Source organism: Paenibacillus sp. YIM B09110 (genome assembly GCF_037167145.1).
GTDB lineage: Bacteria > Bacillota > Bacilli > Paenibacillales > Paenibacillaceae > Pristimantibacillus.
In genome coordinates this window covers 114,404-172,074 of sequence record NZ_JBANSP010000008.1, presented here as the reverse complement: position 1 = coordinate 172,074, position 57,671 = coordinate 114,404, and the positions used below count along the sequence as shown (strand labels likewise).

Here is a 57,671-nt window from a genome sequence, read left to right as displayed (position 1 = left end):
ATATTTTATATGGGGTGCAAGCGGTTTGATTGTCGTTTACTCGGCAATTTCCGCGCTCATCATGACATTGGGCTATCCGATCGAGAAATGGATTTATGAATATTATGATTGGGAGATTACATTGAACAATCCGCATTTGTTCATCGACGCCTCATAGCCGTGGTGGATTTTTGTAGAATACTTTTTCAACTTCATTGCTTACTTTGGCAGCGGCTGGCTTATCGGATCATGTTTTTATCGGTTTAAATGGAAGCCCGCAATCGTATTATGTTTATTTGCGATGCTGCCTACGCTTGCAATGGAAGCAATACTTTCCACCGACTGGGTCGGCTGGATAATGCAATTCACCTTCGATATCGAGCGGTCAAATATTTTCGTTGTTGTGTTACTCGCGTTATGCGTGATTGCTCTTCTATATGGCGCCGGTTACTTAATGCTTCGTAAGGTGACGATTAAGCGCAAACTCATTTCATAGGATATTTGAATTTGCAGCTTCTTCAGAAATTATTTCTGAAGGGGCTGTTTTTTTTTGGAGTTCGTGACACCCTGTTGTCAATTCGAACGTTTATAATTGAGAAAAAGTGGAATGACAATGGGAGGTCGAAGCATAGCGATGACAGCGGGCCTACAGCTTGAGCAGTTATACGGGTGCATAGGGAGCAGTCCGCTCCAAAGGAAAATCTTGCTCGTTCAAAGTCATGCGGAAGGTCACATGCTAATCGAGAGAGTCGTTCGTGATTACGGGGCCGCATTGCATACGGACATTCGGACTATGACATCGTGGGTGCTTCAACTGACGGAATTGGCGCTGGCCCAGCATCGCATTCGATATATAGGCCGCGAAGAGGTCTACTGGATTGTTCATAATCTGCTTGTACAGGCGAACGGTGCGGGAGAAGCTTATCTGCGCGGAATTAATATTACCCCGGGTGTCGTGCGTGCATTCGTGGACGGTATTGGAGAACTACGCGATGCGGGTATACAGGCACGCGACGTATGGCCTTCGTACTTCGAATCTAAGGCGAAGGGGGACTGCGTTCAAAGGCTACTTGATCGCTATGAGCAATATTTAATCGTGCATAGGCTTAGCGACTTCGCTGGACTGTTGCCTCATGTACGCAAGCTGTCGAAGCGTCATGAGTGGATTGTGACGGGTCCTACTGACGGATGGCCTGCCGTACATCGTGAGATGCTTGATTGTCTGACGGTTGCTGATCGATTATGTAAGATTGATCGGGCTGTTGGATGGCTAGATGGCGATAAGCCGTTGCCAATGGAAGCAGTTGCTTTCCGTCATGCAGCCGGACCGCTGTCAGAGGTAAGAGGCGTGTTCCGCATGATGGCGCAGAGTCAGGCGGCATGGGATCAGACAGAAATTATGATGTCTGATGTCGAGGCTTTTACCGGCGCGATTTATTCGATCTCACGCATGTATGGCGTGAAGTGTACGTTTTCTGGAGGGCTGCCGATCTCTTATTGCAATATCGGTCAAGCGGCAGAGACTTATCTTGGCTTTCTAGAATCGAACTATAACGTCGATTTTATCGTTAAGGCATTGAAGCGGCGAGTTATTTCAATTGGGATTGACGATGCGAGCCCTATTTCATCGGCATCCATCGTACGCCAGCTGGAAGGCGCGGGAATCGGCTGGGGTCGCGAGCGTTATCAGCTTGCGGCGAAGTTCGCCAAGGGTTATGCAGATCGAAGCAGTGAGATGGATGAAGCTGACGCTGGCTTAGAGAGTATGAAGGAGACTGCCGCTATTTGGGGGCAGTTGGACGTTTTCTTCGGTAAGTTGTTCAAAGGGTTGCCTGATACGTCGCATGTAGCGCCTGCTGTTCTCCTTAAGGAGTTAATTGCATTCGCGGATAGCTATGCGATTGTTAGGAACGGGGACGATAGGGAAGCGCTCGGCGGAATGAAACAATTGCTGACGTCTATGCAGGGCGCGGGCGACCAGCAGGCTGTGCTGCCGTTTCAACTGGCAATCGCGTTCATCAGAGATGGGTTAGGCGGGCTGCGAACTTTTGTAACGTCTATTCATGAGTCTGGAGCGGTGCATGTGACATCGCTATCCGATGGGGGACAAAGCGGCAGGGAGCATACGTTCATCGTTGGGATGACAGAGAAGAGCTGGGCGATAAAGAGTCGACAGCATCCCATTCTCCTCGACCTCGAGCGGGAGCGTATAAGCGGAAACTTGTTGAATAGTGACCTTCGAACCAAGCTTAAACTTTCTGATAGGAACAGCCGCCTTGGGCTCATGATGGGGAACTGCTATTGCAGCTACAGTTCCTACGATATAACCGGGAACACGGAGCAATACCCGGCGTTCGAGCTCCTTCAGATCTACCGGTTGTTTAGCGGCGAGAGGGAAGCGGATTATGATTCGCTGCATCAATATATGGGTGAGCTTGAGCGTTATTTCGGATCGTCGGCAGTCCCATATTCATTGGATGGTATCGATGCGATGCTGACACGTCTGGTTGCGCCGAACGGGCAGCTCAGAGATGGGGACGAAGCGCTGCTTCGACTATATCCTAACTTAGCTGATGGGGCCCGCGCTAATGCTGCGAGACAGACTGGGCTGTCGTTGTCGGCATACGACGGCATGATTCACACAGGCGGCGAGGCCATTGCAGCCTATAACGAGGCTAGACCGCATTTGAGCGCAAGCCGGATAGAGCTGTTCGCTCGTTGTCCTCTTCAATACTTTTATCAAGAGGTGTTAGGAATTCGCGCAAGTCAGGCATCCGAGTTCGATCGCTCGCAATGGCTCGATGCGATGCAGAGGGGAACTCTTCTTCACGCCATCTATGATCGTTACTTGCAGGCCGCTTCTTCTGGGGGGCTGGCAGAGGGGAGGTCTACGCCAAAGCATGATCGATTGCTTCTTGCGCGCATAACAGATGAGACGCTTCGTGAATATGCAGAGCTAATCCCGGCACCAAGCACTTCGGTGTATATCAAGGAATGCGAAAGCATTCGGCAGGATACGGAAATTTTCTATGCGAGTGAGCTTGGACGATCCTCGATGCCGATATGGTTCGAGCTTCCGCTTCATGAGGATGGTGAGCCTCTCCAGGTAGAATTGGCAGACGGATTGCGGCTGTCTGTCAAAGGGTTTATCGATAGAGTCGATCAGATCGCTCCGCATCAATATAAGATTTATGACTATAAGACCGGAAGCCCGAAGAAGTACAAGGAAGACGTATATTTCGCCGGAGGCACGCAGGTACAGCTAGCGTTGTACGGCGTAGCCGCACAACAATTACTGCGGCAATCAGGACTGGATAAGGACGCTGTTGTCATCTCCTCTTCCTATTATTTTCCGACGGTTAAGGGCTTGGGGGAGGAAGCGATTCGTGAACAAACCGACAGCCGCAGAGAGGAACTGTCTGCGCTCGTCAGCTCTGTCATAGAAGCAATCAGTCAAGGGGTATTTCCGCCTACAGATAACCCTGATCATTGCAAATGGTGCGATTATCGTGAGGTGTGCGGGAATCATGCGGTTGTATTTAAGGATAAGAGGCTGCATGAGGCGAATGAAGTGCGCCTAAGATCGATTACGGAGGTGAATGGTCATGCATAAGCAGCAGGTGGATGACGATAGGCGCGCACGCGAGCGTATTGCTTGTGACCTGGACGTTAATTTGCTCATTGAGGCAGGTGCCGGATCAGGGAAGACGACATCTGTCGTCGGCCGTATGCTTGCGCTTATCAAGACAGGCAGCGCTGAAGTGCAACAGATTGCTGCTATAACGTTCACGAACAAGGCGGCCTCGGAGCTAGCCAGCCGCTTCCGAATGAAACTGGAGCAGGAGCTGCGAACAAGCGAGGATGAAGTGGAGAAGCAACGGCTGGAGCAGGCAATGGTTCAACTTCATGAAGGCTTCATCGGTACGATTCACGCCTTTTGCGGGAAGCTGCTCAGGGAGCGGCCGATTGAAGCTAAGCTTGATCCCGCCTTCCGCGAGATGGAGCAGGAGGAGGACCAACAGTTCAGAGACAACTGCTGGGACGATTATTTGGTTATGCTGCGGGAGCAAGGGAAAGAGCGGTTAATCGACGAGCTCGCAGAACACTTAGTTCATGTAGAGGATCTGCGTGCTGCTTATCATCGCGTGTCTCAATACGAGGATATCCACATTCATGTTCAGCCTGTACTTCGACCGGACTTTGATCTGATTCGTCTCTCTTTATTCCCTCTGCTGGATGAGGCATACCCATATATCCCTTCTAACGCACCGGTCGGCGGTTATGATGAGCTGCAGAAGCTGATCCAACAAGCGGGCAAGCTGCGGTTGCTCAGCTCAATGGATCAAGAAATGAACGTATTAACGCTCGCGAAGCAGTTCGATAAGGAGCTCAAGATTACGCAGAAAAAGTGGCATGACAAGGATACGGCTAAGATGCTGCTGGGGCAGTTCCATGATTGGCAGATCAAAGTGTTGTGGCCATTTCTTGGCCGCTGGAGATCGTATATGCATCCGAAGCTCATCTCCTTCGTTCAACCAGCCGTAAAGTATTGCAGGGAGAGACGCGCAGCCGAAGGAAAGCTGAACTTTCAGGACTTGCTGATGCAGACTTCTGCCTTATTACGTGAGCATGACGAGGTACGGGCATACTTTGCGGCGAGATATACACGGTTGTTCGTGGACGAATTCCAAGATACCGATCCTATTCAAGCGGAGATGATGCTTCTACTAACAGGAAGAGATCCGAAGGAGTCGGATTGGAGACGTCAGTTGCCCCGTCCCGGCTCCTTATTCATTGTCGGCGATCCGAAGCAGTCAATCTATCGGTTCCGGAGAGCAGATATATCGACCTACAACTTCGTGAAGGAAAGAGTAGCCTTGAGCGGAGAGGTGCTGCAGCTAACGCGCAACTTCCGCTCCGTACAAAGTATTGGTAACTATGTGAACTATGCGTTCGAGAGCAAGTTCGCCAAGGTCCAGCAGCCTTCCGATAGCCAGGCTGCCTTTGCTCCTATGCTAACGCAGCAGCCTAATCCTAAGGGCAAAGGGGCGGCTCATGGCGTATACACAATTACGATTCCGAAGGTTGATTATGACCGCAAAGCGGTAATAGCGGAAGAGAACGCTGACCGTATTGCTAGATATATTGCAAGAGCTTGTAATGGAGAGCTTGCCATTCAAGAGAAGGATAGCAATGGAAAACCGTTGCTGCGGCCTGCGGTTCCAGGCGACTTCATGATTCTATTGAAGCATAAGCAGTTTATTAATCTATACGCAGCGAAGCTAGAGCAATACGGAGTGGCCGCCTATACTTCGGGCAGCGAAGTTCTCTATGAAGAAATCTATATGCTATATCAGCTTGTGCAAGCACTCGGCGATAGCTCGAACCGCATTCCGCTGCTAGCTGTCTTGAGAGGCATGTTGTATGGAGTGAGTGACAATAGCTTGTACCATTTTCGCAAGGAAGCGGGCTCGATCTCGATCTATACGAAGGCTGTGGAAGATCAGTTGAGTGATGATGCAAAGCCGGTTCTAGCTGCTTTGCTTAAGCTGCGAGAATACACTGCTGTTGTTCGCGATCTGCCTGCGTTAGCAGCATTGACCCATATTGTTCATGATCTAGGATTGTTGCCGCTATCTGCAATAGGTCAGACAGGGGCACTGCGAAGCGGCACACTTCTTAAACTGCTTGAGACGGTAAGGGCTGATTCGGAGACAGCATCGGATTGGAGTTCACTGACAAGCTACCTGCAGAGGTTAACGGCATCGCGCGGAATGGAAGGAACGAGCTTATTCGCGGGCAGCGGAGAAGCAGTTCGGATTATGAATGTACACCGTGCGAAGGGACTTGAAGCTCCGGTCGTCTTTCTCGCATCGCCTTGCGGGGACAATAGCCACGACGCGAAGGAGCATATTGATCGGCTGTCTGAGCCTCCGCAAGGCTACTTCACGATATCTCGTCCGAAGGACAGCAATCATATGGAAGTAATCGGTGAACCGGTAGATTGGGAACGTCTTTCCGAGCGTGAGCGAACTTTCATGCATGCCGAGACTGACCGCCTATTGTATGTAGCGGCGACGAGGGCGAAGCAGTTGCTTATTATAAGTCGCTATCCTGTACGTCCTGCCATCGATCCATGGAGTTTACTTGGCAGTTCGCTTAGCGGCCAGCAAGAGCTGGAAGATGAACCTTTCAAGCCTGTTACAGCGCCTTCCCTTATATCCATTCCTGATGAAGATGTATTGGGAGCTGCCGCTAAGTGGCAAGCTTATGCTGCTGCCGCATCAGAGGCGACCTATGAAGTGACGAGTGTTACTTCACTTGCCAAAGGAGAAGGCGCAGGTTCTCTGCCTAGGCCTACAGATGGCGGGGGCGTGGCATTTGGCAGCACGGTTCACCGCTGCTTACAAGCGCTAGGTGAAGGACTCCAGGCTGAGCTACTGCCGGATTACTGCGAGCTGGTAGCCGAGCAGGAGGGGCTTAAGCTGGAATGGCGCGGACGTGCAATGGCAGCTATAGAAAGAGTAATCGCCAGTGACCTGTGGAAACGCAGTGAGCGAGCTATTCAAAGGCACTTCGAATATTCATTTATGATTAAGCGGGAGCAAGACGGCCGGGAGAGGCTGATCCGTGGAGTGATTGATCTTGTCTTCGAGGAACTTGATGGCTGGGTTATTGTGGATTTTAAGACAGACCAGTTCGCTTTAGAGAATGAGAGGCAATTTGTCGAATTTTATCGAAACCAAGTGAAGGGCTATGAGACCGAATGGACGGAAACCTTCGGCTTTACGGCCAAAGAAGCGGGACTTTACTTCATTCATCATGACAAATACGTGGAGCTATAATTAAATATTTTTCATAAAATAAGGAATTGCTAGAAGGTCATTGCCGAAGATTGTCGAACTCTAGTAGAGAAGTAGCAATCTATTATCGACTTTCTGAGGTGTATGTATGAAGGGTTTGCTCAAATATACTGTATTTATCGCATTCGTGTTCGTAATTTTCTCATCCATTCTAGTTCAACCGACCCATGCGCAAGCCAACTCAGAAGACAACGACACCATCTACATCAACGAATGGGAAATGAAATGGGAAACCAACCCCGACGCTACGATCGAAGACGTTATGTCCCAAGATCAGGCGGAGGGGTGGTTTCCTGTTGCCTATGGGGATGATTTACCTGATTTACCCGAAGGAATCAAGACCGCATGGTTAAAATTTGGTTTGCCGGAAAATAATTTTATTAGACCCGCGTTGTTAATGAATAAAATTGGAGCTAGAAGTATCAATGTATACATTGATAAGACGCTTATTTACAATACAAAAAGAGAGTATGCTTATAATAAAAACGAGATATTACTCCCTCTTAACTCTAATGAAGAGAATAAGGTAGTATATATAAAATTTCAGACGGGTGCAGAATGGATCGGTTTACAAGATCATATTCGAATGGCAGAATATCAAAAATTGACTCAATATTATATGAAACAAGGATTACTAGATGTAATATTAGGGGCTTCTCTTATTTTTGTTTCTCTTGCTATGTTTTTAAGTGCTTTTTTTATCACTAGAGCGCATGCAATAGGTTGGAACTCATTAAGCACAGTAATTCTATCTGTTGGATTAATGATTTTAACGTATTCCCCATTGGTACATTCAGGAACAGGTTTGTTTGGGGAAGTATGTTACTACTTGTTTGACGTTGCTTCCACGTTTCTAATGCCATCTTTATTTTTCTTTTTTGAACGAGTTTTTGGGAAAGGTCCGTACAACATTATTGCTATCTTCAAAAAAATCCATGTAATCTTGGCGATTATAAATCTTACATTCTTTTTCTCAGGATTTATATCGTCAGATATTCGTAATTGGTACTTGATGGTCGGGTTTGTGATATTCGGTGGGTTTATTATCATTAGTTCATTATTGCTTATTATTTTAGTTATTTATTACTGTAAACAAAGAAATAAGGATGCAATTATATTAACAGTTGGCGCTTCCATCTTTACTTTCATTGCGTCTATAGAAGTCATATGGTATTTATCCGTCGGAGGTTACTTTTTATTTTTTTGGAAGTGGGGTATTCTTTGTTTTATTGCTTCATTAATTGTTATTTTAGTAAGGAAAATTATGATGAATTACGAGCAAGTGGTAAAGTATTCTAAGCAGTTAGAAGTATTTAACAATGAGTTGCAACGTTCAGAAAAGATGGAAATGATAAGTCAATTGGCTGCTTCGGTGGCTCACGAAGTTCGAAACCCATTGCAAGTTACTAGGGGGTTTTTGCAAATATTAGGTGGCAAATCAAAAGATGATAAAGATAAAGGTTATATGCAACTTGCGATTGATGAACTTGATAGAGCATCAGAAATAATAACTGACTTTTTAACTTTCGCAAAACCACAGTTAGAGAACACTAATGTGTTAAATTTAGCCAATGAGTTACAACAAATTGAGGGGATATTAGTTCCTTTAGCAACCATGCAAGGTGGGATTATTAGGACAAATCTCTCCGCTGACATGTTTGTGAAAGGAAACTCTTCGAAGTTTAAACAAGCTCTTATTAATATAATAAAAAACAGTATTGAAGCGCTAGGAGAAGATGGTTTGATTGAGATATCTGCGCATAAGTCTGAGAATTCAAATGAGGTCATTATTAGAGTTAAAGACAATGGAGAGGGGATAAGTGAAGCCGATCTGAAGAGACTTGGGGAACCGTATTACTCCAAGAAAACGAAGGGAACGGGACTTGGGTTAATGGTAACATTCAGAATTATTGAGCTTATGGAGGGCAGAGTGGAGTACATTAGTACGAAGGGATTAGGAACAGAAGCTGTTATTCATCTGCCTATCACAAATAAATAAAGCCGAATGCATAAGCGTTCGGCTTTTTTTACTTATTAGTACCAAGCGGGAAAGCCAAGGTTGTCAGAAGAAGTAACACTTTTCGGGCTTTGTGGAAGGATGAAGTACTTTTTAGAATCAGTTTCTTCCAACACCTCGACTTCGAGCGAGTCAGGAATTTCTGTTCCGAAGGCTTCTTTTACCGCTGCTTTCGGATCTGCTAGAAGTTTCTTTTTAAACTCTGCGTCTTCCCAAGCTTTTTGAATAATTTGATCTTGCAAGGACTTATCTGCGGACATACTGATCACCCTTCCGAATATGTATAAGATTACCATAATCAGTCTATCATGACGGGTCGACAAAATCTATATCAACAATTGTATTTTTCGACAAAAATAGCCTTTATCTCCTCTAATTTTTGATATTATCGTCCTTGTTTTTCGAAAAAGTAGTTCAAACCGCCTTTTTTCATCCGTTCGCGATTCGATTCTATTGATTCAGCGGTTTGGGTCAAATGATCTAGTATATATTGGTTGTAATTTTCCAATTCAGGAAGTTGTGAATTTAGTGAAAGTAAGTGCATGTGTTGATTGCGTGCAACTTTGACGTATTCATTCATACAGCAGCGCACGTATATGTAAGTACTAACGATATCTTCAGTTAGGGGGACATCTGGCTGCAGACTAGTCTCTATCATGGCTATAAGGCTATTGTAGCTGGATTCTAGCATATCTTCCTTCCAATCTACCCAGTCGTCGGCCATCTGTAAGGTCATAAGAGCGATGTCGACAGCTTCTTCAATTGTTGGAATAAGGTCCTCTTTGCTGCCTAGAAGAAGAGCTCCTGAACTTGCTATTTTGACTGGACCTGCTTTGTGGGCAATTTGAATCGGATCCGCAAGAAAGTAGTTGTTAGATGTTTCGTTAACTACGCTGCTGGCCCATATTGTCTTATACTTAGCGTAGTAGTCCCAATATGGCGAATGTGATGGAAAAAGTGTCCTTGATATGGAGAGCATTTCTGAGTAAAGAAGATTGCCTAACGCAAGCTTCTCCTTCACATCGGAGGCGGGACCGTCATCCATCACGTCATCTTGTATAAAGTAGTAGAGCATCAAATAAACATTCGTCAGAGCCAGCTTATCGCATTGCTCATCCGTAATGCCAGCTACATCCTTCATCCAATAAGGCAATAGCATACAAATGAAGTTTTGTCCCTTGTCATGCTTAACAGGGTGGAATTTGTCCGCATAGGCAAGTCCAACCTGGTCCAAAGGCGCTGGGAAACCAGCAATTGTCCGTTCAGCAGCATCATAGACATAAGTGAGTCTTTCCTTATAATTTTCGTACCAATCCATCTCTACGCCCTCCGATTCGCAACTTTCATCAGTCCGAAGCTAATAAAAACTTAATATACGCATATGTATGAAACAAGGGTATTCTGAATCTTTTCTACTATATCAATATTTGCCAATATGCGACAGTATTCTACATGAAAAAGAGAGTATGGAAATAGGCGAACTGCCAGTTGAGGAAATAGGGTTTTTCCAGTAAAATAGAGACAGGCTTTCCAATTGAAACGTTTGCCAAATCAAGTCCGCCGATGTTATCGAATGACACTGACAAAACTGGACTAAGGTCGAGGGTGCTTCTATTACCTGAGCAGGTTTAGGATTTGTTGCTCCTGCATTAAAGTTAATACCAGGATAAGAGTTCTTTAATGTGGAGGTTGTACGGCATGAATAGAGATTATGAAATTTACGTACTATTGACGGATACAGGCACGTTATTTACGAAGACCATCAAGCTATTTACGAGGGATCCTTTGAATCATGCCTCCCTAGCATTTGACAGCAACTTGAACGAGGTATATAGCTTCGGTAGAAAAAATCCCAACAATCCTTTTTTTGCCGGATTCGTGAAAGAGGATGTGCGGGGCGATTTCTTCGAACAGACGACCTGCGCATTATATAAATGTACGATTAGCCAGCACGCCTATCAAAGTATTCGCACGCAGATCAGCGTCATGGAGCAGAACCGGGATCAGTACAAGTACAATCTGCTTGGAATGTTCGGGGTCATGTTCAATATTGAGATGAAGAGGGAATATGCGTACTTCTGTTCCCAATTCGTAGCTTCCGTCTTCGAGCAAGGCGGCGTGAATCTGGTCAATAAATCGCCGCTGCTCGTTACCCCGGGCGACTTGGTCAATACGCCATTACTGGAACTCGTATATCACGGCAAGCTGCATAACTATACAGGCTGCCAGCAACGGCAGGCTGCCGCAACCTTTAGAACCGCATGACGAAGACCTCTGTCCATGAGGTCTTTTTTTTCTGTTAGCCCACCTTAATTAACTGCAAAGTAAGAAAGCTGTAGAAGTTCGGTTACGGACTCAGGTGACGCTAATGAGCTAAAACTACATCGGTTACAGATTAAACGGACCGAGGTGAATCTAACTACCTTAACGGTGTGTTCAAAATGCCAAAAACATGCTTATAGAGTCTCTCGAGTCCGTAAAGCGATCTTAGTGGCCAATATTAAGCTAATAAGGTCTATGGGGTCCGTAACAGTAAATAAGATCAAAATCGAATGGAATGGAACTAAATTCATTTTGAGCGACGATTACTTTTTAGTGGGAGGAATAAATATGTCTTTGATTACGTTCGGAATTGTCGGTGCTGGCTGGAGAGCCGAATTTTATTTACGAATTGCACAGGCGCTTCCACAGCAGTTCCGTGTACATACCATGCTCGTTAGAGACAAGGACAAGGCGCTGGCTATGGAGCAAAAATGGGGCGTACGTACGGTAAGCACGGTCCAGCAATTCGCAGCACTGGCGAAACCGCATATCCAGTTTGCAGTCGTATCCGTTCCCCGAACGGCTGCGCCAGCCATTACCCTGGAACTTGCAGCTGAACATATTCCGGTGCTGGCGGAGACGCCACCCGCTTCCGATCTGCAATCGCTCACGGCTCTATTCGAGTCCATACCGCAATTGGCTAAGGTTCAAGTAGCTGAGCAGTATCTATACCAGCCGATGCACGCCGCAAGAATTAAGCTTGCCCGCTCGGGAAAGCTTGGCGAGGTCAATCATGTGCAAGTATCGGCAGCCCATGATTATCATGGAATCAGCTTGATCAGAAAATTGCTCGGAGTTAGCTTCGAGCAAGCGATTATCCGAGGCGAGAGCTTCGCATCTCCGATGATAAGAAGCGGAGGCAGAGAAGGCGACCCTACAGACGGCGAGATCATCTCGTCGGAACAGACCATTGCGACACTTCGTTTTGGAGACAAGCTTGGGGTGTATGATTTTACGAGAGAGCAATATTTCTCATGGGTTCGTCGTGACCGCATTCTCGTTCGCGGCAGTCATGGCGAGATTGTTGGCGCAGAAGCGGCTTATATGGTTGATTATGCGACGCCAGTCTACTCGGAGCTTCGCCGGATAGATACGGGGCATAACGGCAATCTAGAAGGTTACTTTCATCGCGGCATCACGAACGGGGAAGAGTGGCTTTATCGCAATCCGTTCGCGCCAGCTAGACTAACCGATGATGAGATCGCTATTGCCACATCCTTGCTCCATATGGGCGAATATGCCCTTGATGAGCGCCCGTCCTTTTATAGCTTGGCTGAAGCTTCACAAGATCATTACTTGGCGCTAATGATGCAGCAGGCAATCGCAACGGGGCAAACAGTGAACACTCAGCCACAAATATGGGCAAAGGCAAGTATGGCAAACGGCGGTAACTTGCAAGATAATAGGTAACAGATCTAAGACCATTACGACCCCAGAATGGAGCTGCGACGGTGAAAAAAATTCTCGTCATATACGGACTTCTCATTATTACATTCATGTTGTTCATGTTCTATAGCCAGAACAACGGATTTCGCAATACCGCTGCCAATCCGTGGGACGAGATGGATGAAGGACTTCGCGGCTCGATAGACGAGAAATATGTCATGGTGACATTCCTCTCCGGTATCGAATACTGGAAGACGGCAATCAAAGGGTTCGAGGATGCAGCGGAGGCGCTGAATGTATCGGTGGAATACAGAGGGGCTACGCAATATGACGTCAATGAGCAGATAACAGTGTTGGAACAGGTCATTGCGAAGAAGCCGGCCGGGATCGCGTTGACCTCTATGAATGCCGAGGCGCTGACCGATTCGATTAATAAAGCCGTAGAGGCAGGCATTCCGATTGTTCTGTTCGATTCGGGGGCTGAGCTCAGCAATGCGTATTCCTTCCTCGCGACAGACAACTACAACGCGGGTGTTACCGCCGCGAACAAGATGGCTGAGCTTATCGGAGGCAAAGGTAAGGTTGGTATCATTACGCTTCCTAAGCAGCTGAACCATCAGGAACGGACGATTGGCTTCCAAGAGACGATTAATAAGGAATACCCGGAGATGGAGGTCATTGCGATCAAGGACGGCAAGGGCGATCAGCTTATTTCTGGTGCAATGGCGGAGGAGATGTACAAAGACCATCCCGACTTGAAAGGGGTATTCATCACGGAGGCTAACGGCGGCGTAGGCGTAGGCAAGCTGTTCGGAGCCGATCGCAAGGTGAAGATTATTAGCTTTGATACCGATAAAGGAACGCTTGATATGGTGCGCAACGGAACGATAGCAGCTACGATGGCGCAGGGCACATGGAATATGGGCTATTGGTCGATGCAATTCCTGTTCCATCTGCACCATAACATGACGGAGCAGAGCGCAACGGACGTACCTGGAGGCATGCCGCTGCCTAAATATGTGGATACGGGCATTACGGTCGTGACGAAGGAAAATGTGGACAGCTTCTATGCGAAATAACGGACCGCGTCTGTGGAAATGAGTGGATGGCGATAAAGCAGCTGAAATTTTTTCAAATGAATAACTTGCCGATCCGTTACAAGCTGATCATTATGTTCCTGCTCATCAGCATATTGCCCTCTATCGGCCTTGGATTGCTGATCGACTATACGGTAGAGCGGATCATCGGCAGACAGGTGAACGAGAATACGATTCAGCTTATCGGCAAAGTGAATCGGTCGCTCGAGTTCTACGTCAGCAATATGCAAAATATGACCTATCTGATTGCGTTTGATCCCGGGGTTAAGCGGTTTTTGGAGTCTAGCGGCGACGGCGATGGGGGAGAAGCAGACGCTAACCACTTCCCTTCAAAGGAGCAGCAGGCTGCTGATGAATACGCGATGCGTAAATTTCTGCAAGGGTATACAACGCTTTATTCCGAAATTGCGGGCATTATGGTCGTGAACGCCAAGGGCGAATACATAAGCAACGAGCTGTACGCGCGAAGCGATAAACCGCTAACGGAAGAAAGCTGGTACAAAGCTGCCGCGACGGATAAAGGAATATTTAAGATTGTCGGGAAACCGAGCGGACGCAACATTACAAGCCATGCGAGCTACACGGAGGATGAAGTCATATCGGTGGCACGGGCGATACTGAATCCCGATACGCAGCAAGTAGAGGGCGTCGTGCTTATTGATCTTAAACTGCGAGTGATCGCGGAAGCCGTCAAGGACGTGCGGTTAGGGAAGACGGGATACCTGCTCGTTATCGATAAGGATGGCAGCCATATCTATTCCCCGACGAAACCGATCATTCGCGATATTCCGAAGGAATGGGCGCTGGAGGGGAATGTCGGCTCTTTCGCGAAGACGGTGCAGGGGGAGGAGCTGCAGTTCATCTATCGAAAGTCCACCTTCACGGACTGGACGACGGTAGGTGTCTTCTCCACGAAGGAATCGGCGCTTGAGGTGCAGGAGATACGCTTCTATGTCATCAGCTTCGTATTCTTCCTATCGCTTCTGAGCATTGCGGCTGCCATCTATCTCGCTTATTCGATGTCCAGACCGATCAATCAATTAATGTCGTTCATGCAAAAAGCGGAATCCGGCGATATGACGATTCGTTATTGGGGCGAGCGGGAGGACGAAGTTGGCCAGCTCGGCAGAAGCTTCAATACGATGCTGGCCCAGGTGAATCGGCTGCTGCTGTTAACGGAGCTGCAGGGGAAGCAGAAGCGCGAGGCGGAGCTGAGGAGCCTGCAAGCTCATATTAAGCCTCATTTCCTGTACAATACGCTGGATACGATTCATTGGATGGCACGCAAGAAAGGGGCGGAGGACGTAGCTGAGGTCGTTCAATCGCTGTCGCGTCTATTCCGTATCGGACTTAGCAAAGGCAATGATATTATTCCGTTAGCGGACGAGTTTGAGCATATCCAAAGCTACTTAACGATACAGAAGACGAGGTACAAGGATAAGCTGAACTATACGCTTGAAGTGGAGGATGACGTTCAGCCTCTATACGTGCTTAAGCTGCTTCTACAGCCCATAGTGGAAAATGCGATCTACCATGGCATCAAGGAGCGCCGGGGACCGGGTCATATTGCAATAACGGCGAAGGCAGATGACGGTGCGCTGCTGCTAAGCATCACCGACGATGGCAAGGGTATGACGCCGGCAAAGCTTGCCAGCCTCCGGCAAGCACTGGAAGGATCGGTCATCTCGGAGGTTGACGGCCTTGATACGGCTTCAGCAACGGCTTCAGGAGTGATGCAGATGCGTGAAGGGAAGGAGCCGCAAGGGCAAGGCTACGGCATTCAGAATGTGCAGGCTAGAATAAGGCTGACGTTCGGCGAGCGATACGGCTTGGTCATCGACAGCGAAGAGGGTGTCGGAACGACGGTGACGATCGTACATCCGATCTTGAAGGATATTACGGGTTAGGCAGGGGACGGGAATGGATCATTTGTTGCGAGTATTAATTGCGGATGACGAACCAATCATTCGCGAGGGAGTACGCGATTCCGTGGATTGGGAATCGATTGGCATGCGCGTTTGCGCCGAAGCGGAGGATGGAGAAGAAGCGCTCGAGCTGGCGCTGGCGCTGAATATTCAGATCGCGCTCGTTGACCTCAACATGCCGATCATGAATGGCATCGAGCTGATGAAGGAGCTGAGGCAGAAGCTTCCGCAATGCCGCATCATTATTATTACCGGGCATGACGAGTTCGCTTATGCGCAGGAAGCTATAAGGCTTAGCGTGGATGATTACATCCTCAAGCCCGCTAATTCGGAGCAGCTGCGTCAGGTGCTGGGCCGAATTCGTCATGAGCTGGAGGCGACGCAGAAGCAGGAGGTCCATCTGCAGCAGGCATCGAAGCAAATTGCCAAAAACTTTCCGCTCATGCGCGAGCGCTTCTGCTTGGAATGGATCGAGGGGACGATGACCGAGGCTGAGCTGCGGGAGCAACTGGAATTTCTCCAATTGCCCGCGGCCTCTCCCGATATGCTCTGCGTCATCAGATGGCCGGAGGTCGTCACAAGCGTTCAGCTTCGCAAGGAAAATGACCGCCAGCTTTTCATGTTCGCTATCGAGAATATCATCGGGGAGATGCTGGCAAGCTATGAGAAGACGATATTCCGTGATCATTCCGGCTTGATTGCCGCTATTGTCTGGGGCGCAGTCCCTGAAACGTTGATATCCGATATGCAGCATGCCGTGCAAGCATACTTGAAAATATCGATCCATGTCCACGCGCAGCCGATCAACAATGGTCTCTTATCGATTCCGGTTGTGTATCGCCAGTGCAAATCGAGTATTTTCAAGGAAGCTCAGATGTCTCCGCTCGTTCGCAAGGCGAAGGATTATATTCGGGAATCGTACATGGAGGCGGATATGAGCTTAGAAGCATTCGCGCAGCTCATGCAAGTATCCCCCGTATACTTAAGCCGCATTATTAAGCAGGAGCTTGGCTCCTCGTTCGTGAGTCTCGTGACGCAGACGCGAATCGCGAAGGCGATGCAGCTGCTGAATGCAACGGATATGCCGATCAATGAGATCTCCGAAAAAGTCGGATACGACACTCAGCATTATTTCAGCACCGCGTTCAAGAAAGCGGTCGGCGTCTCGCCGAACCAATACCGTAAGGGCGCGGCCTTCCAAGACGACGAAACCTAATAAAATAAGGAGCTATCCCCAACGAAGATTCCAAGAGTTGACGCAGGGACAGCTTCTTTTTTTTGGGCTCATAGTACTAAACGCCCCACAGTACATACCCGAACGTCATGTACAGGAACAGGAACATGAGCAAGCCGCCGTTGCCGATGACGGCCGTCCAAGCGATCGTTTTGCCGTGGCGCCAGCGTCCTTCCTTAGGAAAACGAGCCCCTAACCCCGCTATACCGACAAAAAAACCTACCGGCCCTCCGAGCAGAATGGAGGCAAACCAAAGCCCCTGCGTAGGATATCCGGCCTCGAAAGGGAATACGAAGCTGTACATTGTCAGCAATCCCGTCCCTATCAAAAGCAGAAACGAAAGATAGGCCGATATTTTTTTGATCATGCGCAAGCACCGCCCCGAAATGGATTCCCTCCAATCATAAGAAAGTTCGCAAACGGAAGGAAGTACTAACATTTTGTAGTACCTGGAAATCTGGGGTTCAGGTTTATTTTTTATAAAAAAGGTTGTTTTATTGCAAAGACGATCCTTTCCACTCGGTTGTATATTGATTGTGCACCAGCAATCTTAGTAGAGGTGAGAGGGGATTGTCACAATGAAAAAAGGGTTAACTTTATTAGTCGTAGCAGCGCTCGTATTCGTACTTGCCGCATGCGGAGGCACGAATAACGGAAGCAACGGGGGCAGCGGGGATAGCGGCTATGTCGGCATTTCAATGCCTACCAAGTCGTCCGAGCGTTGGGTTGGCGACGGCGCGAATATGGTGAAGGAATTCGAGGCACTCGGTTACAAAACAGATCTTCAATATGCGGAAGACGTTATCGAGAATCAAGTATCGCAGATCGAGAACATGATTACGAAAGGCGTAGGCATTCTCGTTATTGCAGCAATCGACGGCGAATCGCTGTCAGACGTTCTTGCGAAAGCAGACAAAGAAGGCATTAAAGTTATCGCTTATGACCGCTTGATTAAGAAGACGGAACATGTAGCTTATTACGCAACATTCGATAACTTCAAGGTTGGCGTTCAACAAGCGTCGTACATCGAGCAAGCGCTTGGCCTCAAAGACGGCAAAGGTCCTTTCAACATCGAGCTGTTCGCCGGATCGCCGGACGACAACAACGCTTACTTCTTCTACGACGGCGCAATGTCCGTCCTGCAGCCTTACATCGACAGCGGCAAGCTTGTTGTACGCAGTAAGCAAACGACAATGGAACAAGTTGCAACACTAAGATGGGATGGCTCACTCGCTCAATCCCGCATGGATAATCTCCTTAGCGCGAACTATGCTTCCGAGCGTGTAGACGCTGTATTGTCGCCGTACGACGGCATCAGCATCGGCATTCTGTCCTCCCTGAAAGGCGTAGGCTACGGCACGGCAAGCAATCCGCTTCCTGTTGTAACCGGACAAGACGCTGAGCTTGCTTCGGTCAAATCGATCATTGCCGGCGAACAAACGCAAACGGTATTCAAGGATACTCGCGAACTGGCGAAGATCGCCGTATCGATGGTAGACAGCGTGCTCAAAGGTACGGAAGTGAAAGTAAATGACACAGAAACGTATGACAATGGCGTGAAGGTTGTTCCTTCGTACCTGCTAGAGCCGGTATCGGTGGATAAATCCAACTACAAAGAAGCGGTTGTCGACACAGGCTACTACACCGAAGATCAACTGAAGTAAATGCCGGCAGCGTAACTCTCCTGATTTAGTGGCGGCCCTGCGGGGTTGTCACTAAATCATTTTCAATAACAGTAAGGGCGTGATCCTAAGATGGCGACTAACAACATTCTCGAAATGAGAGGCATTACAAAAACGTTCCCAGGCGTCAAAGCGCTCGAGGATGTGAATCTGCAAGTCAAGGAAGGCGAGATTCACGCGCTTATGGGCGAGAACGGAGCGGGCAAGTCGACGCTGATGAAGGTGCTGAGCGGCGTATATCCGCACGGCTCGTATACGGGCGATATTTTGTACAAAGGCAACGTCTGCGAGTTCAAAGATATAACGCAGAGCGAGCAGCTCGGCATTGTCATCATCCATCAGGAGCTGGCTCTTATCCCGCAGCTGTCGATCTCGGAGAATATCTTCCTCGGTAATGAGCAGACGAAACGCGGCGTCATTAATTGGAATGAAACGATCGTCAAGACGAAGGAGCTTCTGAAGACCGTCGGTCTGAATGAATCGCCCAATACGCTCATCTCCTCCATCGGTGTAGGGAAGCAACAGCTTGTGGAAATCGCCAAAGCGCTCTCTAAGAAAGTGAAGCTGCTTATTCTGGACGAGCCGACTGCCGCGCTTAATGAGGAGGACAGCGAGAATTTGCTCAATCTGCTGCTCGCTTTCAAGAAGCAAGGAATCTCGTCGATTATGATCTCTCATAAGCTGAACGAAATTACGAAGGTTGCCGATTCGATTACGATTCTGCGTGACGGCAAGACGATTGAAACGCTTGATATGGTGAAGGACAGCATCAATGAAGATCGGATTATTAAAGGGATGGTCGGACGTGATCTGACGCAGCGTTATCCGGTTCGCGAGCCGAAGATCGGCGACACGATTCTGGAAGTGAAGAACTGGAACGTTTATCACGAGACGCAGCAAGACCGCAAGGTCATTGACGATGTGAACATGTACATTCGCAAGGGTGAGATTGTCGGCATTGCCGGACTGATGGGTGCAGGAAGAACGGAGCTGGCGATGAGCCTCTTCGGCAAGTCATACGGTAAACGCATTAGCGGCAAGACGATGCTGAACGGCAAGCAAGTGCAGTTGAACACGATTAATCAAGCGATAGACCATGGCCTGGCTTATGTTACGGAAGACCGCAAGCATTACGGTTTGATTCTAATGGACGATATTAAGCGCAACATTACGTTAACCGGCTTGAGCAAAATATCGCGGAACACGGTCGTTAACGCCAATCAGGAAATCATCGAGGCGGAGCGATTCCGCGCGAAGTTAAATATAAAGACGCCAAGCATTTTGCAGAAGACGGGCAACTTAAGCGGCGGCAATCAACAGAAGGTCGTCCTGAGCAAGTGGATCTTCTCGGAGCCGGAGGTGCTCATTCTCGATGAGCCGACGCGCGGCATTGACGTAGGCGCCAAATATGAAATTTATACGATCATTAATCAGCTTGCCTTGGAAGGCAAAGGCGTGCTCATTATTTCATCGGAGCTTCCTGAGCTGCTTGGCATGTGCGATCGCATCTATGTCATGAATGAAGGAAGATTTACAGGCGAAGTAACCCGCGAGGAAGCTTCGCAAGAGAAGCTGATGAAATTCATGACGAAGAGCAGGGGGTAACTGAAGATGGAATCATTAAGCAAGCTGTTCAAAAGCAATATTCGCCAATACGGCATGATCGTTGCCTTAGTTCTTATCATGGTCCTGTTCCAAATACTGACCGACGGCATTTTACTGAAGCCGCTTAACATTACGAATCTGATCCTGCAAAATAGCTATATTCTCGTGCTCGCGATCGGCATGCTGCTCGTCATCATTACCGGGCATATCGACCTATCGGTTGGTTCAGTCGCCGCTTTCGTAGGTGCTATATCTGCCATATTAATGGTTGATATGCATATGCCGTATCCGGTAGCGATTATCGTATCGCTCTTGATCGGCGGTCTTGTCGGCGCATGGCAAGGGTTCTGGGTCGCCTATGTCCGAATACCGTCATTCATTGTAACGCTCGCCGGCATGTTATTGTTTCGAGGCCTTACAATGGTTGTGCTGGGCGGCCAATCGATCTCGCCGTTCCCCAGCGGTTTCCAACGGATCAGCTCCGGCTTCATTCCTGACTGGCTTGGCGGCGGCGATATTCATGCGCTTACGATCGTTATCGGTCTTGCGTTATCAATCATTCTTATCTTCACAGAATGGCGTAATCGGTTAACGCAGCAGCGTTACCAGTTCGACGTTGTGTCTGCTCCATTATTCGTGCTTAAACTAGTTGCTATCGTAGCGATTATCAATGTATTTACTTATGTTTTGGCTGCTTATGAAGGCATTCCGAACATCTTGATTATTTTGTTCATACTCGTTGTGGTGTACACCTTCGTGATGAACAAGACGGTTATGGGACGTCACATCTACGCCCTTGGCGGCAATGAGAAGGCAGCTAAGCTGTCCGGCGTCAAGACGAAACGGATGACGTTCTGGGTATTCGTCAACATGGGCGTGCTTGCTGCGCTATCGGGTCTATTGTTCGCTGCTCGTCTGAACGCGGCAACGCCGAAGGCCGGCGTTAACTTTGAGCTTGATGCGATTGCGGCGGTATTCATCGGCGGCGCTTCGGCGACGGGCGGTATCGGAACGGTTATCGGCGCGATTATCGGGGGTCTCGTCATGGGCGTAATGAATAACGGCATGTCGCTCGTAGGTCTCGGCATCGACTGGCAGCAAGGGATCAAAGGTCTTGTATTGCTGGCTGCGGTAGCCTTCGACATTTACAACAAAAACAAAGCTTCGTAATGGTATAAAAAAGCGGCGCTGCCCTCCCAAGGTGAATGCAACCCTGGCGGACAGCGCCGCTTTTTATGTTAAGCCTGGTATTCGTCTATTGTGTTCAGATGAGCTTTGTCTTCTTCGTTGTCTCTGATCGTCTTCTGAAGCACGAGGCAGGCAACGATTAGGAATGCGCCGGCAATTGCGTAGTAGCCTTTCACATAGAGCGGTTCTTCCAAGTTGAATATGCCGATATATTGAGCAAGAATGGCGATAATGAAGCCGGCCCATGCCAGGAACGAGAATGCCGCCGTATTTCTGTTTCTGTGGTATGGATTTTGCTCCTTCAGAAATTTATCCTCGTCATTGTCGCGGGCAACCTTCTGGAGCAGGAACGAAGTTATGATGAGCAGGACGCCGGTTACGGCGTAATAGCCTTGCACGGATAGGGTCTGATTAAGCGTGTAGATGCCGATGAATTCGAAGCCGCAGGCGATAAGGAATGCGCCCCATGCCATGAATGTGTAAGTCGGCGTATTGCGGCGGCGGTAGAAGTTGTTAGCCGGCTTGCGGATATGATTGCCGTTTGCGGTTGCATTTGTGTTTACGTTACTGTTAGCGTTCATTTGATAAGTTTCCATTTGGTTAGCCTCCCGGATAATTGCTTATTCGTTCAAACTTGCTTGCTTCGATATCTGTATTATCCCAACATATTCCTCTACCCGATAGTACCAACTTCCTATAGTACCGCTTCAGTTTGGGCGCGTCGTTTACCAACTTCGATCGGTAAATGGAAGATGCGCGTATAAATGACGGAAGTTCACAAATCATCAATTGACAATGATTATCAACCGCGATTATACTTTGGCTTAGTGCTAAAGTAATTTATTCGTTTGAATCAGAGGAGATTATTATAATGAAGATGAAGTTAGTTGCTTTTCTATGTGCATGCTCGCTAGTCATGGCTGGCTGCGGAGCGAACGGAGAAGAGAATAATGAAACGGTGAATGCTGGAGCAAACAATGGCGGCGGCACGGATGCAGTCGATGCAAGCTGGGAGCCAATCTTAAATAGCTATCGCACATTCACGATAGAGCAGGCGGATACGTTTATTATCGAGACAGAGAAATTCGTTAACGCCGTGAAGGGCGGAGACCTTGAACTGGCTAAGTCGTTGTATGCTCCGACACGGATGTACTTTGAACGGATCGAACCTATTGCCGAGGCTCTTGGCGATCTCGATCCTAATATTGACGCTCGCGAGAATGACGTCGAGGAGAAGGATTGGCGTGGTTTCCACCGTATCGAGCAAGCATTATGGGCGAACAACACGACAGACGGCATGACGGAGTATGCCGATCGTCTGCTTGAAGATACGAAGCTGCTGCGCGCGCTTATGGAAACCGTCGAGGTTGAGCCAAGCTTGCTGTTAACTGGTGCGGTTGAGCTGCTTAACGAAGTATCCTCTTCTAAAGTAACAGGCGAAGAAGAAAGATATTCGCATACGGATTTGTACGACTTCGCTGCTAACGTTGAAGGCGCGAGAAAGATCTACGATCTTGTGAAGCCGGAGCTTAACAAGAAGGATGCGGCGCTAGAGGAATCGATCGGCAAAGCGTTCACGGAGCTAGAACAAGCGCTGACGGAATACAAATCAGGTGATGGCTATGTTTCGTATGAAGCCCTTAAAGAAGAAGATACGAAGAAGCTGAGCCAACTGATCGATGCTCTGGCTGAGCCGTTGTCGCAGATGGGCACGATTCTGGAGGCATAGGTTCATATGGATGAAAATAAGCATTCTGGCCAAGTGGATAACGTCAAACAGGATGGCATGCTGAAAAAGCCAATAAGCCGAAGAGACTTGCTGCGAATGGCAGGCGTAGGAGGCGCTGGACTTTTATTCGGCGCATCGGGCATGGGGGGCGTGTGGGCGGCTGCCGAGAAGAGCGTCTCAGCTAGCGTTGCTAAAGAAACGGGCAGGTCGAGCAATGGCGATTTCATTGATTTCTACGGCAAGCATCAGGCGGGCATTTCCACGCCGGCACAAGACTTTCTCGTATTCGCAGCGTTCGACTTGACGACGGATTCGCTGGCTGACGTGAAGAAGCTGTTCCAAACATGGACGAAAGCTTCCGCAGCAATGGCTGAGGGGATTATGATCGGCGAAGCGAATGACAATGTGAACATGCCTCCTTCCGATACGGGGGAGGCGGCAGGCTTAACGCCATCACGTACAACGATTACGTTCGGCGTGGGCGCGTCCTTTTTCGATTCGAGATACGGATTGGCTGCGAAGAAGCCGGCGCCGCTTGCGGATCTTCCGCCTTTCGGAGGGGATGAACTGCGTGAGGAATGGTCGGGCGGAGACATTGGCGTGCAAGTGAACGCCAATGACCTGCAGATCGCCTTCCACGCAATTCGGAATCTGGCAAGACTAGCTAGAGGCAAGGCAGTGCTTCGCTGGACACAGGAAGGCTTTCAAAGAACGGGCGGTGCAGATCCGTCTGGCGCTACGCCGCGTAATTTGATGGGGTTCAAGGATGGCACGAACAATCCCGACACGAGCGATGATTCCGTCATGAATAAGGTTGTATGGGCGAGCGCTTCCGACGGCGCAGGTTGGATGGAAGGCGGCACCTATATGGTCGTCCGCCGTATCCGAATTCGCGTTGAAGTATGGGATCGTTCCACGCTTGGCGATCAAGAAGCGACCTTCGGTCGTCATCGTGCAAGCGGAGCGCCGCTTGGCGGCTCGCAGGAGCATGAAGCGCCTGACTTCGATAAGCTCGATGAGAAAGGCAAGCCCGTTATTCCGATCAACGCGCATATGAGGCTTGCTCGCGGTGACGGTTCAATACAAATATTAAGACGTTCTTACTCGTATTCCAGCGGCATGGATCACAAGATGGGTCAGCTCGATGCAGGTTTGTTATTCATCTGCTTCAACCGCGATACGAGCAAGCAGTTTACGCCAATGCAGAAAAAGCTGGGGCAGAACGACCTGCTGAACGAATATATCGTGCATGTCGGAAGCGCGCAGTTTGCTTGCTTCCCCGGGGTTCGCGAAGGCGGGTACATCGGTGAGACGTTATTCTAAGCAGGGCAAGGATGAATAAGCACCATGGGAAGGGGCGAACCGCTTATGTTCGCACGAAATGGCAGCAGTATGAAACGAATAACGATTCGTTTCTGCTTGGCTGCTTTTCTTATTGTATCGATCATTCAATGGAGTACGGTTACAGTTGCTTCTGCAGGCAGCACGACGGATACAGCAGATCTGGATCGACTGCTGCCGCTTGTCGGCGGCGCGCTTGTTGAAGCCGGTCAAGGCAAGTGGGAAGAGGCCAAAGGTCATGTCGTGAAAGCGGCAGACGGCTGGGTGAAGCTTCAGCCGGAAAAGACCAAAGAGGCCGAGGCGGTCGATGCTGCATTGGAAGCTGCGATTACTGCTCTTACGGTCGGAGAGCAAGAACAGGATGCAGCGGAAGCCAAGTCATCGCTTTCCACGCTTGCCAAAGCCATTAACAGCTATGCAAAAAGCGTAAAGGGTGAACCGGACTCTTCGGGCAAGCTTTCAGGAACTGAAGCGGCGCTTGCTATCAAGCCCATCGTTCAACAATTGCTTGTTGCTGTCCAGCAGTCGGACTGGACGAAAGCCGGCGAAGCGTATAAGCAAATGAACGGCGGATGGCCGCAGGTAGAGTCTGCCGTACGCAAAGATAACTTCAAAGTATACGGCCTGTTGGAGACGAAGATGAGTATGCTTCGCATAGCGATTCAAGCTGAACCGCCGCGCGACGAGCAGGCTAAGTCAGAAGCAGAAGCTCTCATCCAGCTTATCAATCAATATGCCGCGGGAAGCATTGCCGACGATGCGGGAAGCTCCGGAACGGAGTTGTCCGTTGCGGGCGCGATAGCTCTGCTTGACTTGGCGCTTAAGGAATCGCAAGCCGAGCGCTATGCAGAAGCTGCTGCTCAGATGGAGTTGTTCATCGCGCAATGGCCTTCGGTAGAGGGGGAGGTTCAGCTTCGATCTGCCTCTGTGTATACGAATGTCGAGGTGAGAATGGCTGAGATTGCAGGCTACTTATTGTCTAATCCGCCTCAAGGCGATAAAGCGAACAAGCTCATCGGAGAGCTTCAAGAGCAACTCCGTCCAATGACCGGAGATACGCGCTATACGGCATGGGATGCGGGAATGATTTTGCTACGTGAAGGTTTGGAAGCGATTCTTGTGCTAGCGGCGCTTCTCGCGTACTTGAAGCGTACGGGCAACGGGAGCAAGAGCAAGTGGATTTGGTCAGGGGTATGGACGGGACTTGCGCTTAGCGGGGTAATGGCGTTCGTCCTTACGTACGCCATTGCCAAACTGGCAGCTGGCAGTGCCCGCGAAGCGATTGAAGGCGTTGCAGGTCTGCTGTCGGTCGTCTTAATGCTGACGGTAGGCAATTGGCTTCATAGCAAGTCCAATATGAAGAGCTGGACTCAATATATCGATAACAAAATGGGCAGCGCGCTGGCAAAAGGCAGTCTTTGGTCGCTATTCGCGGTTTCTGCGCTTGCGATATTCCGCGAAGGTGCGGAAACGACGATTTTCTATATCGGAATGGCTCCATCGATCGAGCCTTTGCAGCTTGCGCTTGGATTCGGAGTGACCTTCGTTCTCTTAATCGGACTAGGTTTTGCCATTATACGTTTCAGCGCTAAGCTGCCGATAAAGCCATTCTTTCTGCTTGCATCAGCGCTGATCTACTATTTGGTGATTCGTTTTCTTGGCGAAAGCATTCATTCCTTACAGGTTGCGGGGTGGTTGCCGTCAAATACGCTATCCGGATTTCCGACTATTGGCTTCCTAGGCGCGTATCCAACTTGGGAGACGACTATCGTTCAGTCACTCGTACTTATATACATTATTACTAAATGGCTGCTCTCAGCCAGGAAGAAGAGTGTAGCGAGTTCCGGCGTTTTGAGTGAAAGTTAATATGTTGTCTTGAGAAGCAGATGATCGCGTGTGATCATTTGCTTCTTTTTTGTCAATTGTGAGAAATGAATTCGATTTTGTGGTACGATTTGGAGAAAAGGGAGGAAATGAGATGAAGGGACAAGGCATGCTGATCTCAGCGTTCGTATTTGCCCTGGTTATTGCGATATTCGCCGTTATCAATGTGGATTCCGTTCAAGTGAATTTCCTGTTCGCGAAGACGACGACACCGCTTATTCTCGTGATCCTTGTGTCGACCCTCTTGGGCGGTCTGACAGTCGGTTCGTTCGGACTGATCCGTCAATATCGGCTTCAACGGACGATTAAGTCGTTGGAGAAACAGCTGCATGAGCTGACAGGTGAACATGAAACAAGTGGTGTCGGTCACCGAAAGGCGAAGGGTACGGAGACTTCCGCGGCTGCACATGCAGAGGAGCGCCCATCAAGCGCAGATTCTGAGCCGTTGAACGATTAAAGGGAAAGAAAGGCGAGGCGCACCATGTTCATATACACCTATGCTTGCCACGAGGACGAGACGGAGTTATGTCAGCTGGAGCTAAGCTTGCTGCTTGCTCAGCCGTGCACGGACGGCATTGCCCAGAGCGATATTGATATTGCCGCCAATCGCAGTCCGTTCATTCGAAGAAAGATTCATGTCCAGCTGTCTGCGGGAAGCATGGAGGAGCTGGTCGAGCTGCTTCCTGAAGTAGGGCTGGGTGAAGGCGAGACCTTCAAGGTCGTATTCACGCAAGCATCTGGCGATTCATCAATAACCTATGAGGAACGCAGACAGCTAGAGCGGCAGGCAGGGGCAGCAATACGCGGAAAAGCAGAGATGCGAACGCCGAATCGATTGTTCGGACTTATTCGGCTGAATGGCCGTTGGCTGTTCGGCCTCTGCGAGGACAATGACGCGATTTGGCTGGAGCATCAGAAGAAGCCGCAGAACTATTCCACTGCGCTTCCTGTCCGGGCGGCCAGAGCAATCGTTAATATTGCAGCGCCGGGACGTGCGGAAGCTGTGAAGCTTATCGATCCGTGCTGCGGCATCGGAACGGTGTTGATTGAAGCGATGTCGATGGGGATCGATATCGAAGGTGTTGATCTCAACCCGCTGGCCGTGCGCGGCGCAAGAATGAACCTTGCGCATTTCGGCTATGCTGATCGGGTGAAGCTTGCCGATATGCGCGGGCTGACGGGTCATTACGATGCGGCCATTATCGATATGCCCTATAATTTATGCTCGGTTCTCCCCGAGGACGAGCAGCTTGAAATGCTGCGAAGCATGAGGCGTTTTGCCGCGCGGGCTGTCATTGTGACGACGGAACCAATCGAACGGCTGGCCGAAAATACGAATTGGTCGGTACAAGCTGTCGCCCGACTTCGCAAAGGATCTTTTACCAGATTTATAACTGTAGTAGAATAAGAATGATGTGGAGCATAAAGCGAGGTGAACCTATGTCTACGAACGAACAAAATGGAGCGGCTGAAGAGCCGAAGAAGCTGACTCAAGCTGAACGTGCCAAGCAACTGCTTGCTCAGAAGAAACAAGCGCAAGATGGGCTGCCTGGTCAGAAGAATCATACGACCGGCACGCAAGAATTGAAGAGCCAGAACACGAAGAAGGTTAACAATCAGCGCAAAAAAATGGGTGTGTAATGCCAGCTTAGCCAGAATAGCAGTACCAATAGAGCGAAGGGCCATTAAGCGAGGCGGCCTTATCGCTCTTTTTGTTTTCCCATATTCCCGAATAACGAGTCATCGGACTGCAAAAGCTTTGAAAAGAAAGTCGGAGGTGACCGTTATTGAATCATAACAGGATAATATATTGCCTCGTTGCAGCCCTTTTCCTTCTTCTTCTATCTCCTGTTCAATCCGTAATGGGTGCTGGGAATGTACCGATTGTGGAGAAGCAGGATTGGACCATTCATGTCAACTGGGCAGAGGCGTGGTACAAATTGGCGAAGGCAGAGCCTGAAACGGGCGCTTATCTAGGTGCGTATGTACTACAAGATGAAGCGATTGCGAGCAGCATGAATTCTTTTAACAAGTTAACGGGGCGTACGCATGCAAGTTTCTTCAAATATGTTGGTTATGGACAACCCTTCCCGAAGGAATGGGTGGAGCAGGTGAAGTCCGTTGGTGCCTTCCCCCATATCGCCTGGGAACCGAATAAGGGGCTTGCACAGGTGCAGGATGATGCGTATTTGAGACAGTTCGCCCAGGAGGCAAGCGAGGCAAGGGTACCTATGTTTCTGCGATTTGCATCGGAAATGAACGGTACTTGGACTGCCTATGGCGGTGATCCCGCTATGTATAAGCAGAAGTGGCGGCTTGTACACGATCGATTCGCGGAGCTGGCATCGAATGTTGCCATGGTATGGACGGTGCTGACGGTGCCGGAGAAGCCGATCGAGCGTTTCTATCCGGGCGATGCTTACGTCGATTGGGTAGGAGTCAACGTATATAATGTGAAGTATCATAATGGCAACGAAGATGAACCTGCTGCGTTCGAAGATCCGCTAGATCTGCTGGATACCGTCTACAATCGATTCAGCGCTAGAAAGCCGATTCAATTATCGGAGTTTGGCGTTACGCATTATAATACGACTGATCATGCGTACGATATCGGTTTCGCGGCAGCGAAGATCAAGCGGCTGTACGGCAGCCTGGAGCACAAATATCCGCGTGTCAAAGCCGTTTTTTATTTCGACGTTAACAATGTAACGGCATACAATAAATCACGAAGAGTGAATGATTATTCCATCGCAACCGAACCGGCATTGCGAGAGGCCTATCGAGTGACGACATCAATGGGCAAAGAGGCTGCAGGCGTTTCCGAAATCAAGCACTTTATAAGCGCAGCGTCTGATCCGTCTCTCGAAGGCAAGCCGGTCCATCAGCGATTCACGTACAGAGGCGCTTTGTTCGCTGAACGAGGCCGTTTGTACGCGGACGAGCAATTTTACCGAGAGCTGCTTCATCTGAACGTTCGAATTCAGCAGAGCGGCAAAGGGAATCTAGTCGCGGTTATGGAACGGAGTGCGGCAGAAGCAGGGAAAGCTGTGCGGTTGCCTGTCCTGCAACGCAAAGTATGGAGCGGAATGGAAGCGAAGGGCAGACAGCGCGTCTATCGGTTCATGAAGGCGATACCGCTTCGAGATGCGGCTGCTGTATTCGGCCTTAAGCTTAGAATAGAAGGAACTGACATTTACATCGAAGCATGATTTACCGCGAGCTCCCGCATAATGTAATTACAACTTCTTCTGAATTCGGAGGGATCTGTTATGACGGCGAACAATTCTACATCATCGCTTAGCATATATTTGCTTGCCGGCGTGGCAACAACAACCTGTGCTTTCAACGAATGCCGCAAAAAACTGGATAAGCTGTTTCGAGAAGACGGCATTGAGCCTCGCATTCATGTGCTCTTTCCTTATGGTGATGCGAGCCAAAGTCTGGTCAGGCAAGTGGTTGAGGTGCGGAGCGATCTGTCGAATCGTATGACTGCTGGACGGATAGGCGGACGCCGGGCGTTCCAACATATTAAACAGTTGAATGAGAATGGCAAGCGTATGCTGCTGATCGGACATAGCGGCGGCGGCGCGGCAGCCTATCAGGCTGCGAGGATGATGGAGGAATACGGTGAGGATAACGACATACGCATCGTACAGGTCGGATCGCCGAAGACGCCGATTCATCCTAAGCTGCAAGCGCGCGTGAGCTACTTCCATTCCGTTGACGGTACCGGCAAGCTGAACGATCCGATTAGCCGGATCGGAAGCTGGGGAGGCTGGACGGCGGCGGGTCGCGCGATGCCAAGATGGAATCGGTTGAAGTTCGCTCCCGGTTATGTAGAGGGCATTCCGACGGTTGGCGGGCATGCCGATTATTTTCGCCATACGAAGCCTTATACGGACGAGCAAGCGATCTGCAACTTGGACAAAACGATCGACTCCGTCCGGGGATGGTTGAAAGGGTGGCTATGATGCTTTAAACTGATAATCATCAAGTAAGGTTGGAGGTGGTTATCAGTATGGCCAATACGCATACGTATACGAAGCGCGAGGAAGTCGCGAATGCGGTTACGCATGGCATCGGCGCAATGTTAAGCATAGCGGCGCTCGTGCTGCTTATCGTGTTCTCATCGTTGAAGGGGACAGCCATGCACGTCGTTAGCTTCACGATATACGGCTCGGCGATGCTGCTGCTCTATTTGGCGTCAACGCTCGTACATAGCTTCCCGGCAGGGAAGGCGAAGCGGGTATTCGAGGCGCTTGATCATTCATTCATATATGTATTCATTGCCGGTACGTATACGCCTATTCTGTTTCACATCGTGCAAGGCACGCTTGGTTGGGTGCTGTTCGGAATCGTATGGGGCGCGGCGGTAGCCGGCGTTATATTCAAGTCCTTCTTCGCTTCGAGGTTTCTGTTCACTTCTACACTCGTCTATATTGCAATGGGCTGGATCATCGTGTTCGCCTGGAAGCCGCTAACGACGCATTTGGCGCCAGGCGGTGTGCAAATGCTCATAACCGGCGGCTTATTGTACACATTCGGAACAGTGTTCTATATGTGGCGCAGCTTCCCTTATCATCATGCGGTATGGCATCTGTTCGTATTGGGCGGCTCGATCGTCCACTTCTTTGCGATATTGCTTTATGTGTTGCCTGCTTAATTCTTAAAAAAAACGCATTCCCTGCGATTCAACCAGCTTTCTGGCTGATGGCTTCTGCGGAAATGCGTTTTTTTTGTAGCCAAAAAACTTTATTACTCTACAGCCGGGCACCAGCCTGGAGGCTCGCTGCATACCAAGACGGCAAATGCGGGATCTTCTTTCACTAGATCGGCGAAATAACTGGATAAGATATGATTCCCAGAAATAGAACCCATTCTGAACGACCGTTTCACTTCGCCTTTGACATGGAGGTAATAATACGTTTGTTTTGTCTTCGGAGATTGATAGACGTGCGGAGGCAAATGCGGGACAATATCGAACTCGTTCTGGAAGCGCCAATGCGTATCGATAATCGTATTATAGGCACGGACGAATTTCGGATCGCCTACCCTTGGAGCCCCGAACGTATACACGATGGGGGAGCGGATCGCCGTATTGCTTGCTATATCGATGGCTGCGAGCGTTGCGAGCGCGCCGCCGAGACTATGCCCGGTAATAAACAGCGGCTTGTCGGCAGGCAGTGTCTGGAGGAGCGCGAGCACTTCATTGCGCGTCGACATATAGATGTCGGTGAAGCCCTTATGCGTTTGCCCCGCATTTTTGACAGGGCGGTATACCGTCTGCTGAGCGATGAAGTCGGCAACCCAGTCTTCTGCTGAACCGCTTCCGCGAAATGCAAGGACGGATGCTTGCTCGCTTGTCAGTACAAAGCCGAATCGTTCTTCGTTGCTGTCATACGCACTGGCCTTGAATTCTCCAACTAAGCTGTATCCTCGTGGAGCTAGAAACAAGCCATCCGCGTAATTGTTGAACTGCACATAGGTTTGTCCGCAAACCGCAGCCAGAAACATGGCGGTACGCAAATCAAGCTCCTGCGCTCTCGTTGACTTACGCATCGTGACTCCCATCGGCATCCCTCCGTTCATTCATTCCGGTCTATCGTTGTTGTATAGTATGAAGCGGAGCTGCAATAGGTACCTGCGGATTTATTGGGTAGGTAAAGAGAAACGTTCATGTTCGATTGGTTGTACATCTTGAGTGCGACACGTATAATTTAAAATATAGGAAAGAAGCCTTTTATGCTTGACCATATCAATAGGCGAGAGGAGCCATATCGATGACATTGAACATTGGAATCGTCGGCACGGGCTGGTTCGGCCGTATGCATGCCGAGAAGCTGGCGAAGCTAGAGGGCGTTAAGGTTGCCGCATTCACGGCCACTTCGCAAGAGAAAGCGGATCAGGAGGCGGCCAAATACGAGGGCGCTAGAGGTTATAGCTCTATACATACGATGCTGGATGACCGCAAGCTGGATGCGGTATACATATGCGTACCGCCGTTCGCGCATGGTGAGATCGAAAGGGCGTTAGTGGAACGCGGTATCCCGTTCCTAGTAGAGAAGCCGCTTGCTGCAGACGAACAGACACCTGCCGAATTGCTTAAGGAAATCGAGAGCAAGAAGCTGATTACTTCTGTCGGCTATCACTTCCGCTATATGGACGGAACGAGCCGTGCCCAAGAACTGTTACGCGAGCGTACTGTCGGTATGGCGCTCGGTTACTGGATGGGTTCAATGCCAGGTGTAAGCTGGTGGCGTAAGATGGAGGGATCCGGCGGTCAATTCGTGGAGCAAACCACGCATATCGTTGACTTGCTGCGTTATACGCTAGGTGAAGTAAGCGAAGTGTATGCCGCATATGGCTCCCGCATAGTGGCTGATGTAGAGCAAGGCGTTACTGTTCCGGATGTAGGCACTGTAACCTTGAAGCTTGTGAATGGGGCTGTGGCAACAATCAGCAATACTTGCGCAATTCCGGCGGGAGACCGGGCAGGCCTTCATATTTATACGAATAAAGGCGTATTGGAGCTCAGTCATGGGGGACTGCTCGATGTGGAAGCTGGGCGCAAAACGGAATACGCGAATCGAACGAATCCATATGAGCTTGAGAATGAAGCTTTCCTCCACGCGGTAAGGACGGGCGATGTATCGCGCATTCGTTCCACCTATGAGGATGCATGGCTGACGCACCGCGTTACGATAGCGGCGAATCAGTCGGCGCTGACGGGCTTGCCAGTAAAGCTGTAATAAAAGATCGAATGAAGAAGAGTCCGGTTAGCTGCAAAGTGCAGCGCCGGACTCTTCTTGTTATTATTAAGGGCGTTTCTTGCGGGAACGGCTAAGCAACGGCTGTGAAGACTGATCGGAAGACAAGGCAGCCAGTTCCTGAACGGTCGAACGGGGCGGCTGGCTGTTAGACTTCATCCGATGCCGATTAGAGCGGCTAAGTCGGCTCGGCGGCTCTTGTCCAGTAATTGTCTGCGGCTTGCGGCCGTGAAGTAAATCGCCGGTCCAGCCTTTCTTCCATAACCAGACGTAGATAATCGCCGTGATTACGACGATTATCGTGACCATCAAGGCGAAGCCCCAAGAATCATCTTTCCATGGCAGCTTGATGAAGTTGCTTCCCCAGAGCGAGCCAGCAATCGTAGCGGGCAGGAACAGGACGGTGAAGATCGTCAGCGTCTTCATGATGTCGTTGCCGCGGAAGTTGGAGATCGCATCGTCCATCGAGATGAGCGTATCGATCTCAAGCGCATAATGCTTGAGCAGCAGTTCGATCCGGTCAAGCTTATGCGTAATCCGCTTAAAGCTCTCCGTTTCCATCAGATCGTTCATGAATGCTTCCTTGGCAGCCCCGTGCAGCTCGCGGATGGGAATGAATAGATGGCTCCAATGGAGCAGATCGTATCTCCGTTCGAAAATAATATCGATCAGGCCCGTACGGTTCTCGTTGCGCATCGACGATTCAAGCTCGCCAAGCCTTGCTTCGAAGCCGTCAAGTCCTTCATGGAAAGGTTCCAGGATGACGCTCATCATCGCGAATAGCGCTTCCGGCGCCGTATCGCATTCGCCCAGCTTCTTCGTCTGCGCATTTGACTGCAGCCGCAGCGGCAAACGTATATCGTCATGAATGGTAATGAGCCGTTTGCTTGTCAGCCAGAAGTGGAACGGCTGAACGTCTTCGGAGTGCTCGGATATTTGAAACATAAGCGTGCCGTAGATGACCGGCCCTTGCTCGCTCGTATCCTCTACGATAATTTGATTCGTGCGCCGCTCCTCGCAGACGTCCATCCAATTGGCGCATTCCGGGAACAGCTTCTTCGTTTGCTCTATATGTTGTTCGGCTTCCGATTGCTCTGTTGCATGTTCGGCAAGCTCTAATGCGCTCTTATCCAATAAGGCTGTGGCCGTTTGTTTGGCGGAATCCTTGCGGCTCGGCAGAGGCTCTTTCTGTAGTGGACGATGCCCTGCTTGCTGAAGGACATGCCACTCCCAGCCTGAGGGGTAGCGAAGCATCCGATGTATCATCGTTTGGCCTCCTGCTTGTCCGTTTTTTTCCATACTCATTCCTTCATCATAACCCGAACCGCAAGTATGCACAACCTGCGCCTCACAATATGCGAGCAATAGTCAAAATATCCATTCATATGCCAAAATACGACTCAATCCCGCCTCAGAGGGGCATAACAAAGATAGCTAAAGCAGCAATGATTCAGGTGCACAGGCAGAATCCTTGCTCTATTCTTGCGAATTAGGGGGTTATGGAACGAGATGGCTAGAAAAATCGGCGTGTTTGAAAGCCAGCAGCAAGTTATTGAAGCAATAGAACAGTTGGAGCAGGCAGGGTTCGTTACTGGTGAATTGAAGGTGCTTGCGAAGGATGCGGAGCATTCCAGACGTATCGAGGCGGAGAGCGATGTGCATGCGGACGAGATGCGGGAGCTGGAGGACACAGACGGCAATCGATTCGGGCATGGACTCGGGATTGGAAGCTTGGCAATGGGGGAGGCGGCAGGCTTTGGCGGCGCTGGAACGGTTGCCGCCTATGGTGCGAGCACCTGGGGACCGGGAACGGCCCTCGGCGGATTTCCGGCTGCGCTTGCCGCGTTCACGTTATTCGATACAGACGAGCATTCGAGTTCTCTTCACGCGCTTGGTCTCGATGACGAAGAGACCAAAATATGCTCGCAGGCGATAAGCGAGGGCTCTCTCGTACTGATCGTCGAAACGGATGAGAGCAAGTCGTTGCTGGATAAGGACGGCGGTCCAGACCTATCGCGTCTTGGGGCTGCGGAAGCTGTATTTCGCGGCTGCGGCGCATCATTAATTGTAGCCGGTGCTTAAGGAAAAAAACCGCTTGATTGGCCGCTTTCGGAACGGGGCTAATCAGGCGGTTTTTTTAAAATTACAGAACTACACACGGCTCAACGACTTGCGGTCTAGAGCTACGACCTTCGAAAGGTCATTCGAGATTCCTTTAATTTGATCGCGCAGCAGGTGGGCGGCTATCATGCTATAGATCGAGCCGTTGCCTCCATATCCGAGGCAGTAGAACACGTTTGGCCAAGCCGGATCTTCGCCAATGAACGGCAGGTTGTCGCGCGACTCGCCGAAGGTGGCATTCCATTCGTATTCGACAGGCGCTTCAAGCATTGGGAACAGCGACCGCATTTGATCATAAAGCTTCTCGCTATGCTTTTGTTGCTTTTGGGCATCGTGCAGCGGCTGCTCGATCTCTTCGTCAAGTCCCCCGACAATGACGCGGTTATGATCATCTGTACGCATATACAGATAGGGACGAGCGGTTTCCCATATTAAGAAATGTTGATGCCAATCAGCAAGGCTTTGCTGAACACCTGTTACGATTGCGAAGGAGCGGTTCAAGCTTGCTTTGATCAGCTTGCCACGAAGCTCTTCCGGTTCATAGCCAATCGCATAGATGACATGCTTCGCTTCAACTTCATAACCGTCTGCTGAACGCAGCAAGTGAACGCCGTTCTCCAGCGTACGATGGTCTACAATATCGGTATGCTCATACGCCTGCAAGCCTGCGTCTACTGCATGTCGCGCCAAGGTGCTGACGAACCGGTACGGGTTGATTGCTGCATCTCCATGGGTGACAATGGCCCCTGACTTGCGGAAAGGAAAATGCTTCGCAATCTTGTCTCCATCCCAGAACTCAACATCAAAGCCATTGTGATGAAGAGCTTCGTATTCCTTCTTCAGCTTTGGCAGATCCTGTTCGCTTGAAGCGTAATACAAGCTGCTTCTTCGCTTGAACCCTACATCAACCGCAAGCTGGTTCACAGTTGAATCAATCATATCGACAGCTTCCTTGCATGCTCTGTAGAAAGCAACTGCGTCCTTGTGCCCAATCTGATCGATGAGATCGCATAACATGACGTCATTGCAAAATTGCAGCATGCCCGTATTGGCGGAAGTACTTCCGCCAGCAATCTCGCCGCGCTCGAGCAAGGCGACGGATAAGCCGCTTTGGACAAGCACATGGCTGCAGATCGAGCCCGACATGCCGCCTCCGATAACGGCGACTTCGACTGATATATTTTGGTTAAGCGCAGGCTGCTCCAATGAGTCTCCCATCGTTCCAGGCCAATACAAATGTCCTGTATACAGCTCCTTCATAGATCATCACTCCCGCTCGTAGTATGCCCGAATTATGGCTAATATGATCGTTTTTAAGGGATGAAATAACGCTGGCGCAGGTGTCTTGCCTTAGGATTGGCGCAAATTTCTCATGGAGTCGCGGTAGGCGGTAGGCGATTGACCGTATAGCTTGCGAAATTGCTTGGAAAAATACAATGCATCCTGAAGGCCGACGGAAGCTGATATTTGCTCAACGGTGAGCTCAGGACGCTCACGAAGCATGTGACGCGCTTTGTCGATGCGCAGCTTGAGCAGGAAGGTAACCGGCGATACTCCCGTCCGCTGCTTGAAGAAGCGGGACAGGTAGGCGCGGTTATACCCCAGCGACTCCGCCATTTGCTCGATCGATACAGGGTGCGTGTATTGCGACGACAAGTAATGGATCATTTGCTGCAGCAGCAAGTCCCCTTGGCCGTGAGCGGTACGAACCGAGTCGTCGCCGCCGGCAGCATGCAGCGCCTTCATATATTCGGCCAGCAGCAGATGCAGATGGCCAGTTGCCGATAGCTGCGCATCAGCACCGCCGACCTTGAACGTCTGGTAGATGCGTCGGAATAGGAGGGCTGCCCGCTTCCACTTCGCCATGCCGATCACTTGCTGGTCTGCTTGGAAGCCGGCAGCCGCAACGAGCTCGGCAGCATGCTCGCCGCTGAAGGCGACCCAGCGATAGCGCCATGGATTGGAACTGTCCGATTCATAGCTGATGAGCTGCTTCGGCTCAATAAGGAACGTGTCTCCCGCGGCAAGAGAATGTCTCTTCCCTTCCAATTGGAAGACGCCTTCTCCTTCCAGCACAATGTGCATGAGATAGAAGTCGTACACCTTCGGACCAAGCCGGTGGGAGGGCTTCGTCTGGCTCTCGCCTGCGAACAATACATTCAGCCGCGCATGCTCGCCCTGCGCGTGTACCGGGTTGGACGCAACCACATACATTTCTTGCTGCATCTGACTTTACACCTGCTTTACCCATTTAGTTGAAATCCGTAACATTTAAAGCGTTAAGAACATGATAGCATGTCCGGACAGAGGTGCGAAAGTCACATAAATCCATATAAAGAGCACTTCGAGCCATTTTGTTTTCGGGGCAGTTATTTTATACTAAGTTCAGAAACAAACGGTTGATCCGTCAAAACGGCGGCCACGCCGACCCAGCAATAGCTGAACTACATTCGAGAGAAAAAGGATCGTGATAGCAAATGGCAAATCTCCAAGCGCTGACACAACAATTTATACAGCAATACGGCGAAGGCAGTAATGAAATCGCAGTATTCCACGCACCGGGCCGCGTCAATCTTATTGGCGAGCATACGGACTACAATGGCGGCTACGTATTTCCGGCAGCATTAACTTTCGGAACGACGTTAATTATCCGCAAGCGCGACGATAACAAGCTCGGTCTGGCAACGACGAACTTCCCGACATCGAAGCAGTTCTCCATTGAATCAATCGCATACGATGACGCGGACGACTGGATGAACTACCCGAAAGGCATTGTCTATATGCTGCAGCAAAGCGGCGTCACGTTCAAGAACGGCTATGACTTGCTCTACCATGGCGAGATTCCGAACGGCGCAGGCTTGTCCTCCTCGGCGTCCATCGAGGTCGTAACGGCATTCGCGCTGCAAACGCTGGAAGGGCTCGAGATCGACAAGGTGAAGATCGCCCTTCTGTCGCAGAAGTCGGAGAACGAATTCAACGGCGTCAATAGCGGCATTATGGATCAGTTCGCGGTCGCGAACGGCAAAGCGGACCATGCCATTTTGCTTATGTGCGATACGTTGGAATACGAACTCATCCCGTTCCAACCGGGCGGTTACCAGCTCGTGATCGGCAATACGAACAAACGCCGCGGTCTTGTCGATTCCAAATACAATGAACGCCGCAGCGAGTGCGATCAAGCTGTGGAGGAGTTGAAGGCCGCTTATCCGGACCTGACTTTGCTCGGACAGCTTAGCCTTGATCAGTTCAATTCGTCCAAACATTTGATCAAGAGCGACATCGTACGTAATAGAGCGCAGCATGTCGTGGAAGAAATCGACCGTGTGCTTCAATCGATCACAGCGCTTCGCGCAAACGATCTGAAGCAATTCGGACAACTAATGAACGGTTCGCATGATTCGCTTCGCGATCTGTACGAAGTGACCGGTCATGAGCTTGACTCGATGGTAGCGGCGGCACGGCAAGTGCCTGGCGTTCTCGGATCGCGTATGACGGGAGCCGGCTTTGGCGGATGTACGGTATCGCTAGTTCATGAAGACAGCATCGAAGCGTTCAAAGAAGAAGTAGGAAGCAAATATACGGAGGCTACCGGCCTGAAAGCCGACTTCTATGTATGCTCCATCGGCAACGGTGTAGAGCGCTTGGTGTAACGCTATATAAGGTACGGGCAATAACAATTAACGAACTGTAGAGAGGGGAAATGAACAATGGCAGTATTAGTAACGGGAGGAGCCGGATATATCGGTTCCCACGCAGTAGCGGCATTGCAGGAGCGCGGCGAAGAAATCGTCGTTGCGGACAATCTGCAGCAAGGGCATAAGCAAGCCCTGCTTGGCGGCAAGCTATATGAAGGCGATCTTCGCGACGCGGCATTTCTAGACCGCGTGTTCCAAGAGAACGAGATCGATGCGGTCATCCACTTCGCGGCGAATTCGCTGGTCGGAGAGAGCATGAAGGACCCTGGCAAGTACTATCACAATAACGTATTCGGTACGTTGTGCCTGCTTGAGAAGATGAATGAATACAATGTCCGCAAAATCGTATTCTCGTCAACTGCGGCTACTTACGGCGAGCCTGAGAACGTGCCGATCGACGAATTCGATCGTACGCTTCCGACGAACGCATATGGCGAAACGAAGCTTGCAATGGAGAAAATGATGAAGTGGTTCGATGTGGCCCACAACATCAAGTTCGTATCGCTGCGCTACTTCAACGCAGCAGGCGCTCATGAGAGCGGCAAGATCGGCGAGGATCACAGCCCGGAGACGCATCTGATTCCTATCGTGCTTCAAGCAGCGCTTGGACAGCGTCCGCATATTTCGGTATTCGGCGAAGACTACGCTACGGAAGACGGCACTTGTATCCGCGACTACATCCACGTAAGCGACTTGGCTGATGCGCATGTGCTTGCAGTAGACCGCCTTCGCAGCGGAGCGGACAGCGCTGTCTACAACCTTGGCAACGGCCAAGGCTTCTCGGTTAAGCAAGTGATCGACATCGCGCGTGCCGTAACGGGCAAAGAAATTCCAGCAGTTATGGAAGCTCGCCGCGCAGGCGATCCTGCCGTGCTCGTCGCTTCGTCGGATCGCGCTCGCAAGGAGCTTGGCTGGAATCCGAAGCGCAACAAGCTCGAAGACATTATTCAAAGCGCTTGGAACTGGCATTCGGCTAATCCGAACGGTTATAACGACAAGTAATACGTCAGCTATCGCCGTCTTCTGACGGCGATAGCTGTTTCAGATAGAGAAGGGAGCAATACCGTATGACAACCGAACTGCAAGCGCAGGCACCAGCCGTGAGTGCCGAAGATGCGCTTCTGCTTATAGAACGACTGCTTCAATTCGCGAAGCAGCGGGGCATGATTGAATCGCTTGATGTGCATGCTGGCCGCAACGCCTTGCTTGATCTGTTCCAATTCACCGAGCCAATGGAGGGAGAGGTCCCTACCGAGCAGTTGGATAGCGCCGTGGAGCTGCTCGAGCCGCTGCTTGATTACGGCTATGCCATCCGGCTTATCCCTGACAATACGACGACGTTCCGTGATTTGCTTGATGCGAGAATAATGGGGCTCATCATGCCGCGAGCTTCCGAGGCTGCTGCCGCATTCCAGCGTCTGACTGCCTCAGAAGGCATTAAGGCGGCAACAGACGCCTTCTACCGTCTGAGCATCGATTCGAACTACATTCGAATGGACCGCATTCGCAAGAACAACTATTGGCTTCACCCAACCGAGTACGGGAAGCTGGAGATTACGATTAATCTGTCGAAGCCGGAGAAGGATCCGAAAGAAATTGCGCTGCTTAAGACGCTTCCGCAGTCCAAATATCCGAAGAGCCTGCTCAGCATCGCCAACGTAGGTTATGCAGGCCGTGCCGATCATCCCGCTCGCCAAAACTTGCGTGTCGTGCCGCTCTCGCTTCAAGGAGAGGAATGGTTCTTCCAGTATTCTCCTTATGTGTATTACAACGAGCATAGCATCGTGTTCAAGGGCAAAGATGAGCCGATGGTTATTACGCATACCTCATTCGCGAGACTGCTTGATTTCGTTGAACAGTTCCCGCATTATTTCGTTGGCTCGAACGCCGATCTGCCGATTGTCGGCGGCTCGATTCTTAGCCATGACCATTACCAGGCCGGACGTCACGTGTTCCCAATGGAGGTTGCTCCCGCAGACAGCAGCTTCACCGATCCGAAACATCCGGGTGTAAGCTATAGCATCGTGAGCTGGCCAATGTCGGTCGTTCGTCTGTCTGGCGCCGACAAGACAGAGGTGCACAGCGCAGCTTGCCGCATGCTAGATGAGTGGCGGGGCTATAGCGACGAGGCAGCTGATGTTCGGGCCTTTACGGAGCAGGAAGGCGGTATTCGCATTCCGCACAATACAATCACGCCGATCGCCCGTCTGAGAGATGACGGCGAATATGAGCTTGATCTTGTCCTTCGCAACAACCGTACGAGCGAAGAGCATCCGGACGGCATCTTCCATCCGCATAAGCATCTGCATCACATCAAGAAGGAAAATATCGGCCTTATCGAAGTGATGGGTCTTGCGGTTCTTCCGGGACGATTGAAGGAGGAGCTGGAGCAGATCGCTGCCTATTTGACGGGGGAGAGCGACGCTGGCGACGCGGGGCTGGACGAAGCAATGCACCCGCTGAACAAGCATGCAGCATGGCTGAGAGAGCTTGTAGCACGGTTCGGAACGGCTTGCACGCCTGAACAGGCGCAAAAAATCGTGGAAGCAGAGACCGGTGATAAGTTTCTTGAGGTGCTGAAGGATGCCGGCGTCTTCAAACGGACTGCCGATGGCGCTGCCGCTTTCGAACGATTCCTTTCTTCAATGGGCTTGCAAAAGGTTTAAACAATATTTGAAGAAGCATGCCAATCCGGTTGCTTCTTCTTTTTCGTTTTGAAAAAAACGACCTTTAATATACAGTTGTCTGTTTAATAATAAATTATTAATTTGTAAACTGCAAAAATTTATGGTATTTTTTATATGAAAACTTTGCTTATTGCATAATTCACTTTGTTGACTTTACTTACAATTAATCAGGAGGATCGATATGACCGAGAAGATGATTCCGTTAGATGAGTTTTTGGAGCTGAGCACAGACGAGCAAGTAGAGAAGTTGAAACGTTGGAAGATGGATTACACGCTGAAGGACATTCGAGAGGCTTGGAATTTCAAGCATTCCGCTCAATATTATATGCTGTTGAAGAAGCTGCGCATTTACGAACGTGTAGTGAACAAATCCGATAAATTCTATCCTGTCCAGGAGCAATTATTGAACCAAAGCGGTGCAAATGGGGAACGCGGCTGGAGAGGTCAACCGTCTTACATGCAGGAGACAAGACTGCCTGCCGACAGTTTCGACTATCACTTGAATACGACGCTTAGCGGGCCGCAGCTTGCGGATAAGCTGGAGCGAATCGCTCACTTCCTCAAGGGAGAGCTTAAGGACGTTACGATTAAGTTGTCTATTGTAGCTGCTGAAACGACGGCAGATGAGCAAGAATAGGAAGCAATCACAAAGAACCGAGGCAGTCATGTCATAACTGCGCTCGGTTCTTTTGTCGTTTTCTGTGATATATTGTCTGTTAATGGAATAAAATGTAAGTTAAAAAATGGTGACGAAATAGGTTGAGAATAAATGCTATTTGCCCCGCAGTTTGCCTAGCTCAGACACGAGCGCTTCCACTTCGCTGATGCTGAACTTTTCTTTCGATGCGACAACATCATATAGATCTTTAATATCCTCATACTGTTCAACTTTAAAAGAAGAAGCCTGCATCGCGGCTGCTGAAGCCATCTTGAGCTTGGCTTTAATGGTCTCGATCATGAACTCGATGTTTTCTTGGGTTGGGGATTCTAGATTGTTCATCATAATGCCTCCTTCAATTGCTGTGCCGCTCGAATAGCAACACATGTCTTATATAGGTGCTTCCGACATTGTATCATTTTTTGAGACTGGATGCTCATCAATTGAAGCGAAGCCCGAAATTGGATACAATCAATGCATTACCTGAATAGAGGAACGATAGAGTGCGAGGCATTAATATGACAATTGAATTTGACCATAACGAACTACTTGAATTTTTCCAAAGCATTGCGGAACATCAGCCTGATCGGAATCGCATTGTATTCATCTGTATCGGAACTGATCGTTCGACGGGTGATTCATTCGGTCCGCTCGTTGGTACGCTGCTTCATGAACGCGGTTGGCCGCGCATCATTGGTACCCTGGCAGAGCCTTGCGACGCGCATACCGTTTCACAGGCACTGGCATCTATAGTCGAAAGCGATACGGTAATTGCCGTTGATGCCTGTCTCGGGCATCCGAAGTCGATTGGAAGCTTCATCGCTGCCGCACGAGCGCTGCAGCCGGGCAAAGCAATAGGCAGACAATTGCCGTCGGTAGGACATTATAGTATTGCCGGCGTAGTGAACATGAATGGTCCGAAAGCGTATTGGAAACTTCAGACAACGTCGCTGCACCTCGTTATGCAGATGGCGGGCAAAGTAGCCGTAGCGGCAGAGAAAGCCTGGAGTCAACCTGGGGCTAGGGCGATAAGTGAAGATGATGAAACGATCAAGCCGTCTATTCCATACTAAAAACAAACGTATAGAGGAGCGTGTCTACGATGAGCAACGAAGCAGAACAACAGTTGATTTCGATAGCAAATGCTAAGGTTGAGCTGAATAATGGTATTGAGCTTGCATATTATGACTCTTCCTTGTCGTCTCCGGTTGATGTTGCCGAGAGCGGCAATGTAATCGTCCTGCTGCACGGGTATTGCGGCAGCTCTGCCTATTGGGAACGCGTGGTTGGCGCTTTGTCGCGTACGGCGCGCGTTATTGCGCCTGATGCAAGAGGGCATGGCTTAAGTGCAGCATCAGACGATGAAGTGTATGCGATGGAGATGTATGCAGGCGATGTGGCAGGGCTGCTGGAGAAGCTGAGTATCGACAAAGCATGTCTGCTCGGCCACTCGCTTGGCGGTTATATTACACTTGCTTTCGCAGAGAAATATGATGAGCGTTTAAGCGGATTTGGCCTTATCCATTCAACAGCCAAAGAAGACAGTGAGGCGGCTAAGCTTAATCGTGACAAAGCTGCGGCGTCGCTTCAGCAAGACGGAATTAAGCCATTCGTGGATGGGCTCATTCCGAAGCTGTTCGCTCCGGAGCATGCCGCGGCTAGACAAGCGGATATCGAGCGCGGCAAGCAGATCGGCTATGCAACCTCGCTTCAAGGCGCGATCGGCACGGCTAGAGGCATGAAGCAGCGTCCGGACCGTACAGAGGTTGTGAAGTCAACGTCATTGCCGGTGTTGCTCGTTGCGGGAGCAGCCGATGGGGTCATTCCCGCGGAGAGCACGTTCTCGGCTGCTGGTGAGCATGCTGTTCGGCACCTATTGGAGTCATCCGGTCATATGGGGATGGTGGAGCAGCCGGAAGAGTTGGCTGCGATCATCAGCAAGTTCGCGGATACGTTGAAGAAGTAGGGAGTGAGAGTCATTGTTCCAACGGGATTATTTCATGCGGATGATTGAGCAGATGACAGAGGCTGTCGGTCAGATCCTGCAGCTCAGACGAGAGAGGAAGCAGGAGGAAGCGCTGCTTCTGCTTGATGAGCTGCTCGATAAGCGATTTCGTCTCAGCAGCAAGCTCATTCGATCGTTATCCGATGAGGATTTGGTTCGCATGATGACAACGAACGGTTTGCTTGAGTCTGATCAATTGGGTGCGATTGCAATACTTGTACGGCAGGAGGCAGAGCTTCATGGTGAACTTGGACGAGAGGACGAGAGTTTCGTGCTGTCGATCAAGGCGCTTCATCTTTTTCTAAGGCTATCGTTAGCGGATACGGAGACAGTCATTGTGAATCCGAACGAACAGATCGCTGAGCTGCTTGAGGAGCTTCTGCCCTACGAGCTTCCGGTGCATACGAAGAAGCTGTTGTCTACTTGGCATGAAGCGGAAGGGCGTTACGATCAGGTGGAGAATATGATGCATGAGCTGTTAGATGACAGGGTTCTCTCGGCAGCGGAGGCGACAGACATTTATCGCCGCCTGCTGCTGCAGGACGATGAACGGCTGGCGGCTGGCGGATTGCCAAGACAGGAAATTGTGCAAGGTCTTCGCGAGCTGAATGACCAATATAAGCTGGGCTGAATAGAGAAATAGTAGGAGTGGATCGACAGCATGACAGAGCAATGGCAGCAACATATATATGAATGGATTGGCAAGGACGAGCTGATGCAGGCTACACTGAGCGGCTTGCGCCGCAAGGATGGAAATGCAGCACCTAAGACCGTCATTCGCAAGGTGCAACTGAAGAACGGCTTGTTTTATCAATTTGAATCCCATTTCGCGAGCAAAGTGCTGCATGAGAATGTTGCAGAGGGTCAAGCTGCGGAACGTATAACAGGATTGCTAGAAGAGCAGTACAAACAAGCGCTTATTAAGACACCTTCCGCTGATATTCAAATGCTGTTCAACAAGAAAGGCAAGGCGACGATACTGTCGAATGCTCCGACTGGGGCGATGAAACAGGCCAATCTCGATCATAATCGACAGAAACAGCGCATAATCGAGGAAGGCAATGCCGCGCCGTTCCTTGTTGAGTTAGGCATTATGACTCCTGACGGCAAGGTGCATGCGAAGAAACAGGACAAGTACCGTCAGATCAATCGGTTCCTCGAGATGGTGACGGATGTACTCGATTATTTGCCTAAGGATCGCGAGCTGACGATCGTTGATTTTGGCTGCGGCAAGTCGTATTTGACGTTCGCCTTGTACCATCTGCTTGCAACCCAGCAGAAGCGCAGCATTCAAGTTGTCGGACTTGATCTCAAAGCGGACGTTATCGCATTCTGCAATGAGCTTGCCGCTAAGCTTGGTTATGACAAGCTGCGCTTCCTCGTTGGCGACATTGCAGAGTACGAAGAGCTGCAGTCAGCCGATATGGTCGTTACGCTGCATGCGTGCGACACCGCTACCGATATGGCGCTCGCCAAGGCTGTGAACTGGGATGCTTCTGTCATTATGTCAGTACCCTGCTGTCAGCATGAGCTGTTCCGGCAGATCGACAATGACGTGCTTTCACCGATTTTGTCGCAGGGCTTGCTGAAGGAGCGGTTTAGTGCGCTTGCGACTGACGCTGCAAGAGGCACGCTGCTCGAATCGCTTGGCTATAAGGTTTCGATGCTGGAGTTCGTTGACCCGGAGCATACACCCAAAAATTTGTTGATCCGTGCCGTACGCGGAGAACAGCTCATCTTCTCGGACAAAAAATGGGAGCAATATGAACAGTTCAAGAGTTTCTTACACGTATCTCCGACTTTGGAGAGAGCCCTCTCTGACCGTTTGCCTGGACGATAAGGAAACGGCAAGCGTTGTACTACCAAATTAGTAGATTGTCGTTCTCAATTAGATTTGATACAATGGAAGAAGATGGCTATTACGATGGATGGGTGAACCGAATTGGGATGGATGTTCTGGATAGACCCGGCAATGTTTCTCATTTTGTTCTGCTTATTTTTTTATGTCTTTTCTTCCAATTCCATTACGGTACTGCATCGCATTTACTTATTGCTCCATATCATCTTCATGATATGGCCGATATCTCAATTTGTAGCGCAGACTGCCAGCAATTCTGAATATCGGCTGTTGTATTTGTCTGCCTCCTATGTAGGCCTCTCTTTGCTTGGCGTAGGTTGGTTCATATTAACGGTGTTTTCTACAGGCCAGTCTTACGTCATTAGGAAGAGCCGCATATTCATGATGGCTATACCTGCCCTTATTTCGGTTGCGGCAATCATAATCAACCCGAACGGCATGTTTCTTTCCGTCGACGATACAATCGCATCTGACAAGCAGCTTCAACATGGTCCTCTTTATTGGATTATGATTGGACAGCTTCTCGTGTATGTGGCAGTTTCGTTCACGATTATGATTTATAAGCTCCGGACCTCTGATTCTAAGAGATACCGGACTTTAGTTAGAACTGTGTTTATCGGACTATTGACGCAGCTGCTGTTTTCACTTGCCGATCTTTTCGTTAATATCATGTATATCGAATACTTGGAACACTATGTGCCGCTTATATCGGTTGGTATGGCGCTTACTGCTATTTATTTGGTTCATGCGATTGGACGCAATAAAGTGTTGGATATTATCCAGATTGCCCAGCGCGATGTGATCAATACGATGTCAACGGGCATTATTGTCCTGGACGAATTCGAGACAATCATTGAAGTGAATAAGGTGATTAAGCCAATCATCAGGCTGCGCATCGGTGATAAGCTGGACACTGCTATGATTGCTGCCACGTTCAAGGAAGACGCGGCGAAAGAGTTCGAAGCGTTCTTCAATGAGGTTCGCAATCGCCCTATGGATCGCGTGGAATTCGAGATGGAACTGGAGCATGATCGTTTCCGCCACATCATCATTCAGTCGGCTCCGATTTTGGACCAAAGGAGAGCGGCGATCGGCCGTGTGCTTACGTTCCAGGACGTAACGGAGCTAAGGCTTCTAGTGGAAGAGTCGAATCGGCATAACGCACAGCTGTATGATCGCAACAGGGACTTGATGCTTATGCAGGACGAGCTGTCTCAGGCTAACAAGAAGCTGGAGCAGATGGCGATCACGGATGGCTTGACCGGCTGCTACAATCGGCGCTACTTGCTGCTGCAATTGGAGCAAGAGGTGCTGATGAACTTGAAGTTCGGTATTTCATTCTCCATTTTCTTGTTCGATTTGGACTACTTTAAATTAATTAATGATAAATACGGTCATCTCGTCGGCGATGAGGTGCTTTGCAGTACGGTGAATGCCGTGAAGGGCGCTCTGCGGAAGACCGACATACTTGCGCGATACGGCGGAGAGGAATTCACTGTTTACTTACCGCATACGAATCGCGAGCAGGCAGATCTTATTGCGGAGCTAGTGAAAGAAGCCGTTGAGAGCAACAGAGTACATATCGGAACGGGAGAGCAGTCCATCTCTGTTACGATTAGTATGGGCGTTGTGACGATCGAGCACTTCGAGCCCTCCGTCATTGAAGACCCGAAAGCATACTTGAGGGAAATATTAGCTCAAACCGATTCCGCTTTATATGAGGCCAAGTACAGCGGAAGGAACAGAATCGTCAAGCGTAAGCTGGCTTAATAGTGTTGTCCGGAGGCGTAGCTTTCGGACTATTGGTCATTTCTTCTTGTCGTAGTCAATCTGCCCGATTTCTGATAAAATAAAAATCTACTAAGAGCTTTATAACTGTTGAAAGCGGGAACTGGTCGAAATGAGAAAAGTGCAAATTGAACTGGTAAAGCCCGGAGATAAACTGGCAAAATCTATTTTTCAAGAAAATGGTAGCGTACTTTTGGGCGAAGGTATCGAATTAAATGATCGTTATATCGATCGATTGCGCGGTTTGGGCATCGATTTTTTGTTCGTTGAGGACGGGAAGACGGTCGATCTCATTCCCGAGGAGACGGTCAGAGACGAGACGCGCAAGCAAGCGGTCGATGCGATCTACAAAACGATGAATGCCTTCAAGGAGCCCAACAACTTAAAGGGAAGAACGATTGCACCGGATATGGGACGGACATTCCGCTCTGTGTTCGGACAGATTATGTCCGATCTTAGCACGCGGCCGAACCTGCTCGTCAATCTGACAAGCATCCACTCCAAAGATAATTATTTATTTCAGCATTCGTTCAATGTTGCCGTTCTTGCCGGGATCATGGGGATTGCCAAAGGATTTAACCGCAATCAGCTTGAGGAACTCGGTATCGGGGCGCTCTTGTTCGATATCGGAATGACGAAGGTGCCGGCAAGCGTCCTCTCTCGAGAAGGCAGGCTGACGCCGGATGAGCATGCTCTTGTTCGGAATCATACAACCGAAGGGTTCGAGATACTGCGCAAATACCACGACATCTCCATCGTATCGGCACATTGCGCTTTGCAGCACCATGAACGCTTCAACGGCACGGGTTACCCGCGCGGTCTTAAAGGAAACGAGATTCATATGTATGCCCAGATCGTTGGACTAGCTGATACATTCGATGCATTGACTTCGCCTAGGCCGCATCGTAAACGGTATACGTCCAGCGAAGCGATCGAGTTTTTGTTCGCGGCTGGCGGCACATTTTTTGACATTGATTTAATTAAGCTTTTCTGCAAGCATATATCGATTTATCCGGTTGCGACTACGCTGCAGCTTAGCACAGGGCAGATTGGCGTCGTTTCGGAGAATAACGAACTTGCCGTGCATAGGCCTCGCATCCGGATCATTACGGAAGCGGATGGCACAGAGCCGGCGTCTCCTTACGAGATTGAGTTGAAAGATGAACTGCATATTACGATTGTGAAAGAGCTGTAGCCTTTCGCAAGAAATGAATAAATATAGGTTCTGTACTCTAGGAGCCTGACCATACGCACTTCGTTCTCTCTGCATATGTTATTGCATATGGATGCAGAGGAGTGAGAGAAATGGCGAATAGAGTGAGGCCGCCATTTTACGGCGCGAAAGGCAAGAAAAAGGTTATCAAAAGAACGACTGGTGCGACACAGCCGCTCGGACCGTATCTGAATCGGTTGACAGTGCTTTGGGTCGATGGAAATGGCGTACCGTTCAATACTACGGGATTCAATGCAGCATTATATCAAGGATCGACGCTAGTGCAGACTGCGTTCTTTGATCGTTTCGGGGTCGTATTCTTCAGTCGCGTTGAGACGCTGACAAGAGTTCCGTATACGATACAGCTGTATGATAACAACGGTGTCGTGTTCCGTACGAGGACGATTCCTGCCGGCGTAGAGGCATTTGCGGTTATTGGTTAGCATTCGTTTGGAACATGAGCAAGCCTTCCGGGCAGTACGGCAACAGCCGTCTGCATGGGAGGCTTGCCGTTTTTCTTTGAATATGTAGGAGGATTAAGGTAAAATAGTGAATAAAGACCGATAGGGGATGTGTGTGCGTAGATGGCAACATTGCAGCATCATAAGCTCTCCAAGCTGGACTTGCTTAGACGAGTGCTGTTCATTACACTCGGAGCTTCTTTAGTCGCAGTGGGGCTTGAAATTTTTTTGGTTCCTAACCACATTATTGATGGCGGTATTGTGGGCATTTCCATCATCTCCTCTCATTTGACGGAATGGCCGCTCGGACTTTTCTTATTTATTCTTAATCTTCCCTTCTTATTTCTTGGCTACAAGCAGATTGGCAAGACGTTCGCGATGTCTACTCTATATGGGGTATCGGTTATGTCGATCGGAACGGCGCTTCTTCACCCTGTACCTCCACTGACTGTTGAGCCCTTTCTTGCCGCAATATTCGGCGGGGTTATTCTCGGCGTTGGCGTCGGCATGGTCATCCGCTTCGGCGGCTCGCTCGACGGTACCGAGATTGTAGCGATTGTGTTCAATAAGCAGATTCCCCTCTCCGTCGGCGAAACAGTTATGTTTCTTAACCTGTTCATTCTAAGCAGTGCAGGTTTCGTGTTCGGTTGGGATCGGGCGATGTATTCGCTTATTGCCTATTACATTGCTTATAAGATGATCGATATTACGATCGAGGGCTTCGATGAATCGAAAGCGGTATGGATCATTAGCGAGGAGTGGAAGGAGATCGGTGACGCGATCATGAACCGTCTTGGCCGCGGCGTTACCTATTTGCACGGGGAAGGCGGCTTCACTGGAGGCAGCAAGCGGGTTATCTTCTGTGTCATCACGCGACTCGAGGAAGCGAAGATGAAGTCGATCGTGAACGAGCTCGATCCTATCGCGTTCCTCGCAGTAGGCAATATCCATGATGTGAAGGGCGGACGGTTCAAGAAACGCGATATTCATTAACAGGCAAGACGAGCAGCGAAGGAGCGCAAAGCATTGGATGAATTTGCAAGCATTCATCATTGGACAGGGGCGCGGCAAAGCGCCGAGTGGCAGCAGCGGCGAGGCGTTGTGCTTGGTATCGGCGACGATACGGCAATTGTCGACGGCGAGCTGGCTGAGGACGGCGTTGCCGCGCCGAAGCAGATGCTGCTGGCGGTTGACACGATGGTGGAAACCGTCCACTTCAATGTCGTGACGATGCGCGAAGAGGACATCGGCTATAAGGCGCTGGCCGCGAATGTCAGCGATATTGCCGCCATGGGCGGCGTGCCGTTGCATGCGCTCGTGTCGGTCAGCGTACCCCGTACATGGGGGCCGGAGCGGATGCGCCGGCTGTATGACGGGCTGTACGCGTGCGCCGAGCGCTACGGGGTTGCCTTGATCGGCGGCGACACGACTTCGGCGCCGGCGCATATGGTTATATCCGTGACCGTGACCGGAACGGTCGAGGCATCGCTTGCGCTGCGCCGCTCGGGTGCTAAGCCGGGCGACGCTGTATTCGTGACCGGTGCCGTCGGCATGTCGGCGGCCGGTCTGCATGCGCTGCTTGCACAGAGTGAGGATGGCGCTGCGGAGGCAGCGCATCCGGCTATCGTGCAAGCGCATCGAAGGCCGACGCCGTCCGTAAGGGCTGGCCGGCTGCTTGCCGCGCATGGCTCCTGTCATGCGCTTAACGATGTAAGCGATGGACTCGCCAGCGAAGCGTGGGAGATCGCCGAGGCGTCGGGCGTGCGGATTGTGCTGCGCGAGACGGAGCTGCCGCGAAGCGGCAGTATGGCGGCTTATGCCTCGGAAGCAGGCATAGATCCACTCGATTGGATGCTTTATGGCGGAGAAGATTACGTATTGCTGGGAACAATAGACCAAACGTCAGTCAAAGCAACCCAGGATTCATTCCGTCACGAAGGCATTCCATTCTTTATCATTGGCGAGGTCGAAGCTGGTGATGCCAAGGTTGATCTAATGCGCGCAGCGGGCAGCGGTCATAGCAATATGCAAGAGAAAAGAGTCGCGCTTGCGAAGCGCGGCTATAATCATTTTGAGCGATAAAAAAAGCAGGTGACATCGATGCAGCAAAGGATAGGACAGGGAAGTTGGCATGCCCATACCGAGGAAGATACAATCAGGCTGGCGGAGCAACTGGCCGCATGGGCGAAGCCAGGTACGATGATCGCGCTGGACGGTGATCTGGGCGCGGGCAAGACGAGATTCTCGCAAGCGTTCGCCAAGGCGATCGGCGTTAACGGCGTTGTGAACAGCCCGACCTTTACCATCATTAAGGAATATATGGGGGAAAGTCTCCCTTTTTATCATATGGATGTATACAGGCTGTCAATGGAAGAGGCGGACGAGCTTGGCTTGGACGATTATTTCTACGGCAGCGGCGTGACGATCGTGGAGTGGGCGAGCTTAATTAAAGAACTGTTGCCGCCGGACAGGCTGGAGCTGTTCATTGAACATACAGGCGAGGAATCTAGACGCATCGCATTAACTGGGTATGGTGAGCTGTACGCAGATTGGTGTGAAGCTTTACTTAAGATAGGAGCAAGCGAATGAAATTGGAACAGCAGGATATGAAATCGATCGAAGGCCCTGTCATAGCGCTGGATACGTCGACGGCATCGATGGCAGCAGCGGTTGTTCTTGGCCATAACGTTCTCGGCGAGATACAGTCGTTAGCTGAACGCAACCACTCCGTCCATGTCGTTACGCATCTGAAGCAGCTGCTCGCAAGCTGCGGTGTGAACGAGCAATCGCTGGCCGGCATTGCGGTAGGCAAAGGACCGGGCTCGTATACTGGTATGCGGATCGCCGTGTCCGTCGCCAAGACGCTCGCATGGGTATGGAATAAGCCGCTTATCGGTGTATCAAGCCTGGAAGCTGTCGCTTACGGTGCATTACATCATGGTAGCGAATCATCGCAGACATCGTTGACTGCTTCCGGCGAGAAGTGGGTGCTCCCGATAATGGACGCAAGGCGCGGGCAGGTATACACCGCGGGCTTCCGTATGACTGCAGGAGGCGCTTGGGAGCGATGGGAGAATGATGCTGTTAAGCTTATGCACGATTGGGTGGATGACGTTATTGGGCGGGCAACTGCGGTGACGCAGCAGTCTTCCGCGCCAGTAAGCCAGATATGGCTGGCCGGCGATCTCTCGCAGCACGAAGCGGAAGCAGAACGTCTTCATCAATTAGGAGCGGCGAATGGGATTGAGATCATTAGGCAGACCTATGTACTAGAAGGGCGTTGGATTGCTTATCTAGGCCAGCAGCTGTTGGCAGCTGGTGTTTCCGATGATGTTCATACCTTTGCTCCTAATTATACGCAGCTTACAGAGGCTGAAGTGAAGCTGAACGCCAAGCAATCGGAAGAGGGCATAAAAGGATGAGCGTAGACGTCAAGCAGTTAGAATTCCGCTTCATGACGCTTGCCGATATTGCTGCAATTGTGGCGATTGAGGAAGAGGCATTCTCCAGTCCGTGGACGACTGAGGCGTTCACGAATGAACTATTGAACAATATGTTCGCCAAATATATGGTCATGGAATTAAGCGGTGAAATTATTGGTTATGGCGGCATGTGGATCATTATGGATGAGGCGCATGTGACGAATATTGCCGTGCGCGATGACTACCGCGGACAAGGTCTGGGAGATCTTCTGCTTGGAGAGCTTCAGCGGACGGCTGTGTTTTTTGGCGCTGCCAAAATGACGCTGGAGGTTCGGGTGTCGAACGAAATTGCACAGCGGCTATACCGAAAGCACGGTTTCGAGCCTTCCGGCATTCGGCCGCGCTACTATTCGGACAACGACGAGGATGCGCTCATTATGTGGGCGGAGCTCGATCGTGAACGGCTGAAGACAGAGGAGCTGTAACAGTGAGTCATCTAGAGAAAAGGACGAGCCTCGGTTCTGAGGATCAGATTATATTAGCCATTGAGACGAGCTGCGATGAGACATCCGTAGCTGTTATTCGTAACGGCAAACATATAATGTCGAATGTCGTATCGAGCCAAATCGACATTCATGAGCGCTTTGGCGGCGTCGTTCCGGAGATTGCCTCCCGTAAGCATGTGGAGTCGATTACTGTCATTATGGAACAGGCCGTCAAAGAGTCAGGGCTGAAGCTAAACGATATTTCGGCGATTGCGGTTACCCAAGGTCCTGGCCTTGTCGGTGCATTGCTGGTTGGAATCGTCGCAGCTAAGACACTTGCGATGGCGCTTGAAATTCCGCTTATCGGCACGCATCATATTGCCGGACATATCTATGCCAATGAACTTGTTGCCGAGATGGTATATCCATGCATGGCGCTTGTCGTATCAGGCGGACATACCGAGCTCGTATTGCTGGAGAGCGAAGGCAGCTTCCGAATGATCGGTCGAACGAGAGATGATGCTGTCGGCGAAGCGTATGATAAGGTTGCGAGAGCTTTGCGTTTGCCTTATCCGGGAGGACCCTATATTGACCGTTTGGCAAGCGAAGCGGAGGAGGCTGTCCCGCTTCCGCGCGCATGGCTTGAAGCTGACAGCTATGATTTTAGCTTCAGCGGCTTGAAGTCTGCCGTGCTTGCCGTCATTAATCAGACGAAGATGAAGGGATTCGAGCTGAACGAAGCGGCGCTGGCGCGCGGCTTCCAAGAATCCGTTATCGAGGTGCTCGTTACGAAAGCGCTGCGTGCAGTTAAGCAATATGGGGCCAAGCAGCTGCTGCTATGCGGCGGTGTAGCGGCCAATCGCGGCTTGCGCGCTTCCTTGCAAGCGAAATGCGAGGCAGACAAAGTCCCGCTTCTTATTCCGCCGCTGTCGCTATGTACGGATAATGCAGCCATGATCGGTGCGGCTGCGAGCCTTAAGCTGAAGCGCGGCCAATACAGCGACCTTGATCTGAAAGCTGATCCGGGCTTGTCGTTGGAAGAGTGGTCGGTAGGAGCTAGCTAGCTCATTTTTTTCTCCATGTCGGAATTGACAGATAACTTACCGAAGCATATAATAAGCAACAAACCTTCAACAGCATATTAACAAACGCATAGATCAGGATTAGTAAAGTTCATCCGGGATCGCTCGTCAGCCTCTAAGGGCGGCGACAACAGAGAGCTGCGGGGCGGTGCGACGCAGTCGATGGATTCTTGAAACTCACCTGGGAGCGGAACAATGGAGGCGCAGGAACGATGCTTTGCTGCATCGATTTACTAGCGCGTGTACATAGTTACGGTTAACCTCCGTAATGGGGTGCATGGCGTCAACATCCGGAGTTGACCTGTGCTTAAGGTGGATGTCCACACTCGACTAGCAGGCTCGTTGTCGGGGAATGGATGTCAACAAGGGTGGTACCGCGCGGGTTATAATAGCCTGTCGTCTCTTGAATATAGAGACGACAGGCTTTTTTTGTATTCCGCCGGTTTTAACCGTATTGTAAGGCTGTCGATTAACTGTTAACCCATTTAGATATGATCTTAATTTATATCATTTTTCACACAAGACCAGCAAAACTAGATGTAAACTGTTTAATTTTATATGATTCATCATACAAAAGTGGTTAATTTATCCACGCAGCCGATGATTTTGCACGATTTTTCGATCAAAACCCTTGATTTGACCTATCTGTAAGGTTGATTTCACGAGAAATCGTACAACTATTGGTTAGTCACAATTAATCGACGGCCTCTAATTTCCAATCAAAAGTGGATGTTTCCCGGAAATGAGCCACTTGATTGGACGATTTCCAATGAGTGACTGCGAATTGATGTCGAGCGTAACCGGTAACCGAATAGTGATTCAACGCAAAGAACAGGAATAGTAGAACGTAAAGCTGGCAAAGCGCAAGAGAGCTGCGGGGAGGTGCGACGCAGTCGAGGCTTAAGGTTCGAAGCTCGCCTGGGAGCGGAACGTCTGAAATAGGATAAAGCGGCATGCGGCTTATCCGAATAGGACGTTACGGCTGGCCTCCGATATCGGGCAACGAGCGGGTTTGGATGCGAACATCCAGCCAATTAGAGTGGTACCACGGCAGCTATTAAGTCTGTCGTCTCTTATATAGAGACGGCGGGCTTTTTTTGTTATCCACAAACCAACTTTAGGAGGTCATTCTCATGACAAACGAAATGAAAAAAATTCAAATTTTCGATACGACTTTAAGAGACGGCGAGCAATCCCCAGGTGCATCAATAGCTCCAGAACGCAAAATCATTGTCGCAAGACAATTGGCAAAGCTGGGTATCGACGTCATGGAGCCGGGCTTTCCTGTCGCAAGCCCAGGCGAGTTCGCCGCTGTGCAGCAAATATCGAGGGAGCTGCAAAACGTCGAAATTGCAGGTTTTGCCCGCGCCGTTAAGGGAGATATTGACGCTGCGGTGAAAGCGACGCAAGATGCAGCGCGCAGAAGGTTGCATCTGTTCATCTCCTCCTCGGATATCCACCTGAACCATCAGTTGCGCAAATCGCGCGACGAGGTTGTGCAGATTGCCCGTGAAATGGTCGCTTACGGCAAGCAGTTCGTAGACGAGATCGAGTTTTCGGCTATGGACTCAACTCGTTCGGGCCGCGATTTCGTTATCCAACTGGTAGAGGCGGTAATTGCCGAAGGAGCCACCGTTATCAACTTGCCTGATACGCTTGGTTATGCGATGCCGGATGAAGTAACCGAGCTGTTTCAGGCGGTACGTGGGCAAGCGAGAGGCGGTAAGAATGTTAGATACAGCGCGCATAACCATAATGACCTGGGACTGGCGGTTGCCAACAGTATAGCCGCTATCAAAGGCGGAGCAACGCAAATCGAGGTAACCGTCAACGGCATTGGCGAGCGCGCAGGCAACTGCTCATTAGAGGAATTGGTGATGGCCATTGAGACGCGTAAGGATGCATTGCAGGCTGAGACTAACATCCATGTAAAAGAAATTTACGAGTCCTCGCGGTTGGTCAGCCGCGCAATGAACTTTCCAATTGCCTATAACAAGCCGATTGTCGGCCGCAATGCCTTTCAGCATGAATCAGGCATCCATCAGGACGGTTTGCTGAAAAACCGCAGCACCTATGAAATCATGGAGCCCGAAGCGATGGGTATCTCTCGTAATATGATCATTCTGGGCAAGCATTCCGGGCGACATGCCATTAAGCATCGCTTATCGGAATATAACATCGAATTGACCGATCTACAGCTGCAGGATGTGTATGACCGATTCAAAGAGAAAGCAGATGAACAGAAGATCGTTTCGGATGCCGAGCTGATTCGTATTGCCGGGGATCTGACGCAGACACAGCCTGACCCTTACGTGCTAATCGATCTGCAGGTGCAATCGGGCACGCAGCGGTCGCGCACAGCAACGGTAACGATTCGCGAGAATGAAGGAAGCCAGGAGAACGCCTATATTGCGATTGGCTCAGGGCCAGTTGAGGCTGTCATCCATGCGATTCAACAAGCCATTCCAGTTGCGTCTGAGTTCGAGGACTTGGAGCTGCATTCATTATCAACAGGTGAGGAAGCGTATGGTGAAGCGGTCGTATCGATCATTCATGAAGGGCAGCGATTCCGCGGAACATCTATTCACAAAGACATTATATTGGCAGCGGCTCAGGCTTATATCTCGGCATGCAATCAAGCGGTCATGACGACAGGCAGCAGAACGGCCGCTAACAACAAGGAGCAGAAGGCGAACTGACGAGACGAAGGAGGCGTATAGGCATGAAGGAAGTCGTTGATTATTACAATAGGTTTGATGAATGGGGGCGGTTGGAAAGAGAACCGCTAGAGCTTCGCATTTATTGGCATTATATGAGCCGCTACCTTCCCGCATCCGGTCATGTTTTTGATAACGGCGCTGGGCCAGGACAATATGCGCTTAAGCTGGCTCAGCAAGGCTACGAAGTGACGCTCAATGATCTTACGCCTCGACTCGTGGAGCAAGCCCGACAGAAGGCAAAGGTGTTGGAAGTGTTAGGTAAGTTCCGGGGTTTCCATTCCTTCAATGCAACGGATCTAACAGGACTAGACGATCAGCAATTTGATGCTTCGCTTATGCTCGGCCCCTTATATCATCTTCAGAGGGAAGAGGATCGTTGCCTGGCTGCCTCTGAGCTGCATCGTGTTACGCGAAGCGGCGGCTACGTGTTCGTTGCGATGATGACGAGAACGAGACA

General features: G+C 50.1%; 52 protein-coding genes, 1 pseudogene and 1 other annotated feature (2 of these 54 running past the window's edge). Of the genes and pseudogenes, 43 read left to right on the top strand and 10 right to left on the bottom strand.

Translation table 11 applies throughout. The annotated features are described in order from the left end of the window. From V8F51_RS14660 to V8F51_RS14640, 5 genes are all read left to right on the top strand, one after another. Nucleotides 1-157, top strand: the end of a protein-coding gene (locus tag V8F51_RS14660) for a hypothetical protein (RefSeq protein WP_337101022.1). It extends 227 nt beyond the left edge of the window; only the last 157 of its 384 coding nucleotides appear in the window; the start codon falls outside the window, past its left edge; it ends in the stop codon at nucleotides 155-157. Between the two features lie 141 nt (nucleotides 158-298). Next, a complete protein-coding gene (locus V8F51_RS14655) occupies nucleotides 299-475 on the top strand; it encodes a hypothetical protein (RefSeq protein ID WP_337101021.1) in 177 nt (58 codons plus the stop codon). A 138-nt stretch (nucleotides 476-613) separates the two neighbouring features. Continuing rightward, nucleotides 614-3,592, top strand: a complete 2,979-nt coding sequence (locus V8F51_RS14650) for a PD-(D/E)XK nuclease family protein (RefSeq protein WP_337101020.1) — start codon at nucleotides 614-616, stop codon at nucleotides 3,590-3,592. Then, nucleotides 3,585-6,824, top strand: a complete 3,240-nt coding sequence (locus V8F51_RS14645; RefSeq protein ID WP_337101019.1) for a UvrD-helicase domain-containing protein — start codon at nucleotides 3,585-3,587, stop codon at nucleotides 6,822-6,824. The genes V8F51_RS14650 and V8F51_RS14645 overlap by 8 nt, the downstream gene beginning before the upstream one ends. Before the next feature lie 145 nt (nucleotides 6,825-6,969). Then, nucleotides 6,970-8,841, top strand: a complete 1,872-nt coding sequence (locus tag V8F51_RS14640) for an ATP-binding protein (RefSeq protein ID WP_337101018.1) — start codon at nucleotides 6,970-6,972, stop codon at nucleotides 8,839-8,841. A 35-nt stretch (nucleotides 8,842-8,876) separates the two neighbouring features. Here V8F51_RS14640 and V8F51_RS14635 read toward each other — a convergent pair whose 3' ends face one another. Further along, nucleotides 8,877-9,119, bottom strand: coding sequence for an NHLP leader peptide family RiPP precursor (locus V8F51_RS14635; protein ID WP_337101017.1), 243 nt, complete (start codon nucleotides 9,117-9,119; stop codon nucleotides 8,877-8,879). A 125-nt stretch (nucleotides 9,120-9,244) separates the two neighbouring features. Continuing rightward, the gene (locus V8F51_RS14630) at nucleotides 9,245-10,177 is read right to left on the bottom strand and encodes a hypothetical protein (RefSeq protein WP_337101016.1); all 933 of its coding nucleotides are present in this window, start codon (nucleotides 10,175-10,177) and stop codon (nucleotides 9,245-9,247) included. Nucleotides 10,178-10,557: 380 nt separating this feature from the next. On the opposite strand from V8F51_RS14630, the gene V8F51_RS14625 reads away from it, so the two are divergent. From V8F51_RS14625 to V8F51_RS14605, 5 genes are all read left to right on the top strand, one after another. Then, the gene (locus V8F51_RS14625) at nucleotides 10,558-11,124 is read left to right on the top strand and encodes a hypothetical protein (protein WP_337101015.1); all 567 of its coding nucleotides are present in this window, start codon (nucleotides 10,558-10,560) and stop codon (nucleotides 11,122-11,124) included. 345 nt (nucleotides 11,125-11,469) lie between these two features. Beyond that, nucleotides 11,470-12,591, top strand: a complete 1,122-nt coding sequence (locus tag V8F51_RS14620) for a Gfo/Idh/MocA family protein (RefSeq protein ID WP_337101014.1) — start codon at nucleotides 11,470-11,472, stop codon at nucleotides 12,589-12,591. 41 nt (nucleotides 12,592-12,632) lie between these two features. Next, entirely contained in the window at nucleotides 12,633-13,646 is a 1,014-nt protein-coding gene (locus V8F51_RS14615) for a substrate-binding domain-containing protein (protein WP_337101013.1), read from the top strand. Nucleotides 13,647-13,702: 56 nt separating this feature from the next. Further along, nucleotides 13,703-15,571, top strand: a complete 1,869-nt coding sequence (locus V8F51_RS14610) for a cache domain-containing sensor histidine kinase (protein WP_337101012.1) — start codon at nucleotides 13,703-13,705, stop codon at nucleotides 15,569-15,571. Between the two features lie 13 nt (nucleotides 15,572-15,584). After that, nucleotides 15,585-16,805, top strand: coding sequence for a response regulator transcription factor (locus V8F51_RS14605; protein ID WP_337101011.1), 1,221 nt, complete (start codon nucleotides 15,585-15,587; stop codon nucleotides 16,803-16,805). Nucleotides 16,806-16,881: 76 nt separating this feature from the next. Here the strand turns inward: V8F51_RS14605 and V8F51_RS14600 are convergent, their stop codons facing one another. Then, nucleotides 16,882-17,190: a hypothetical protein gene (locus V8F51_RS14600; RefSeq protein ID WP_337101010.1), complete on the bottom strand. Its 309-nt coding sequence runs from the start codon at nucleotides 17,188-17,190 to the stop codon at nucleotides 16,882-16,884. 211 nt (nucleotides 17,191-17,401) lie between these two features. Between V8F51_RS14600 and chvE the strand changes: the two genes are divergently transcribed. From chvE to mmsB, 3 genes are all read left to right on the top strand, one after another. Next, a complete protein-coding gene (chvE, locus tag V8F51_RS14595) occupies nucleotides 17,402-18,487 on the top strand; it encodes a multiple monosaccharide ABC transporter substrate-binding protein (RefSeq protein ID WP_337101009.1) in 1,086 nt (361 codons plus the stop codon). 90 nt (nucleotides 18,488-18,577) lie between these two features. After that, the gene (mmsA, locus tag V8F51_RS14590; RefSeq protein ID WP_337101008.1) at nucleotides 18,578-20,110 is read left to right on the top strand and encodes a multiple monosaccharide ABC transporter ATP-binding protein; all 1,533 of its coding nucleotides are present in this window, start codon (nucleotides 18,578-18,580) and stop codon (nucleotides 20,108-20,110) included. Between the two features lie 6 nt (nucleotides 20,111-20,116). After that, the gene (gene mmsB, locus V8F51_RS14585; protein WP_337101007.1) at nucleotides 20,117-21,280 is read left to right on the top strand and encodes a multiple monosaccharide ABC transporter permease; all 1,164 of its coding nucleotides are present in this window, start codon (nucleotides 20,117-20,119) and stop codon (nucleotides 21,278-21,280) included. Between the two features lie 68 nt (nucleotides 21,281-21,348). Here mmsB and V8F51_RS14580 read toward each other — a convergent pair whose 3' ends face one another. Together V8F51_RS14580 and V8F51_RS14575 are read right to left on the bottom strand one after the other, a co-directional pair. Continuing rightward, on the bottom strand, nucleotides 21,349-21,603 hold the full coding sequence (locus tag V8F51_RS14580; RefSeq protein WP_337101078.1) for a YiaA/YiaB family inner membrane protein: 255 nt from the start codon (nucleotides 21,601-21,603) through the stop codon (nucleotides 21,349-21,351). A 30-nt stretch (nucleotides 21,604-21,633) separates the two neighbouring features. Next, nucleotides 21,634-21,771: pseudogene (locus V8F51_RS14575) on the bottom strand (YiaA/YiaB family inner membrane protein); the annotation flags it as partial. Nucleotides 21,772-22,169: 398 nt separating this feature from the next. Here V8F51_RS14575 and efeO point away from each other — a divergent pair. The 9 genes from efeO (at nucleotide 22,170) to trhA (ending at nucleotide 30,915) form a co-directional block, all read left to right on the top strand. Next, nucleotides 22,170-23,027, top strand: a complete 858-nt coding sequence (gene efeO / locus V8F51_RS14570; protein WP_337101006.1) for an iron uptake system protein EfeO — start codon at nucleotides 22,170-22,172, stop codon at nucleotides 23,025-23,027. Between the two features lie 6 nt (nucleotides 23,028-23,033). Continuing rightward, on the top strand, nucleotides 23,034-24,350 hold the full coding sequence (gene efeB / locus V8F51_RS14565) for an iron uptake transporter deferrochelatase/peroxidase subunit (protein WP_442956429.1): 1,317 nt from the start codon (nucleotides 23,034-23,036) through the stop codon (nucleotides 24,348-24,350). A 45-nt stretch (nucleotides 24,351-24,395) separates the two neighbouring features. Next, nucleotides 24,396-26,234, top strand: a complete 1,839-nt coding sequence (locus V8F51_RS14560) for an FTR1 family iron permease (RefSeq protein ID WP_337101005.1) — start codon at nucleotides 24,396-24,398, stop codon at nucleotides 26,232-26,234. A gap of 112 nt (nucleotides 26,235-26,346) precedes the next feature. Continuing rightward, nucleotides 26,347-26,709: a LapA family protein gene (locus tag V8F51_RS14555; RefSeq protein ID WP_337101004.1), complete on the top strand. Its 363-nt coding sequence runs from the start codon at nucleotides 26,347-26,349 to the stop codon at nucleotides 26,707-26,709. A 24-nt stretch (nucleotides 26,710-26,733) separates the two neighbouring features. Continuing rightward, nucleotides 26,734-27,660: a TRM11 family SAM-dependent methyltransferase gene (locus tag V8F51_RS14550; RefSeq protein WP_337101003.1), complete on the top strand. Its 927-nt coding sequence runs from the start codon at nucleotides 26,734-26,736 to the stop codon at nucleotides 27,658-27,660. Nucleotides 27,661-27,692: 32 nt separating this feature from the next. Then, nucleotides 27,693-27,893 (top strand): hypothetical protein, encoded by a 201-nt coding sequence (locus V8F51_RS14545; protein WP_337101002.1) that lies wholly within the window; start codon nucleotides 27,693-27,695, stop codon nucleotides 27,891-27,893. A 221-nt stretch (nucleotides 27,894-28,114) separates the two neighbouring features. Further along, the gene (locus tag V8F51_RS14540; protein ID WP_337101001.1) at nucleotides 28,115-29,461 is read left to right on the top strand and encodes a glycoside hydrolase family 26 protein; all 1,347 of its coding nucleotides are present in this window, start codon (nucleotides 28,115-28,117) and stop codon (nucleotides 29,459-29,461) included. A 60-nt stretch (nucleotides 29,462-29,521) separates the two neighbouring features. After that, nucleotides 29,522-30,223 (top strand): hypothetical protein, encoded by a 702-nt coding sequence (locus V8F51_RS14535; protein ID WP_337101000.1) that lies wholly within the window; start codon nucleotides 29,522-29,524, stop codon nucleotides 30,221-30,223. Nucleotides 30,224-30,270: 47 nt separating this feature from the next. Next, nucleotides 30,271-30,915 (top strand): PAQR family membrane homeostasis protein TrhA, encoded by a 645-nt coding sequence (trhA, locus tag V8F51_RS14530; protein WP_337100999.1) that lies wholly within the window; start codon nucleotides 30,271-30,273, stop codon nucleotides 30,913-30,915. 92 nt (nucleotides 30,916-31,007) lie between these two features. On the opposite strand, the gene V8F51_RS14525 is transcribed toward trhA, so the two are convergent. Next, nucleotides 31,008-31,823, bottom strand: coding sequence for a lipase family protein (locus tag V8F51_RS14525; RefSeq protein WP_337100998.1), 816 nt, complete (start codon nucleotides 31,821-31,823; stop codon nucleotides 31,008-31,010). A 209-nt stretch (nucleotides 31,824-32,032) separates the two neighbouring features. On the opposite strand from V8F51_RS14525, the gene V8F51_RS14520 reads away from it, so the two are divergent. After that, the gene (locus tag V8F51_RS14520) at nucleotides 32,033-33,001 is read left to right on the top strand and encodes a Gfo/Idh/MocA family protein (protein WP_337100997.1); all 969 of its coding nucleotides are present in this window, start codon (nucleotides 32,033-32,035) and stop codon (nucleotides 32,999-33,001) included. Nucleotides 33,002-33,067: 66 nt separating this feature from the next. On the opposite strand, the gene V8F51_RS14515 is transcribed toward V8F51_RS14520, so the two are convergent. Beyond that, complete coding sequence (locus tag V8F51_RS14515) at nucleotides 33,068-34,285, bottom strand: CorA family divalent cation transporter (protein WP_337100996.1); 1,218 nt, start codon at nucleotides 34,283-34,285, stop codon at nucleotides 33,068-33,070. Nucleotides 34,286-34,528: 243 nt separating this feature from the next. On the opposite strand from V8F51_RS14515, the gene V8F51_RS14510 reads away from it, so the two are divergent. After that, a complete protein-coding gene (locus V8F51_RS14510; protein ID WP_337100995.1) occupies nucleotides 34,529-35,101 on the top strand; it encodes a general stress protein in 573 nt (190 codons plus the stop codon). Between the two features lie 69 nt (nucleotides 35,102-35,170). Here V8F51_RS14510 and V8F51_RS14505 read toward each other — a convergent pair whose 3' ends face one another. Further along, nucleotides 35,171-36,400: an NAD(P)/FAD-dependent oxidoreductase gene (locus V8F51_RS14505; RefSeq protein WP_337100994.1), complete on the bottom strand. Its 1,230-nt coding sequence runs from the start codon at nucleotides 36,398-36,400 to the stop codon at nucleotides 35,171-35,173. Nucleotides 36,401-36,490: 90 nt separating this feature from the next. Continuing rightward, nucleotides 36,491-37,366, bottom strand: coding sequence for an AraC family transcriptional regulator (locus V8F51_RS14500; RefSeq protein ID WP_337100993.1), 876 nt, complete (start codon nucleotides 37,364-37,366; stop codon nucleotides 36,491-36,493). Between the two features lie 251 nt (nucleotides 37,367-37,617). On the opposite strand from V8F51_RS14500, the gene V8F51_RS14495 reads away from it, so the two are divergent. From V8F51_RS14495 to V8F51_RS14480, 4 genes are all read left to right on the top strand, one after another. Beyond that, nucleotides 37,618-38,790, top strand: a complete 1,173-nt coding sequence (locus V8F51_RS14495) for a galactokinase (RefSeq protein WP_337100992.1) — start codon at nucleotides 37,618-37,620, stop codon at nucleotides 38,788-38,790. Between the two features lie 57 nt (nucleotides 38,791-38,847). Next, nucleotides 38,848-39,837, top strand: coding sequence for a UDP-glucose 4-epimerase GalE (gene galE / locus V8F51_RS14490; protein ID WP_337100991.1), 990 nt, complete (start codon nucleotides 38,848-38,850; stop codon nucleotides 39,835-39,837). A gap of 65 nt (nucleotides 39,838-39,902) precedes the next feature. Continuing rightward, complete coding sequence (locus V8F51_RS14485) at nucleotides 39,903-41,501, top strand: UDP-glucose--hexose-1-phosphate uridylyltransferase (protein WP_337100990.1); 1,599 nt, start codon at nucleotides 39,903-39,905, stop codon at nucleotides 41,499-41,501. 202 nt (nucleotides 41,502-41,703) lie between these two features. Next, nucleotides 41,704-42,159 (top strand): hypothetical protein, encoded by a 456-nt coding sequence (locus V8F51_RS14480; protein ID WP_337100989.1) that lies wholly within the window; start codon nucleotides 41,704-41,706, stop codon nucleotides 42,157-42,159. Between the two features lie 135 nt (nucleotides 42,160-42,294). On the opposite strand, the gene V8F51_RS14475 is transcribed toward V8F51_RS14480, so the two are convergent. Then, nucleotides 42,295-42,522, bottom strand: coding sequence for a DUF1128 domain-containing protein (locus V8F51_RS14475; RefSeq protein ID WP_337100988.1), 228 nt, complete (start codon nucleotides 42,520-42,522; stop codon nucleotides 42,295-42,297). A 176-nt stretch (nucleotides 42,523-42,698) separates the two neighbouring features. Here V8F51_RS14475 and yyaC point away from each other — a divergent pair, with 176 nt between their 5' ends. From yyaC to V8F51_RS14400, 15 genes are all read left to right on the top strand, one after another. After that, entirely contained in the window at nucleotides 42,699-43,253 is a 555-nt protein-coding gene (gene yyaC, locus V8F51_RS14470; RefSeq protein WP_337100987.1) for a spore protease YyaC, read from the top strand. Nucleotides 43,254-43,282: 29 nt separating this feature from the next. Beyond that, nucleotides 43,283-44,146 carry an alpha/beta fold hydrolase gene (locus V8F51_RS14465; protein WP_337100986.1) on the top strand — a complete coding sequence of 288 codons (864 nt, stop codon included), beginning with the start codon at nucleotides 43,283-43,285 and terminating at the stop codon, nucleotides 44,144-44,146. Between the two features lie 13 nt (nucleotides 44,147-44,159). Beyond that, entirely contained in the window at nucleotides 44,160-44,816 is a 657-nt protein-coding gene (locus V8F51_RS14460) for a DUF6483 family protein (RefSeq protein WP_337100985.1), read from the top strand. A gap of 30 nt (nucleotides 44,817-44,846) precedes the next feature. Then, the gene (locus V8F51_RS14455; protein ID WP_337100984.1) at nucleotides 44,847-46,025 is read left to right on the top strand and encodes a class I SAM-dependent methyltransferase; all 1,179 of its coding nucleotides are present in this window, start codon (nucleotides 44,847-44,849) and stop codon (nucleotides 46,023-46,025) included. A gap of 111 nt (nucleotides 46,026-46,136) precedes the next feature. Further along, nucleotides 46,137-47,813: a histidine kinase N-terminal 7TM domain-containing diguanylate cyclase gene (locus tag V8F51_RS14450; protein ID WP_337100983.1), complete on the top strand. Its 1,677-nt coding sequence runs from the start codon at nucleotides 46,137-46,139 to the stop codon at nucleotides 47,811-47,813. A 130-nt stretch (nucleotides 47,814-47,943) separates the two neighbouring features. Then, entirely contained in the window at nucleotides 47,944-49,026 is a 1,083-nt protein-coding gene (locus V8F51_RS14445) for an HD-GYP domain-containing protein (RefSeq protein WP_337100982.1), read from the top strand. 110 nt (nucleotides 49,027-49,136) lie between these two features. Continuing rightward, complete coding sequence (locus tag V8F51_RS14440; RefSeq protein ID WP_337100981.1) at nucleotides 49,137-49,487, top strand: hypothetical protein; 351 nt, start codon at nucleotides 49,137-49,139, stop codon at nucleotides 49,485-49,487. A gap of 141 nt (nucleotides 49,488-49,628) precedes the next feature. After that, nucleotides 49,629-50,498 carry a YitT family protein gene (locus V8F51_RS14435; protein WP_337100980.1) on the top strand — a complete coding sequence of 290 codons (870 nt, stop codon included), beginning with the start codon at nucleotides 49,629-49,631 and terminating at the stop codon, nucleotides 50,496-50,498. A 33-nt stretch (nucleotides 50,499-50,531) separates the two neighbouring features. Further along, the gene (thiL, locus tag V8F51_RS14430; RefSeq protein WP_337100979.1) at nucleotides 50,532-51,587 is read left to right on the top strand and encodes a thiamine-phosphate kinase; all 1,056 of its coding nucleotides are present in this window, start codon (nucleotides 50,532-50,534) and stop codon (nucleotides 51,585-51,587) included. A gap of 18 nt (nucleotides 51,588-51,605) precedes the next feature. Then, complete coding sequence (gene tsaE, locus V8F51_RS14425) at nucleotides 51,606-52,094, top strand: tRNA (adenosine(37)-N6)-threonylcarbamoyltransferase complex ATPase subunit type 1 TsaE (protein WP_337100978.1); 489 nt, start codon at nucleotides 51,606-51,608, stop codon at nucleotides 52,092-52,094. After that, complete coding sequence (tsaB, locus tag V8F51_RS14420) at nucleotides 52,091-52,927, top strand: tRNA (adenosine(37)-N6)-threonylcarbamoyltransferase complex dimerization subunit type 1 TsaB (RefSeq protein WP_337100977.1); 837 nt, start codon at nucleotides 52,091-52,093, stop codon at nucleotides 52,925-52,927. The genes tsaE and tsaB overlap by 4 nt, the downstream gene beginning before the upstream one ends. Further along, entirely contained in the window at nucleotides 52,924-53,412 is a 489-nt protein-coding gene (gene rimI / locus V8F51_RS14415; protein ID WP_337100976.1) for a ribosomal protein S18-alanine N-acetyltransferase, read from the top strand. Before tsaB ends, rimI begins: the two co-directional genes overlap by 4 nt. Before the next feature lie 2 nt (nucleotides 53,413-53,414). Further along, entirely contained in the window at nucleotides 53,415-54,476 is a 1,062-nt protein-coding gene (gene tsaD, locus V8F51_RS14410; protein WP_337100975.1) for a tRNA (adenosine(37)-N6)-threonylcarbamoyltransferase complex transferase subunit TsaD, read from the top strand. Between the two features lie 836 nt (nucleotides 54,477-55,312). Beyond that, nucleotides 55,313-55,571 (top strand) — a binding site (T-box leader). Between the two features lie 56 nt (nucleotides 55,572-55,627). Then, a complete protein-coding gene (locus tag V8F51_RS14405; RefSeq protein WP_337100974.1) occupies nucleotides 55,628-57,193 on the top strand; it encodes a 2-isopropylmalate synthase in 1,566 nt (521 codons plus the stop codon). A 23-nt stretch (nucleotides 57,194-57,216) separates the two neighbouring features. Continuing rightward, nucleotides 57,217-57,671: the 5' portion of a class I SAM-dependent methyltransferase gene (locus tag V8F51_RS14400; RefSeq protein ID WP_337100973.1), read on the top strand. Its footprint extends 358 nt past the window's final position; the window shows 455 of its 813 coding nt (coding positions 1-455); the start codon lies at nucleotides 57,217-57,219; the stop codon falls past the right edge of the window.

Bases quoted from the DNA above. Each gene is read 5' to 3' on its own strand.
- V8F51_RS14655 (WP_337101021.1), top strand. From the start codon at position 299: ATGGAAGCAATACTTTCCACCGACTGGGTCGGCTGGATAATGCAATTC.
- V8F51_RS14650 (WP_337101020.1), top strand. From the start codon at position 614: ATGACAGCGGGCCTACAGCTTGAGCAGTTATACGGGTGCATAGGGAGC.
- V8F51_RS14645 (WP_337101019.1), top strand. From the start codon at position 3,585: ATGCATAAGCAGCAGGTGGATGACGATAGGCGCGCACGCGAGCGTATT.
- V8F51_RS14635 (WP_337101017.1), bottom strand. From the start codon at position 9,119: ATGTCCGCAGATAAGTCCTTGCAAGATCAAATTATTCAAAAAGCTTGG.
- V8F51_RS14630 (WP_337101016.1), bottom strand. From the start codon at position 10,177: ATGGATTGGTACGAAAATTATAAGGAAAGACTCACTTATGTCTATGAT.
- V8F51_RS14625 (WP_337101015.1), top strand. From the start codon at position 10,558: ATGAATAGAGATTATGAAATTTACGTACTATTGACGGATACAGGCACG.
- V8F51_RS14620 (WP_337101014.1), top strand. From the start codon at position 11,470: ATGTCTTTGATTACGTTCGGAATTGTCGGTGCTGGCTGGAGAGCCGAA.
- V8F51_RS14610 (WP_337101012.1), top strand. From the start codon at position 13,703: ATGAATAACTTGCCGATCCGTTACAAGCTGATCATTATGTTCCTGCTC.
- V8F51_RS14605 (WP_337101011.1), top strand. From the start codon at position 15,585: ATGGATCATTTGTTGCGAGTATTAATTGCGGATGACGAACCAATCATT.
- V8F51_RS14600 (WP_337101010.1), bottom strand. From the start codon at position 17,190: ATGATCAAAAAAATATCGGCCTATCTTTCGTTTCTGCTTTTGATAGGG.
- chvE (WP_337101009.1), top strand. From the start codon at position 17,402: ATGAAAAAAGGGTTAACTTTATTAGTCGTAGCAGCGCTCGTATTCGTA.
- mmsA (WP_337101008.1), top strand. From the start codon at position 18,578: ATGGCGACTAACAACATTCTCGAAATGAGAGGCATTACAAAAACGTTC.
- mmsB (WP_337101007.1), top strand. From the start codon at position 20,117: ATGGAATCATTAAGCAAGCTGTTCAAAAGCAATATTCGCCAATACGGC.
- efeO (WP_337101006.1), top strand. From the start codon at position 22,170: ATGAAGATGAAGTTAGTTGCTTTTCTATGTGCATGCTCGCTAGTCATG.
- efeB (WP_442956429.1), top strand. From the start codon at position 23,034: ATGGATGAAAATAAGCATTCTGGCCAAGTGGATAACGTCAAACAGGAT.
- V8F51_RS14560 (WP_337101005.1), top strand. From the start codon at position 24,396: ATGTTCGCACGAAATGGCAGCAGTATGAAACGAATAACGATTCGTTTC.
- V8F51_RS14555 (WP_337101004.1), top strand. From the start codon at position 26,347: ATGAAGGGACAAGGCATGCTGATCTCAGCGTTCGTATTTGCCCTGGTT.
- V8F51_RS14550 (WP_337101003.1), top strand. From the start codon at position 26,734: ATGTTCATATACACCTATGCTTGCCACGAGGACGAGACGGAGTTATGT.
- V8F51_RS14545 (WP_337101002.1), top strand. From the start codon at position 27,693: ATGTCTACGAACGAACAAAATGGAGCGGCTGAAGAGCCGAAGAAGCTG.
- V8F51_RS14540 (WP_337101001.1), top strand. From the start codon at position 28,115: ATGGGTGCTGGGAATGTACCGATTGTGGAGAAGCAGGATTGGACCATT.
- V8F51_RS14535 (WP_337101000.1), top strand. From the start codon at position 29,522: ATGACGGCGAACAATTCTACATCATCGCTTAGCATATATTTGCTTGCC.
- trhA (WP_337100999.1), top strand. From the start codon at position 30,271: ATGGCCAATACGCATACGTATACGAAGCGCGAGGAAGTCGCGAATGCG.
- V8F51_RS14525 (WP_337100998.1), bottom strand. From the start codon at position 31,823: ATGGGAGTCACGATGCGTAAGTCAACGAGAGCGCAGGAGCTTGATTTG.
- V8F51_RS14520 (WP_337100997.1), top strand. From the start codon at position 32,033: ATGACATTGAACATTGGAATCGTCGGCACGGGCTGGTTCGGCCGTATG.
- V8F51_RS14515 (WP_337100996.1), bottom strand. From the start codon at position 34,285: ATGATACATCGGATGCTTCGCTACCCCTCAGGCTGGGAGTGGCATGTC.
- V8F51_RS14510 (WP_337100995.1), top strand. From the start codon at position 34,529: ATGGCTAGAAAAATCGGCGTGTTTGAAAGCCAGCAGCAAGTTATTGAA.
- V8F51_RS14505 (WP_337100994.1), bottom strand. From the start codon at position 36,400: ATGAAGGAGCTGTATACAGGACATTTGTATTGGCCTGGAACGATGGGA.
- V8F51_RS14500 (WP_337100993.1), bottom strand. From the start codon at position 37,366: ATGCAGCAAGAAATGTATGTGGTTGCGTCCAACCCGGTACACGCGCAG.
- V8F51_RS14495 (WP_337100992.1), top strand. From the start codon at position 37,618: ATGGCAAATCTCCAAGCGCTGACACAACAATTTATACAGCAATACGGC.
- galE (WP_337100991.1), top strand. From the start codon at position 38,848: ATGGCAGTATTAGTAACGGGAGGAGCCGGATATATCGGTTCCCACGCA.
- V8F51_RS14485 (WP_337100990.1), top strand. From the start codon at position 39,903: ATGACAACCGAACTGCAAGCGCAGGCACCAGCCGTGAGTGCCGAAGAT.
- V8F51_RS14480 (WP_337100989.1), top strand. From the start codon at position 41,704: ATGACCGAGAAGATGATTCCGTTAGATGAGTTTTTGGAGCTGAGCACA.
- V8F51_RS14475 (WP_337100988.1), bottom strand. From the start codon at position 42,522: ATGAACAATCTAGAATCCCCAACCCAAGAAAACATCGAGTTCATGATC.
- yyaC (WP_337100987.1), top strand. From the start codon at position 42,699: ATGACAATTGAATTTGACCATAACGAACTACTTGAATTTTTCCAAAGC.
- V8F51_RS14465 (WP_337100986.1), top strand. From the start codon at position 43,283: ATGAGCAACGAAGCAGAACAACAGTTGATTTCGATAGCAAATGCTAAG.
- V8F51_RS14455 (WP_337100984.1), top strand. From the start codon at position 44,847: ATGACAGAGCAATGGCAGCAACATATATATGAATGGATTGGCAAGGAC.
- V8F51_RS14450 (WP_337100983.1), top strand. From the start codon at position 46,137: ATGTTCTGGATAGACCCGGCAATGTTTCTCATTTTGTTCTGCTTATTT.
- V8F51_RS14445 (WP_337100982.1), top strand. From the start codon at position 47,944: ATGAGAAAAGTGCAAATTGAACTGGTAAAGCCCGGAGATAAACTGGCA.
- V8F51_RS14440 (WP_337100981.1), top strand. From the start codon at position 49,137: ATGGCGAATAGAGTGAGGCCGCCATTTTACGGCGCGAAAGGCAAGAAA.
- V8F51_RS14435 (WP_337100980.1), top strand. From the start codon at position 49,629: ATGGCAACATTGCAGCATCATAAGCTCTCCAAGCTGGACTTGCTTAGA.
- tsaE (WP_337100978.1), top strand. From the start codon at position 51,606: ATGCAGCAAAGGATAGGACAGGGAAGTTGGCATGCCCATACCGAGGAA.
- tsaB (WP_337100977.1), top strand. From the start codon at position 52,091: ATGAAATTGGAACAGCAGGATATGAAATCGATCGAAGGCCCTGTCATA.
- rimI (WP_337100976.1), top strand. From the start codon at position 52,924: ATGAGCGTAGACGTCAAGCAGTTAGAATTCCGCTTCATGACGCTTGCC.
- V8F51_RS14405 (WP_337100974.1), top strand. From the start codon at position 55,628: ATGACAAACGAAATGAAAAAAATTCAAATTTTCGATACGACTTTAAGA.